At 34.1% G+C, this 44,101-nt stretch carries 26 protein-coding genes; 14 read left to right on the top strand and 12 right to left on the bottom strand.

Annotation, left to right across the window (positions count from 1 at the left end; all coding sequences use genetic code 11):
- Nucleotides 1–72 precede the first annotated feature (72 nt).
- The 6 genes from Q0838_RS11815 to Q0838_RS11790 all read left to right on the top strand — a co-directional run bounded on the left by Q0838_RS11815 (nt 73) and on the right by Q0838_RS11790 (nt 7,992).
- Nucleotides 73–2,913: a VIT domain-containing protein gene (locus tag Q0838_RS11815; protein WP_298955287.1), complete on the top strand. Its 2,841-nt coding sequence runs from the start codon at nt 73–75 to the stop codon at nt 2,911–2,913.
- Nucleotides 2,914–2,958: 45 nt separating this feature from the next.
- Nucleotides 2,959–3,432, top strand: a complete 474-nt coding sequence (gene rlmH, locus Q0838_RS11810; protein WP_298955284.1) for a 23S rRNA (pseudouridine(1915)-N(3))-methyltransferase RlmH — start codon at nt 2,959–2,961, stop codon at nt 3,430–3,432.
- Between the two features lie 252 nt (nt 3,433–3,684).
- Nucleotides 3,685–5,865, top strand: coding sequence for a DNA mismatch repair protein MutS (locus Q0838_RS11805; protein ID WP_298955281.1), 2,181 nt, complete (start codon nt 3,685–3,687; stop codon nt 5,863–5,865).
- The gene (locus Q0838_RS11800; protein WP_298955279.1) at nt 5,866–6,267 is read left to right on the top strand and encodes a thiol-disulfide oxidoreductase DCC family protein; all 402 of its coding nucleotides are present in this window, start codon (nt 5,866–5,868) and stop codon (nt 6,265–6,267) included.
- Between the two features lie 62 nt (nt 6,268–6,329).
- Entirely contained in the window at nt 6,330–7,400 is a 1,071-nt protein-coding gene (locus Q0838_RS11795; protein WP_298955277.1) for an OmpA family protein, read from the top strand.
- A gap of 7 nt (nt 7,401–7,407) precedes the next feature.
- The gene (locus Q0838_RS11790; RefSeq protein ID WP_298955274.1) at nt 7,408–7,992 is read left to right on the top strand and encodes a hypothetical protein; all 585 of its coding nucleotides are present in this window, start codon (nt 7,408–7,410) and stop codon (nt 7,990–7,992) included.
- A 930-nt stretch (nt 7,993–8,922) separates the two neighbouring features.
- Here Q0838_RS11790 and Q0838_RS11785 read toward each other — a convergent pair.
- Entirely contained in the window at nt 8,923–9,099 is a 177-nt protein-coding gene (locus Q0838_RS11785) for a hypothetical protein (RefSeq protein WP_298955271.1), read from the bottom strand.
- Nucleotides 9,100–9,166: 67 nt separating this feature from the next.
- Nucleotides 9,167–12,883 carry a metallophosphoesterase gene (locus tag Q0838_RS11780; RefSeq protein WP_298955268.1) on the bottom strand — a complete coding sequence of 1,239 codons (3,717 nt, stop codon included), beginning with the start codon at nt 12,881–12,883 and terminating at the stop codon, nt 9,167–9,169.
- Nucleotides 12,884–12,922: 39 nt separating this feature from the next.
- On the opposite strand from Q0838_RS11780, the gene Q0838_RS11775 reads away from it, so the two are divergent.
- Nucleotides 12,923–14,122 carry a Pycsar system effector family protein gene (locus tag Q0838_RS11775; RefSeq protein ID WP_298955265.1) on the top strand — a complete coding sequence of 400 codons (1,200 nt, stop codon included), beginning with the start codon at nt 12,923–12,925 and terminating at the stop codon, nt 14,120–14,122.
- Here Q0838_RS11775 and Q0838_RS11770 read toward each other — a convergent pair.
- Nucleotides 14,103–16,472: a GAF domain-containing protein gene (locus tag Q0838_RS11770; protein ID WP_298955262.1), complete on the bottom strand. Its 2,370-nt coding sequence runs from the start codon at nt 16,470–16,472 to the stop codon at nt 14,103–14,105. The two genes, Q0838_RS11775 and Q0838_RS11770, sit on opposite strands and share 20 nt — an antisense overlap.
- 111 nt (nt 16,473–16,583) lie before the next feature.
- On the opposite strand from Q0838_RS11770, the gene Q0838_RS11765 reads away from it, so the two are divergent.
- On the top strand, nt 16,584–17,699 hold the full coding sequence (locus Q0838_RS11765) for a TlpA disulfide reductase family protein (RefSeq protein ID WP_298955260.1): 1,116 nt from the start codon (nt 16,584–16,586) through the stop codon (nt 17,697–17,699).
- A 14-nt stretch (nt 17,700–17,713) separates the two neighbouring features.
- Here Q0838_RS11765 and Q0838_RS11760 read toward each other — a convergent pair whose 3' ends face one another.
- Nucleotides 17,714–18,349, bottom strand: a complete 636-nt coding sequence (locus Q0838_RS11760) for a rhomboid family intramembrane serine protease (protein WP_298955257.1) — start codon at nt 18,347–18,349, stop codon at nt 17,714–17,716.
- 48 nt (nt 18,350–18,397) lie between these two features.
- On the opposite strand from Q0838_RS11760, the gene Q0838_RS11755 reads away from it, so the two are divergent.
- On the top strand, nt 18,398–19,309 hold the full coding sequence (locus Q0838_RS11755; protein WP_298955253.1) for a lysophospholipid acyltransferase family protein: 912 nt from the start codon (nt 18,398–18,400) through the stop codon (nt 19,307–19,309).
- Here the strand turns inward: Q0838_RS11755 and glmM are convergent.
- Nucleotides 19,269–20,663: a phosphoglucosamine mutase gene (gene glmM / locus Q0838_RS11750; protein WP_298955251.1), complete on the bottom strand. Its 1,395-nt coding sequence runs from the start codon at nt 20,661–20,663 to the stop codon at nt 19,269–19,271. The genes Q0838_RS11755 and glmM overlap by 41 nt on opposite strands.
- 62 nt (nt 20,664–20,725) lie before the next feature.
- Between glmM and Q0838_RS11745 the strand changes: the two genes are divergently transcribed.
- Nucleotides 20,726–21,310, top strand: coding sequence for an acyl carrier protein phosphodiesterase (locus Q0838_RS11745; RefSeq protein WP_298955248.1), 585 nt, complete (start codon nt 20,726–20,728; stop codon nt 21,308–21,310).
- 554 nt (nt 21,311–21,864) lie between these two features.
- On the opposite strand, the gene Q0838_RS11740 is transcribed toward Q0838_RS11745, so the two are convergent.
- Together Q0838_RS11740 and Q0838_RS11735 are read right to left on the bottom strand one after the other, a co-directional pair.
- On the bottom strand, nt 21,865–22,011 hold the full coding sequence (locus tag Q0838_RS11740) for a hypothetical protein (RefSeq protein ID WP_298955244.1): 147 nt from the start codon (nt 22,009–22,011) through the stop codon (nt 21,865–21,867).
- A gap of 74 nt (nt 22,012–22,085) precedes the next feature.
- The gene (locus Q0838_RS11735; RefSeq protein WP_298955241.1) at nt 22,086–22,670 is read right to left on the bottom strand and encodes a sigma-70 family RNA polymerase sigma factor; all 585 of its coding nucleotides are present in this window, start codon (nt 22,668–22,670) and stop codon (nt 22,086–22,088) included.
- Between the two features lie 205 nt (nt 22,671–22,875).
- Between Q0838_RS11735 and uvrA the strand changes: the two genes are divergently transcribed.
- From uvrA to Q0838_RS11720, 3 genes are all read left to right on the top strand, one after another.
- Entirely contained in the window at nt 22,876–25,680 is a 2,805-nt protein-coding gene (gene uvrA, locus Q0838_RS11730) for an excinuclease ABC subunit UvrA (protein ID WP_298955238.1), read from the top strand.
- 87 nt (nt 25,681–25,767) lie between these two features.
- Entirely contained in the window at nt 25,768–26,844 is a 1,077-nt protein-coding gene (gene corA / locus Q0838_RS11725; RefSeq protein ID WP_298955235.1) for a magnesium/cobalt transporter CorA, read from the top strand.
- 873 nt (nt 26,845–27,717) lie between these two features.
- Entirely contained in the window at nt 27,718–28,281 is a 564-nt protein-coding gene (locus tag Q0838_RS11720) for a hypothetical protein (RefSeq protein ID WP_298955233.1), read from the top strand.
- Nucleotides 28,282–28,357: 76 nt separating this feature from the next.
- Here the strand turns inward: Q0838_RS11720 and Q0838_RS11715 are convergent, their stop codons facing one another.
- The 3 genes from Q0838_RS11715 to Q0838_RS11705 all read right to left on the bottom strand — a co-directional run bounded on the left by Q0838_RS11715 (nt 28,358) and on the right by Q0838_RS11705 (nt 33,040).
- A complete protein-coding gene (locus tag Q0838_RS11715; RefSeq protein ID WP_298955230.1) occupies nt 28,358–29,614 on the bottom strand; it encodes an aminotransferase class I/II-fold pyridoxal phosphate-dependent enzyme in 1,257 nt (418 codons plus the stop codon).
- Between the two features lie 201 nt (nt 29,615–29,815).
- On the bottom strand, nt 29,816–30,856 hold the full coding sequence (locus tag Q0838_RS11710) for a PLP-dependent cysteine synthase family protein (RefSeq protein ID WP_298955227.1): 1,041 nt from the start codon (nt 30,854–30,856) through the stop codon (nt 29,816–29,818).
- Between the two features lie 132 nt (nt 30,857–30,988).
- Nucleotides 30,989–33,040 carry a S9 family peptidase gene (locus tag Q0838_RS11705; RefSeq protein ID WP_298955225.1) on the bottom strand — a complete coding sequence of 684 codons (2,052 nt, stop codon included), beginning with the start codon at nt 33,038–33,040 and terminating at the stop codon, nt 30,989–30,991.
- 146 nt (nt 33,041–33,186) lie between these two features.
- Between Q0838_RS11705 and Q0838_RS11700 the strand changes: the two genes are divergently transcribed.
- Nucleotides 33,187–33,510, top strand: a complete 324-nt coding sequence (locus Q0838_RS11700; RefSeq protein ID WP_298955223.1) for a YbaB/EbfC family nucleoid-associated protein — start codon at nt 33,187–33,189, stop codon at nt 33,508–33,510.
- A 78-nt stretch (nt 33,511–33,588) separates the two neighbouring features.
- Here Q0838_RS11700 and Q0838_RS11695 read toward each other — a convergent pair whose 3' ends face one another.
- Both Q0838_RS11695 and Q0838_RS11690 read right to left on the bottom strand, forming a co-directional pair.
- On the bottom strand, nt 33,589–37,851 hold the full coding sequence (locus Q0838_RS11695) for a PQQ-dependent sugar dehydrogenase (protein WP_298955220.1): 4,263 nt from the start codon (nt 37,849–37,851) through the stop codon (nt 33,589–33,591).
- A 79-nt stretch (nt 37,852–37,930) separates the two neighbouring features.
- Complete coding sequence (locus Q0838_RS11690) at nt 37,931–43,603, bottom strand: LamG-like jellyroll fold domain-containing protein (protein WP_298955217.1); 5,673 nt, start codon at nt 43,601–43,603, stop codon at nt 37,931–37,933.
- Nucleotides 43,604–44,101 lie beyond the last annotated feature (498 nt).

Genomic DNA, 44,101 nt, shown 5'->3' with positions numbered 1-44,101 from the left:
AAACAATAAAACAGCTAATCAAACCAGTAAAATGGTTAGGTTTGATATGTCTTAAATTTATTTAGGACAGGATTGTTTTACAATCCTACTTCTCACATACTAGAAGGTGAGCTTAATTTCCCACTAGGTGATGGACATGAAGTATCTCGTTTTGCACTAGATGTAAATGGCACATTAAGAGATGCCGTTGTGGTAGATAAAGAGTTAGGACGCATAGCCTTTGAAGAAGTGGTACGTCGTGGTGTAGACCCTGCATTATTAGAAAAAGGAACTGGTAATAATTATAAAGCACGCATCTATCCTATTCCTGCAAATGGGCATAAACATGTAGTTCTAGCCTATGAACAAGAACTTACTTATGAAAATGAAGCTCATTATTACCAGCTGCCGTTAAGATTCAAGAGCAGAATAGATGATTTTCATTTAAGAATAGAGTTTCTAGACCAGTCTAAAAAGCCTGTACTAGTAGATGGTCAGTTATCTGGTTTAAAATTTACAGACTGGCAACATAATTACGTGACCGATTTAAGGTTAGAAGAATTTAGAGCAGATACTAATCTTAAAATCAAAATACCTACAGATATTCAAAATGATCAACTTTCTGTTTCTGGTGATCATTTCTATTATTACCAGACATTTTCTAACTTAAAAAAGAAACGTGCCTCTATGAAGGAAGTAACTCTTTTGTGGGACGCATCGCTGTCTATGAAAGATCGTGAGATAGAAAAGGAGCTCGCTTTTTTAAATCTTTTCTTTAAAGAAAATCAAGATATTAAAGTAAACCTACAGATTTTTAGCAATAAAATAATGACTCATTTATCTGATATCAAAATTAGAAATGGAAAATGGAATACTTTAAAAGAGATCTTAAAAAATCAGACATATGATGGCGGCACAGACTACAGTAACATCATAAATAAATCTAATACAGATGCTTACCTTCTATTTACTGATGGTTTAAAAACTTTGAGCAATTCTGACTTTTATCCAGACGCACCGGTATTTATAATTAATAGTTTAAAAAAATCTAATGCAGCATTATTAAAAAAGTGGGCTCGAGCATCTCGTGGTAATTACATAAATCTTGTCACTTACGACACGGCAGCTGCTTATGATATGATTAAATATATGCCGTTAGAATATTTAGGATATGTCTCAAATAATAAACAAATAGAGATATTACCTAGAGCAACTCAATTTATTGATAATAACTTCAGTCTTTATGGTAAAAATGTAAATGCCGGTGAGTCTATACATCTACTTTATGGATACAACGGAAAAGTAACCTTAAGAAAAACCATTAAGATTAGTAAGGATTTAAATAATCAAAAACAGATTAAAAAATACTGGGCACAGCAAAAAATTGCAGAGCTTGCCCTAAATAAAAAAGAGAACAAAAAAGCAATTACAGATCTTGCTGTACAGTACCAGCTAGTTACCGACTTCACTTCTCTTATTGTTCTAGAAGAAGTACGTGATTACCTACGATATAAAATAGAACCGCCTGCCGAATTAAAGCAGGAATACGACCTAGCCATCGCACAAATGAAAAGAGATTCTATAGCTATGGCAAACAATAATGATAAAGCAAAAAATAAGTTGATTGAAGTATTTCAAAATGAAATGGAAGATCAAACTCCGCCACCAGGCCGACCTAATTCTAGCGTAATCCAAAGATTACAAGGTCAGACGTCTGGACTTAATGTTGAATCAAGTTCTGGACAGCAAGGAGTTTATAATAACATTCAAGCTAGAGAAACAAATTCTCTTTATAGCGATAGAACTACAAATACAAGAATTAACAGGTTCATAAATTCAGAAGACTATCCAGCTGCTCCAGCGATGCAAGAAGCACCAAGAGCATTAGAAACCGAGCCAGAGTTAGATGAAATAGTTGTACAAGGCTATCCCTCAACCACTAGAGATTATGAAAATACAAATCAACAAAACCTATTGAGAGCAGAGCAAGAAAGTAGAAAACAAGTATTAAAACAGCTGGTAGTATCCGATAGAAAAGTGCAAGTTCCTTATTTAACAGCCTTGAGAGCAACTAATAGTGTAGAAGCAGCTTATCAATTGTATTTAACAAATAGAGAAAATTATAAAGAACAACCGGCGTACTTCATAGATGTAGCCCACTTTTTCAGAGAAGAAAGAAGCAATACCCTTTTTGCAGATCGTATTCTATCTAATGTCGCAGAGATTGATTTTGACAATTATGAATTGCTTAAGGTTTATGGATATCAGTTAGAAAAGCAAGCAAAATTATATGAAGCTATTTTTATCTTTAATCGTGTATTAGAATTGCGCCCAGAAGATTCTCAATCTTACAGAGATCTTGCTATTGCATATGAAACTGCTGGACTTTGTAAAAAAGCATTTGCTTTATACCACGATATTATTACTGGTAAAATCTATGAAAAAGGAAATCGTAGAGTATTCCCTTCTATGGAAAGCATCTCTAGAACAGAGTTAAAAAGACTAGCGAGCAAGTACCAGAACGATTTAAAAGATGTAACAGTAGATAAAGAACTATTAAAAGAAGAAACCTATGATCTTAGAATCTTAGTAGACTGGAATCACAACGATACCGATATAGATTTACACATCGTAGATCCTAATCTAGAAGAATGTTTTTACAGTCACCCTACTACAAAAATGGGCGGACAGTTAAGCAAAGATATGACTCAAGGATTTGGCCCAGAGCAATTCACACTAAGTCAGGCCAAAAAAGGAGATTATTACATCAAAGTAAAGTATTATGGAGATCGTTATCAAAAAGTAGAAAACCCTACTTTTATGAAAATCACACTAATCAGAAATTATGGGAGACCTAACGAAACTAAAGAACTTAAAATAATACGTTTAACACACAAAGACGATATAGAAGTCGTTGCAAAAATTACTTTTTAATATTTGAGCATTTAATGAATTGATCAAAAACTATAAATTTGCAGTATGAAAATTACACTTCTTGCCGTAGGTAAAACAGACGATTCTCGCATAGAACAACTCACTAAAATGTATGTAGACCGATTAGGTCATTACATTAATTTTGATCTTGAGATCATACCAGATCTTAAAAAGACTAAGAATCTAAGTGAAGACCAACAAAAGAACGAAGAAGGAAAATTGATCTTAAATAAGCTAGAAAAGAGTGATTTTGTCACCATACTAGATGAAAAAGGCAAGAAATACACCAGCATGCAATTTGCCGAGTTGATTAATAAAAGAAGTGTTTCTGGGTTGAAGAGATTGGTTTTTATAATAGGTGGTCCTTATGGTTTCTCTCCAGACGTATATTCTAGAGCAAATTCAAAATTGTCCCTAAGCGACATGACTTTCTCTCATCAAATGGTCCGTTTATTTGCTGTAGAACAAATTTACAGAGCATTTACCATTTTGAGAAATGAACCTTATCATCATGAGTAGGTTTATTATTTTCATGAACTAAATTTAAAAGAAAAGATTTGAATCTATATTTATTCATAAATCCTAAGTCATAAGTCCTAGCTTTTACAGCGCAAAACCTTATTGTTTAATCAAACGCCGTTAAACTTTAAAATTCATTATTCAATATTCGACATTCTTTAAAGTTAGAGTTCATTTTCTCAACTCTTTACTTAATTTCTTGTAAAATGCCGCTAGAACCATTCCATCCTAGCTTATTTTTGTAAGACTTTTATGAGAAAAATATCTAACAAAACGATTCAGGATTTAGAGTTTGATGTAGTCCTACAACAGGCTAGTGCTTATTGTATTACAGAAGATGGTAAAACCGCCATTACTACTTTAAAACCTTTTACAAAACGCTTCTTAATAGAAAGAGAACTTGCCTTTACTAACGAGTATTTATGGTCTTTTTCTAGCGAGCATCGCATACCTAATCACGGCTTTGATATTATAGAAAAAGAGCTACAGTTATTAGGCATCGATAACAGTACCCTAGATAAAGAAAGTATAAGAAGACTAGCCGTATTACCACGTACCGTAAACGAGCACATTAAATTCTTTAAGAAGTTACAAGAATTTTTCCCTAATTTATACAAGCGTTTAGAACACATCACTTATAACGACATCATACCTACACAGGTAGATCTGGTTATGGACCGTTTTGGTGATATTAAAAATGACGCATCACCGCATTTAAAAAACATAAGACGCGAGATGAATACCGTGCGAGGCCAGCTTAACGGTAGCTTTGGCCAGGCATTAAGTCATTATGGACAACTGGATTATCTTGATGAAATAAGAGAATCTGTAGTAGAAAACCGCCGTGTACTAGCCGTAAAAGCCATGTACAGACGCAAGGTAAAAGGTAAAATGATGGGTAGCTCTAAGACTGGGAGCATCTCCTACATTGAACCAGAACGCGTGTTAACGCTTTCGCGAAAGCTGTCAGAATTAGAAATAGAAGAACTAGAAGAAATCCAAAGAATTCTTAAAGAACTGACTGATTTTTTACGTGCCTTTATCCCAGAATTTGAAGAGTACAGAACCTATCTTACTCATACAGACATTATAGCTGCAAAGGCTAAATATGGTCGCAAAATAAAAGGATGTTTACCCATGATGGTAGACCATCAAGAACTAGAACTAGTAGACGCTTATCACCCTTTATTATGGGTAGCAAATAATGAGCGTGGCGAGACTACCTATGCTCAGACTATCAGACTAGCGCCAGATAATAGAATTATAGTTATTTCTGGACCTAACGCAGGTGGTAAATCCATTACTTTAAAGACTATAGGATTACTTCAATTAATGATACAGACTGGTATGTTGATACCGGTACATGAAAAAAGTAGAATTTGTGTTTTTGAGCACGTACTTACAGATATAGGTGATAATCAAAGTATAGATAACCATTTAAGTACCTACAGTTATCGATTAAAAAATATGCGCGGTTTTCTTAAAACCGCAAACGATAAAACGCTTTTCTTAATCGATGAATTCGGTACAGGGTCTGATCCAGAACTAGGTGGCGCCCTGGCAGAAAGTATGCTAGAAGAGTTAAACAGCCGCAAGTCCTATGGTATCATTACCACGCATTATACTAATTTAAAGATGCTTGCAAACGAGTTGCCAGAAATGACTAATGCAAACATGCTCTTTGATTCTAGCACTTTAGAACCTATCTATCAGTTACAATTAGGTGAGGCCGGTAGCTCATTTACCTTTGAAGTGGCACAAAAGAATGGTATTCCTTATTCTTTAATTAATAAAGCAAAGAAAAAGGTAGAACGTGGCAAAATACGTTTTGACAAGTCTATTGCAGCTTTACAAAAAGAACGATCTAACTTGCGACGTAATAATGAAAGCTTACAAAATAAAGAGGTAAAAGCAACCCAGCGTGCTAATAAACTAGAAGATACACAGGAACGTGTACAGCAAAAACTGCAAGATTTTCAAGAACTTTATGACGGTTACCAGCGCTATATTCAATTAGGTAAAAAATTTGATGGCCTGGCAGAGGCTTTTGAGAACAACAAAAAGAAAAAACTATTACTAGACGAGCTTATGAAGCTGGTTATTACAGAAAATGTAAAACGTAAACCTTTAAAAAAAGAGGCTGCTCCTAACCGCAAAGCTGTAAAACAACAAAAAGGGAAACAAAAACAAGTAGAACACGAGGTGATACAGAAGGTTCAAAAAATAAGAACAGAAAAAATAAAAGCCAAAGTATCTCAAGTTAAAGAAGAAAAAGTACCAGATGTTGTCTTTAAATTAAATGATCGTGTGAGACTATCTGGTTCTAAATCTATAGGTACCATAGACCAGATAGAAAAAGGAAAAGCTACAGTTAATTACGGTTTTTTCACCACCTTAGTAGCTCTAGAACAACTAGAAAAAGTCGGTAAATAAATGGAAAAAAATCATGATATAGTACTATTTGATGGTGTATGCAATCTTTGTAATAGTGCCATATTGTTTATTATAAAACGTGATAAAAAGGATCGTTTTAGATTTACCTCTTTAGATAGCTATATCGGTAAAGTGTTGCTTTCTCGACACAATATAGATCCTTCTAAAATAGATTCTATTGTATTGATTAGTGGAGATTCCGCTTTCGCGAAAGCGGATGCCGCATTAAACATCGCAAAACATTTGAACCATTTATGGCCATTACTCTATGCCTTTAAGATCATTCCTAGTTTTATCTCTAACAAAATATATGATTTCATAGCAAGAAATCGTTACAAATGGTTCGGTAAAAAAGAGAGTTGCATGATTCCTACACCTAATTTAACATCTAAATTTTTATAGAAACTCTTCTAAACGTTAATTATTTAACAGTTTGATAGTATATTTAGGGCAAATATATTTACGTGAAAAATTTTGTGCCTGGATTTTTAATATTCTTATTCTATTGTATGGGATGTTTTCTTGTATTAGGATATTTTTTTAACGATTTAAAAAAAGATCATGAACATATACCGTCATTACATTCTACGTTAAATAAAAATACAACAACCCCTAAAAAAACTATTAAGAATACTACGTTAATTCAAGAAGGTATAGATTTTAAAGAAAATCAAAATACGATAGATTCTGTTAGGGTAGAATCTATTAATACTAGTGATGATGAGGTACCTCTTTCAAATCAAAAAGAGACCAGTAACGTTAAAGATATAAAACAAGCCTCTTTAAAATATGAGGCATTACCGTTTTCTGTATTTAATGAAGCAAGTGAAGCGGTTGTACCTTGTAATCTATTTACTCGTATTTATAAAAATCGCAGTAATGTAAAAATACCTTATGCTTGTATTAATTATGGTATGGAAATTAAAAAAATATTAACTCTCTACAAAGAATCTTCTCTTACCCTTACAGGATATAGCTCACCAGAGGAGCCTTCTGACCTAGGTAAACAGCGTGCAGAATATATTAAAAAGCTACTATTAGGAATAGGTATCGATAGATCTCGATTACATACTAATGCTTCTTTTCAAGATATTAATTATATCAATGGTGTTGCAAAAGGTGGCGTTTTAATGCGCATAAATAATATCGATCCCCTTTTTACCTCTATCATTCCTACAAATAAAGAAGTAACTATTAAAACTACACAACCTGATGGACCTTATGCTTACAAGAAGTTTACCACTGGTTTTAAAGGAGATTACTTTTACAGCAATCAAACCTTTACTTCCTATATTAGTCTAGTTAAAAGTTATTTAAAGGATAATCCCAGCAAAAAAATTGAGATATATACCTATACAGACCCTGTAGGTAATGCCATAGATAATATGTCTATTTCAAAAACAAATTCTGAAACAGCACAACGTATAGTAGCACAATCTGGTATTCCTGCCCATAAAATTAAATCTATAGCTATGGGTGATAAAATAGTGGATGGAATAGGTAATAATAAATGTGTTATTTTAAAAGTTAAATAAAGTAGTTATGGAATTTATTGAAAACAATAGCAGTCTACTAGTAGTAATTTTTTTAATGATGCTAGGAGCGTTTATTATAGGTTTTCTTTCTGGAAAATCAGGTGCAGATATTACTGGTTTAATTGTAAACAAAGAATACAGTAAAGAAAACACGGTTACTGACACTAATACACTAACAAAAAAAGTGATTACAGATCACGATAATACCGACATATATCGTGTAGAAATAGCAGACATAAGTGAACCTGGTAAAATAAGAGCTATGAAAACCAGGGAAAGAGCCGGTAAACTAAGTCAAGAAGTAAAAACCGAAATAGCTCATAAAGTATTAGACTTCTCTAACATAGGTATGGGAGATAAATCACAAGCAGATGATTTAAAAAAGATAGTTGGTATAGGTAGCAATGTAGAAGAAAAATTAAACACGATAGGTATTTATAACTACTCACAGTTAGCCAAAATGACTGATATCGATATCAATGCGATAACCAAAGTTATTGATTTTTTTCCAAGTAGGATAAACCGCGACGACTGGAAAGGACAGGCAAAAGATTTAATGAGGAATGATGAACATAAAAGTACAGAAGTATAAATTTGAATTTACCTCTTGAATTATAAAGATAGCCTTTGATTTGACTTTGGTAAAATAGGATTAGTTCCTACCATTCTAGTACTTATTTTATAAAAATATGACATCTTAAAATTGAGAGCCATTTATTATAAATCAAAACTGATCAAAATAAGCATGAATAGATCATTTACTCCCATGATTTAATATTGTTCTGGTCTAGATTTTATCTGCATAATTTAATGATATGCAGTTTTTTTTTAATATCAACCCATTGCTACTCAATATCTGTTAATATTTTAGTAAAGGTACTCATGGAGTCTTCCAGTAAAGGAGTTAAAGATTTAATAGAATAGTCATTAAACCACTTTATATAAGCTCTTTTCACTTTATGGTGATTTGCTATTACTACCTTTTTCTTTTTTTAAATCATAACTTCTTTCTAGTTCAGTTTCCTCTTTTCCCCTAACTGCAAAATAGGTCTACATGAATATTTCTGACTGCTTTTCATTAAAGTGCATACTTTCTATATACAATAGCAGGCTGTACTTTGTAATATACTTAAACATTTACCTATTGGAATACTTTATATACTTTTACTCATCTCAAAAGAAACACGCAATACGTTTTGTAAATGAAGTATGATTTTGTGAAAAATGTGTTTGCTATTGCACTTTTCACATGATTATATGTATATAAACTGAATTTTTACGACCTTTTAAAGGACCACATCTTTTAAATATAAAACCATCTAGCTGTTATATATTTGCTTAATAGCCATTACCTACAGGGATCATTAAGTAGTTATTTGATACAGTTTAATGTACCTTAATCTTCAATTTATTTCATATCCTTTCTTTAAAAAGTTTAATTTAAGGAAATAACTAACTCACTGAGTAATTTAAACAACTAGATTTTCCTGTAGAGAAAACTCCATTGCAACTGATCTATAAGTTACTTTTTTTCTGTTTTTTTATTTTGCCAATAATAGTACACGCCTACTAGTTCTGTAAAAAAGCCTATTATTATCATACCTTTTGCCCCTACTATTTTTGTAAGGTACATTATAACACCTAATAATACTATGATACTACCTAGAGCAATCATATAAATCGATCCTTTTTTATTCATATGGTAAAAATAAAGCCTTCTCGATAATTACCGAGAAGGCTTATAAATCATTTTTAAAATTCTGACTTTAGAAACTGAATCCAACTTGAAAACTAAATCTCAAACCATCTTCTCCGGTAAACAAATTGAATGTAGCTCCTATTGCGTTAGAACTATTTACCCAGAAACCACCACCGTAATCATTATGCCATTTATCACTACTCTGGCCATCTTGCCACACACGACCTACTCCAGCACCACCGAATATTCCTATCTGTAACGGTACAAAACCTGTCTTAAACTCATTAAAACTGTACCTTACATCTGCATTACCAGCGAGAGCACTCTCTCCAGAAAATCGTTGAGTACGGTAACCTCTAAGACCAGTGTTCTGTCCTAGCTGGGCACTTTGGTAAAACTGATACTGGTTACCTATATTAAAAGTGGCTTGTGTAAGTGTTTTAAGAACAAGATTACGGCTGCGATTTAAAGCGTTATAAAAACCTAGTTTAGGTTTAATAAAACCAAAGGTATTTCCTAAATCATCCTTGTCTGCATTTATTCCAGCTGCTATATCAAAAATCATCCCTCGTGTAGGGTTTAAAGTATTATCGTAACTCTCATAATTATAACCTCCATTTAATTCTAAGAACCATTTACGTTCAAAAAACTCGGGATCTTCTTCTGGACTAGCAAATTCTGTTTCTAAAAATCTACCTTCGTCTTCTTCTATTTCAAAACTCTGTATTTCTATTCCACCTTTAATATTAGAACCATATTCACCTTTATAGCTTACACCTACTCCACCAGAAATCTCACTCAACCGCACACGATTAAAATCAAAGTCCAGATCGTCGTCTAGATTTACGGTTTCATTTCCAAAACCAAAGAAATTTTCTGCAAAGGTAGGATTAGAGAACCTTGCTTTAACAGTAAGATTGATATGGTTAAATACGCCAGCAAACACTCCATTATAGTTAATATCAAAACCCTGTGTAGCAAAGTAATAACCTGCTTTTATTTGATGTACTCTAGTATTAGGGTTGCGATTAAATCCATTTACTGTAAATGTATTTTGAATACCTATTTTAAAACCATCATCTGGATTAAAACCTATAGCTGGTGAGAGAACATTAGACTTTAAAATACTCTTGCGTGGATCATACAAGTTTCTTTTATAGCTGTCAGATAATCTAACTCTAGCACCACCTTTATCTGTAAAGGTGTTCTTTTTAGTTTTATGATCATAAATAGAAATAGACTTTCCATTTTCTAGGTTGTAAATATCATTATTTTGTCCACCTATAATTCTAACCTTTATACGGTCCTTACCATTTCCTACGGCTTCTATGATGTCATCATCATCTAGGGCATATACCCAAATTTCTTTAGTATCACATGCTAGGAATAGGCGATCTACAACAACATCAGCTTTTTTGCCATCTTTATTTCTATAAATAGTTACTCTAGTCTTACCATCTTCTACTCTATCTACAACTACATAATCATCCTTATCTGTTCCTGTTACGATAGCGAGATCTGATAGATAATTATAATAACGTTCAGCAATTTTTACGATATTACCGCGACGTATTTTCATGTTATTGATAATCTTCTTAGTGGATTTATCTGGATAAATTTCGGCAGGTAATTCTTTGAATGCTGCTTCTATAACCTCATCACTTAAATTATCTTGAATATATTGTGCTTGTTCTATCCACATATCTCTATTTGCTTCTTGTGCTAGACTGCGGTCTAGGTAAGATGCTGCACTATTGAACCATTTTACATTATCTAGCTCTTCATCATAAGTGGCAAACTGTTTAGTTAAACCTACCATAGTTCTTAGAGTGGCAAATAAAGCACCATCAAAATTAGAAAAAACCTGATCCCTATCTCTAGGAATAGGTTTAAAAGTACTTTTACCATCCTTCTTAAATTGCGCCCATCTCCATTGATCCTGGTGTCTGTCCCAGTCTCCTAGTAACATATCAAACATACGTGCTCTTACAAATGCTGCTTGATCTATTTTAAATTTCTCGTCTTCTCTTATTTTTTCAAAAACATCTGCAGTACTTTCTATATCATCAGGGTGACCAAAACTAGCGATGTCTTTTTGATTCTCCTCTGGTCTTTCTACGAGCATGTAAAGTTCATCACCATAATTATTATTATAATTTCCTAAAGCCACTTGTTTAGGCACAAAATAAATTTCTGGATTTGTATGATACACACCTATCGCATCACTTAATTTAGGTAGTGTTAATGCTGCATATGGGTGTGCTGCTGTATAGAAGTCAAAGAGAAGATCTTCGGCCGCCGTGTCTTCAAAAGATTGTGCCACGCTGTTTTCTTTAAAAACTGTAGTCTGTAAAAATTGCACGGCACTTTTCTTAAGTGCTCTTAAATTGTATTCTTTTCCATCTTTTGCAACGAGTCTCAATGAGCGAGTTTGATGTCCTCCACCGGCTCTTTCTACTACCAGTCCTCCTTTTAAGGTGTCTAGAATTGCTACCTTTGCATTAATTTTAGTCCCATAGAGGTCTCTGTATTTATTACCCCAGACAGATTCAAACATGGCGCTTTTTTCTACTCTTTCTTGATTGTATATACTCGCTTTCGCGAAAGCGGGATAATCCTCTGGCAATTTCTTTAAATCAAATTCTATCGGTTTTTTAATAGCCTCATAAGTAAACAGTAATTTTTCTTTTCCATTCTCAAAACCATAGTATCGCACCCAGCTGCTCCCATCTTTCATAACATCTAGTCGAGTAAATCCCATACCACCGTAAGAAAACAGACCGTCATTGCTTAGGGTCGCATAACTTTGCTTTGCTCCACTACCAGATACTATCTGTCGTATTCCATCATTTTCTATGTATTGTAATGTATGTTCATGACCACTAGCAAAAATTATTCTGGTTGCGGCAGATGCTCTCGCTAGAGTAGAAATTCTATTAGTCATTTCTTGATACCTCTTATTTTGTTTATCTTGAGCACTAACACCGCCACTTGTTCTGATTTGTGTAGCTAGTGAACCTAAAATAGGAACAGGTAATGCAGACTGCGATGGGTATAAATGCTTAATTGCTGCATACTGGCCGCCATGTATACCGTTAGTATATAATGGATGGTGCAATGCAAAAACAATAGTCTTATCTTGATTTTTCTTTAACTCGCCTTCTATCTCTAAGAAAAATTGCTCTCTAGTCTTAATTTGATCGCAATTATCGTTAATAGTGGGATGATTATCCCATTTTTCAAGATACCACTGGCTGTCTACTATGATAAGTTGAATTTTCTTATTCATGTCGATACTATTGATAGGACAACCTACTTTAGGTTCCCAAATATTCTTATTATTTAGTGCTTTTTCTATATACTCCTTTTCACGATTTACATTATCCAGTCCTTCATGGAACCAGTCGTGATTACCTGGTATAAAAACTGTAGAACCTTGAAATACTTTTGCAACCTCTATTTGAGCATTTAAATGGTTTTCGGCAATAGGTCTAAAATCGGTATCTTTTTCTGGCATACCTACTGGGTAGATATTATCTCCTAAGAATATAAGATGATCATTCTCTGTATTTTGAGATTTAATGTAATTTTCTAATGCAATTAAACCATCACTTTTTCCTCCTAAGGGAGACTTACCTACATCACCTATAAGATAAAACGACTTTTCTATATCTAGCCCAGAAGGGAACTGCTGTTGAATCTCGCTTTTATAATGAGACTTAAAACTGGCACAACCAGTAATAAATAATGCTATTAATAATAAAAGAATGTTATTTTTAGACATAAGTTTGAGAATCATATTATTTTAGCCCAAACAATAAGAATGAGCGATATTTTAAAAATTACTGACGATTTTGTATTAAATCTCTTAAAAAATCATCTCGATAAAAAATATGTGTATCATAATTATACGCATACGAGGCGAGTTGTTAAAAGTACACAGGAAATAATCGACAATTCTGAAATCAATGTTAAAGAGCAAAAAGGACTTCTTCTTGCCGCATGGCTGCACGATACTGGATATATTAAAGGTGCTCAAGGACATGAAGAAGAAAGTGCCCGCATCGCTGAGAATTTTTTAAAAGAACAAAATGAAGATCAAAACTCTATAGACCTTGTTAAAAGACTTATTCTAGCGACCAAATTTAGTGGTGTTCCTCAATGTCCTCTAGAAGAAATTATAAGAGATGCAGACGCATCACACTTTGCTAAGGATTATTATATTGAAACTAGCGAGTTACTAAAACGCGAGCTTAAACTTAGAGGTAAAGCGTACACTAATAAAGAGTGGCGCAAAGAAAACATAAAGGTCTTTACAGAACAGCACCGTTATTACAGCTCTTATGCGATTAAAAACTGGAATACTGAAAAAAACAATAATCTACTGGATCTTATAAAAGCAAAAAATAAAAAGAAAAAGAAGATTGAAAAGGAACAGGTAAAAGTAGATCTTAAAAATCAGAGTCCAGAAAGAGCTATACAAACTCTTTTTAGAACCACGTTACGTAATCACATTAAGTTAAGTGATATTGCAGACACTAAGGCAAACATACTGCTATCTGTAAATGCCATTATTATATCTCTAGCTCTTGCAAATATAATCCCAAAACTGGATCAGATTTCTAACCGTCATCTATTATGGCCTACTTTAGTATTGATCTTATTTTCTGTTGCTAGTATTATTCTATCTATCATGTCTACACGACCTAATGTAACGAGTGGAGAGTTTACAGATGAGCAGGTACAAAAACGTGAGGTAAATCTACTCTTCTTTGGTAATTTTCATAAAGTACCATTTAAAAGATATGAAAAAGCTATAATGGGTCTACTAGATAATAAAGAAGAGGTCTACCAGTCTTTACTTAAAGATTTATGGCTACTAGGCCTGGTATTAAATAGAAAATACACTTTATTGAGATGGACCTACACCATCTTTATGGTGGGTATTATTACTAGTGTAATTGCTTTTATCCTCGCATTCTATACCACAGATTTTGAACAGTTTACAAATGCAATTCCTTAACAAGGTCTTCATAAGTAAGTGTCCCACTTGCTACTTTAACATCATAAAGCACATTTACTCTTAACGCTTTTAACCCTACAACACCTTGCACATCTTCTAGTTCGAGGTGTTCTATTTCTTTACCTAAAAGATTATTGTACTGTAAGAAACTAATATAACGCATGTACTCACGTTCTGTTTCTTTATTAGTATATACTATTGCTATTTTACCTTTTTGGGTAATACGGTCATTAGTTCCTTTTACATTAGCCTTATCAATACGCTTCTTAATAACCTCATAGCGAGCATTGTACGCTCCGTCTACATCAAAACGTTTCTCGTCAATACGGTATCTAATGCTTAGTGTATTATCAAAAACTAAAATCATGCTAGCCGCCTCTATTACGGTAGGTAAATTTTCTTGAACAGAATAGAATTTGTTTTCCATCTCTATCATGGTTTGTAATTGCCATAATCTCAAGTTATATAAATAAACAACATTAAATTCCTGATCTACAGCAACACTGCTACCTACATAAATATTATGTTCTACACCATCGGTTTTAAAACGTTCAAAAAAATGAGGGAATATTTCTTGTGCTTCTAACTGTTTTTTATCTATACATGAAGATAGAGACTCATTAATAGCCTGTACTGTGTTATCATAATCGTTTCTAGTTTTATAAATAACGCCACTAGCTTTGTCTATTTCTAATTGATAGTCATTTACTAACTTTACAATTTCAGGAGATAATTGCATGAAGTGTTCCATTACAGGGTTTATTTCTTCTGTAAGTAACTTGATGATATCTCTTTCAGAATTTGCATCTATGCTACCGCTTTCTAATTCTTTGCGATATTCTAATACTCGATAAGAGATTTGATCGTAGATAGGTAATTTTTCACACGCTTTCGCGGAAGCGAATATCTCATAAACCTTATCGAGTTGATTAAGTAAATCAAATTTAATGGCCTCATTGCGAGCGTCACTACTACCTACTATATCTATCTGTCCATATAATGGGTGGACATCTTCAAATTTTATATCGTTAAAAGATTCATTTTGAGAATTACGAGCACGAGCCTTTAATATTCTACGTGCTTCTCTCTCAAATTTCCATTGTACACTAGAATGTATAGAAGTACATTCTGTCTGTATTAATGCTTTTACTCTATTTTCATACTCCTGCTCTGTACGTATCAAAGCTGCTTTAATATAGCCAGCAATACTGTCTATTTTTAAAACGTTAAAACTATTTAGAGCAAATTTCTTTTTACTTACTATTTCCAGTATTCCTATTAGTTTATTTGATTTTGTAATAGGATAAAATATGGCACTTTTAATATCGTTTTTAAGGAGGTTATTTGTTAAAAATTTATTTTGAATTTTTACTCCATAATCTTCTACATCTGTAATGACTAAGGGCTCAAATTCTTCTATTAAAAGTTTATAACTATGTCCACAAAGAGCGTTATTACAGTGTTTTTCATGACTGTCTGCAAGTAAAAAACTTTCTGAATCGTGATAACCTACAGACTCAAAGGTTTTTTCAAAATTATCAAATGAAGTAAATCCTACACGTAAATTCTCTAAGTTAAAGATGTTTCTAAAAATAGACTCCATTTTTTCTGTCTGGTCCTTCTTACTATTAGTAGAATCTAAGAGAACCGTTTTTAAGTCAGATATTGCGGCATCCATGGTAACGTCAGTAAAATTAACGATACCAAAACCATTAAAAGTATAACTACCCTTAGGAAAACCTTTTTTCCATAGCTCTTCATCATCAGGAGATCTAAGAAGGTTTTTTATATCTTTTTCTGTTAATCGATAACGTTCATCGTTTAACTCTATATCTACAAAATCTGCATTATAGGCAGCGCGATATGTACGGTTAACACCATTTGCATCAGGTATTTTTATTAATATAGGTCTACTCAAATCTATAGATTTACCATATAATTGATTGAGTATAACACCACAAGACATTCTAAAAGTATCAAATGAATTATCTGTCATGATGAGTAACTTAAAATCCTCTCCAGCATCTTTTAAAATATTTCTAAGTCGCTCTGTTTTATTAAATAAAACATCAGAAAAAGGTATGGTAGCTGCTTTAATCTCATTAAGAGTCAGGGCGGCTGGAAAAAGGTCAGAGAGTAAAACATTAATAGACTCCTTATGTATAGCTAGTTCATCTTCTAGTATACCGTTAATAAGTTCTTCATGCTCATCCACATATTGAAGTACAGATGAGATATATAATTTCTTAAAATTACTCTCTTCATTCTCTAAACGAGTGACATACTGCTCTACAACCTTTTTAAAGGTTAAGTTTACATTCATATATCCACCGTCGTAATTTTTTCTCATATTACAAAGATACTTTATCTTCATAACCACCATTAATTATGATGTTAATTTTTAGTTTCTTTAACCAGAACTTTACACCTTAATCAATTATTTTAGCCTAAAATCTATTTCATGAAGTATGCTCTTATTCTTTTTACCTTTTTGGCCGTTAATCAATGTAATAAAAAAGTAGAAGAAACTCACTTAATAAATGGGACTGCTCCTGGAGTAGCAAACGGTATGCGTGTTTACATGAATGCACTGGATGAAAATGGCAGTTCTATTCCTGTGGACACAAACATTGTTATGAATGAGAAATTCTTCTTTAAGAAAAAAGAAGATTTAGAAACAGAACAAATTAGGTTTTTAACTATAGATGGTAGTAAAGGAAATATTGTTATCTTAATTAAAAATGAGAATATTCAAGTAAACATAAAGAAGGATTCTCTTTTTGCTAGTAAAATTATAGGCACCGCATCTAACAAAGCCTTACAAGATTTTAAATCTAAACAAGCAAGTTATACCGTAAAAGCAAGATCTTTTAATAAACAAAGATCTACAGCTAGGAGAAGTCAGGATGTAGAATCTATGACTATCGTTAATAATAAATGGATGGCTGCAGAGTTAGATTTTAAATCCTACTCTACAAATTTAATAACCACTAATAATAAGAGTATCGTTGCTCCTATAATTTTAGGTGAGTTACTTAAAAGTAAATTAATAAATGCTGAAGATGCTCGCAAATTTTACAACACATTTGACCCAAGTATCCAAAATTCATTGATGGCTACTAGAATTGATGTGTTTTTAAGAAAAGAAGAGTCTGTTGCCATAGGAGCAAAAGCTCCCGACTTTGAAGGAGTAAATCCAGAAGGTAAAGTTATTAAACTTAATGAAGTATTAGGAAAAGTTACTTTGATTGATTTCTGGGCATCCTGGTGTGGACCCTGTAGACGTGAAAACCCTAATGTGGTGGCAGCTTATAACAAATACCATAAAAAAGGCTTTAATATCATAAGTGTATCACTAGATCGTAAAGGTGGTCATAAGGCATGGAAAGCTGCTATTATTAAAGATAAAATGGACTGGAACCACGTTTCTAGATTGCAGTATTTTGGACCGATAGCACAATTATATAATGTAAATGCTATTCCTTCTACCTTTTTATTAGATAAAAATGGAGTCATTATTGCTACTAATCTAAGAGGACAGCAATTACAAGATAAACTTGAAGAGCTTTTAAATTAAGAGAATATAGGTGTCTAACGGTTCCCTGTAAATCGCATTAAAATAAACAATACAATTATCGCGGCTAGTAAACCTATCGCGGTAATAGTGTTAGTATACACTACATCAAAATTATAAATTAAGGTAAGTATAAAACCGGCTACTGCACCACCGAAATGAGCATCGTGCCCTATATTATCGTTTAATTTTTTCATTCCATAAAAGGAGTAGATTAAGTACCCTATTCCAAAAACGTAACCTGGCACAAAATATATAGTCATTCCTGGGTCTAGTAAGATACTGCTATAAATAATCCCAGAGACTGCACCACTAGCACCTAATGCGCTGTAATGAAATTCATCTTTATGGATAAGGTAACTCAAGAAATTACCACCCAATAGACTGACTAGATAGATAATGAGGTATTTTACATCTCCTAGAACATCTACTACCCCACCAGAAAAGAAAAACAACGTCAACATATTAAAAAAAAGATGGCCTTGATCTGCATGAAGAAAACCACTCGTAAAAAAGCGCCATTTCTCACCTCTTTCTATACCTGCGATATTAAAAAGATATTTACTTCTAAAATTAAAATCTTGAAAACCTTTAAAGCTTATAATTAAATTAGAAGCTATTACACCTATAGTGACTATATCTAGATCGTACATGGATAAATTTATAAGATACAAGATAGTATATTTGTTTAAAATTTGTTGATGCAAGCCCTAGCTTTTTATTTGATATATCCCTTCTTGTGGGTCATTTCTAGATTACCTTTTTCTATAGTGTATTTGATAAGTGATTTTTTCTACTTTATCACTTATTATATCATAGGCTACCGCAAAGATGTTATAAGAAATAATTTAAAAATTGCTTTTCCTGAAAAGGATGATAAAGAGATAACTCTATTAGTAAAAAAAAGCACCCAACACTTTTGCGACATTTTTATAGAGATGATAAAATCTATGGGAATGAGTAAAAAATCTATGAAAAAGAGGTTTACTTGTAGTAATCCAGAAATGGTTAACGCTTTCGCAAAAGCGAAACAACCCATAATCGCAATGTTCGGACATCAAGCTAGTTATGAATGGACTATGGTTCTAGATGATGTGCTGGACTATAAGGTTTATGCGGTATATAAGCCACTTAAAAATAAAAAGTTTAATAATCTCATAGTTAGCATAAGAAAAAAGTTTAATAGTGAAATGGTAGCGATGAAACAAGCTACTACGCTTATGAGTAAATCTATAGAAAATGAAGCTGCACTATTTGCCTTAGTTGCAGACCAATCTCCCAAAGCTGGACGTGCGCAATATTTTACTAATTTCTTTAATAAACCTAGTGCTGTTTTTAAAGGTGCAGAGCGCATTGCTAGAGAGCACGGCACTGCAGTGGTGTTTCTTAAAATAATGAAAGTAAAACGCGGTTATTATGAGACCGAATTTGTCACCGTTTCAGAAAATGGATCAGAAACAAAGGACTGGGAAATTACCGATAAATTTTTCCAGTTGCTTGAAGAACAAATCATCAAGCAACCAGAATATTATTTATGGTCTCATAAGAGATGGAAATCTACTCTTGAGAATACTAAGAATGATGTAATGCTATCTCCTCTAATTCAGCAATAAAACGATTTGCTAGATCATCTGCTGTTTTTTGAGATGGTGCTTCTGTATAGATGCGTATAATAGGCTCTGTATTTGATTTTCTCATGTGTACCCACTGGTTTGCAAAATCTATTTTTATACCATCTATACTGGTCACATCTTCGCTCTTGTATTGAGTATGAATATCTTCTAGAATAGCGTCTACGGGCATACCTTTTACTAGCTGTACTTTTTTCTTACTCATAAAATAAGATGGGTAACTGGCTCTTAATTCACTTACTTTCATTTTCTTTTCTGTAAGTAATGATAAAAACATAGCAACACCTACTAGTGCATCGCGACCATAATGAGAATCTGGATAGATAATACCACCATTACCTTCTCCACCTATAACAGCATCTTTATCTTTCATTTTTTGTACAACGTTCACCTCTCCTACTGCAGCTGCATAATAGGTACCACCGTGCTTTTCTGTCACATCTCTTAATGCTCTAGAAGAAGACAGGTTAGAAACCGTATTACCCTTAGTATGTCCTAGAATATAATCTGCACAAGCTACTAGCGTGTACTCTTCACCGAACATTTCTCCATTCTCATCCACAAATGCTAGTCTATCCACATCTGGATCTACGGTAATACCAAAGTGTGCGTTATGTGTCTTTACCGCTTTGCATAGATCTCCTAAGTGTTCTTTAAGAGGCTCTGGATTATGAGGAAAATGACCTGTAGGATCGCAGTATAATTCTACTACTTCTACTCCTAGTGCTCTACAAAGTGCAGGGATAGCAATACCACCTGTACTGTTTACACCATCTACAACAACTTTAAAACCAGCTGCTTTTACTGCCTCTATTTGTGTAACTGGCATGTCGAGCACCATTTTAATATGTCTGTCGATGTAATCTTTTATAACTTTTACGGTTCCTAGATCATCAACTTCAACATAATTGAAATCCTCTCTCTCGGCAGAATCTAGTATTTTCTGTCCTTCAGCACCGTTTAAGAATTCTCCTTTATTATTTAATAATTTTAAAGCATTCCATTGTTTAGGGTTATGACTTGCTGTTAAAATAATACCACCGTCGGCATTTTCATTAGGTACAGCCAGTTCTACGGTAGGTGTAGTACTTAAACCTAAATCAATAATATGGCATCCCATACCTATTAAGGTATTTTGTACCAGTGACTGTATCATCGCACCACTTATTCTAGCGTCTCTACCTATTACAACTTTAGGGGCTGATTTTCCAGAATTTTCTTTGATCCATATGGCATATGCACTAGCAAATTTTACAGCATCTAGTGGTGTAAGATTATCGCCCGGCGCACCACCTATGGTACCACGTATTCCTGATATAGATTTTATAAGAGTCATTGTTTATTACTTTACATTTACCACAAAAGTAATCTTTATAAAAAGCAATCCCAATTAAGACTATGAATTATCTGGCTCACATATATTTATCAAAAGAAGACAAAGAGTTAAGAATAGGGAATTTTATAGCAGACTCAGTCAGAGGTAAGGATTTTAGTATGTTTCCTGATCGTGTGGCACAAGGCATTATTTTACATAGGCATATTGACACTTTTACGGACACACATCCTATTGTGCGTAAAAGTAAGGATTTAATAAGAGGAGAATATGGACACTGGAGCAGTGTTATAATAGATATTTATTACGATCATTTTCTAGCTGCAAACTGGTCCGATTTTCATGAGCAGGCCCTAGAAGACTATGTGCAAGAATTCTATAAAGACTTGCACCTTCATTATAGTATATTACCTAATAAAGTACAGAATTTCTTACCTCACATGGTAGAACAAAACTGGATTCATAGTTATGCAACTGTAGATGGTATTTCTCGAATTCTATATCAAATGAATAATAGAACAAAAGGAAGAAGTAAAATGAATTTTGCTCCTATAGATTTAGTAAAGCATTACAATGAACTAGAGCGACATTTCAGAGCCTTTTTTGAAGATCTAGAGTTTCATGTAAAGCAGCGTTTGTTAGAATTATAATAAAAAAAATATGGCGTCAGTCATGCAATTCTCCTACCATAACCCTTATTAATAAAGCATAAGGAACAAATTGAAGGTCTATGTATTAAACTTAATAATGATCATGCATGTAAAGCTTATTGAATAAAAATATAATGCCTAGACGGTTTTAATGAAAAGTAGTCAGAAATATACATTAGAAACATTAATTCATATTTACCTATTTTACAACTGGAAAAAAATAGGAGGCTAAACTAAGTAGAGTTTACGATTTACAAAAGGAAAAAAACAGTAATAGCAGTCGTTGAATTAACGACTTATTATAAAGTAAACAGAGTTTACTGTAATAAGCAAACGCCCATCCACTAGATGTTCTTCAATATACTATAAGAACAAAGAATCATTTTCCTAACCATAGAAACAAGCATAGACTGTTTACCATTTTTGAATTTAATTCTGTTGTGGATCTATGCTTCCATGATAGAAGTAATACCTAATTTAAAAAGAAAACCATTCTCAGTAGCATTGAAAATGGTCGTTCTAGTTAAAAAATATGAATAGTAGACTAAGTAAGGTCAATTTTTAAAAGTTTCAAACGTCATGTTCTTGTATTTAGTAACGCTCAATGCTTTAGAAAAGCTAAGTAAAAAATGGATAGTCTCTTTTCTAGGTCCTGTCGGTTTCACAGGTTCTGGGAATGATTCATTGTAAAGTTTTGGCATGTGCTAGTAAGTTTATTTTTGAATTAAACGCACTTTTCAAAACAATATTATAAGAAATGAATAGAAAAAGAGATTTATTTTGTTAATACGATATTATGCTTATCTATCACTTTACGTAAATTGATCAACGCATATCGCATTCTTCCTAAAGCTGTGTTGATACTAACGCCTGTAGATGCCGCTATTTCTTTGAATGACATCTCTTTAAAAATACGCATAATGAGTACTTCTTTTTGATCTTCTGGCAGTTCTTCTACCAGACGTTTTACATCCTCATGTACCTGACTAGTTATCATCTCAAACTCCATACTTTCTTCTCCATCACTTATCACATCAAAAATATCAAAATCATTGCGAGATTGAAATTTAGGCATGCGCTTAACACGACGGAAATGGTCGATGACTAGGTTATGCGCGATACGCATTACCCAAGGAAGAAATTTACCTTCTTCATTATACTTTCCCTTTTTAAGGGTAAGTATTACTTTAATAAAAGTATCTTGAAATATGTCCTCCGTAATGTCACGATCCATTACTTTAGAAAAAATAAAACTGTAGATTCTTTGCTTATGACGTGCGATAAGGATTTCTAATCCCTTTTCATTACCTTCTATGTACTGAGTTACTAACGCAGCATCTTTTACATTTTCTAATTTCATAATATAACAACTTAGGTGATCTCAGATAAAGCCTTGATCAGAATTTTTAAAGTAATGTTATAGTATAGGCAGTCTATTTAGAATTTATTTACGGTCTAAATATACCAACTTTTATTCCACAAATACAAAAGTGATATCAATTTTTAACATATTTATTACAATAAACGATTTTTTGAAGGACTAAGTCCCTATTATCTTTGTACCTATGCCAGAAACAAAATTGTTTGCCGATATAGACCAGTTAAGCCCCAAAGAGAATATTCTTATTAAAGGCGCACAACTACACAATCTAAAAGATTTAGACGCTGTTATCCCTAGAAATAAACTCGTTGTTATAACCGGTTTATCTGGTAGTGGTAAATCCTCCCTTGCTTTTGACACCCTATATGCAGAAGGTCAACGTCGCTATGTAGAAAGTCTTTCCTCTTATGCAAGACAGTTTTTGGGGCGTTTAAATAAACCCAAAGTAGAATATATTAAAGGTATTGCACCTGCCATTGCTATAGAGCAAAAAGTAAATTCTACTAACCCTAGGTCTACCGTAGGAACTACTACAGAGATTTATGATTATTTAAAATTATTATTTGCTCGTATAGGGCGCACCTACTCACCTATCTCTGGCGACGAGGTGAAAAAGGATACCGTAACAGACGTTGTAAATTATGTAAAACAACAGCACGAAGGGTCTAAACTGTTATTAACTACCAGACTTATAGTTAAAGGTAAACGAGATATCGCTGCACAACTGCAGGTTCTCTTACAACAAGGTTTTACACGTATAAAAATAAACGATAGCGTCCATAGAATAGACGAAGAAAATTTAACTTATTCTGAAAAAGACGAAGTAAAAATAGTCATAGACCGTATTATCGTGCGAGATAATGAAGATTTTTATAATCGACTGGCAGATGCTATTGATACCGCTTTCTTTGAAGGAAAAGGAGTTGCTTTTATAGAACATATGGACGGCAGTAAAGTGCGTGAGTTCACTAATAAATTTGAACTGGATGGCATAGAATTTCTAGAACCTAATCCGCATTTATTTAGTTTTAATAATCCTTATGGTGCTTGCCCTAGATGTGAAGGTTATGGAGACGTAATAGGCATAGACGCAGACCTGGTTATTCCTAACACAGCACTATCTATATATGAACAAGCCGTTTTCCCATGGCGTGGTGATAGCATGTCTTATTATAACAACCAGCTTATAAACAGCGCTAGCAAGTTTGACTTTCCTATTCACCGACCATGGTTTGAACTTACTGAAAAGCAAAAAAAACTGGTTTGGGATGGTAACAAGTACTTTGAAGGTATTCATTCCTTTTTTGAAGAACTAGAAGCAAAAGCTTATAAGATACAGAATCGTGTCATGTTATCTCGATATCGTGGTAAAACTAAGTGTAGCAACTGTAATGGCGCTAGATTAAGAAAAGAAGCGGACTATGTAAAAATAGCCGACACTACCATAACAGATCTAGTAACGTTACCTATTAAAGAGTTGGTCTTATTCTTTAAAGAATTAAAATTAAACGATCACGATAAACAAATTGCAAAACGTTTACTTATCGAAATCAATAACAGACTTGCTTTTTTATCTGATGTAGGACTAGATTATTTAACCCTTAATCGTAAATCTAACAGCCTTTCTGGTGGAGAATCACAACGTATAAATCTAGCGACATCTTTAGGTAGTAGTCTGGTAGGTAGTATGTATATTCTGGATGAACCTAGCATAGGACTGCATCCACGAGATACAAATCGTTTAATTAAAGTACTCAAGAATTTACGTGATTTAGGAAATACGGTCATTGTCGTGGAGCATGATGAAGAAATCATGCAAGCCGCAGACCAGATTATAGATATAGGTCCAGAGGCTGGTACGCATGGTGGTGAGGTGGTTGCTGCAGGGACACTAGATGAGATCTTAAAATCTGATAGTCTTACTGCACAATATTTGAATGGATCTATGGAGATTCCGCTTCCGCGAAAGCGAAGAACGAACAAATATTATATAGATATAAAAGGTGCGAGACAGAATAATCTACAGAATATAGATGTACGTTTCCCATTAGGTGTTTTAACTATGGTAACCGGTGTTTCTGGTAGTGGAAAATCTACTCTAGTAAAACAAATTCTATATCCAGCTATCTTAAAAAAATTAGGTGGTTATGGAACTAAAGCTGGACAATTTACAGAGATATCCGGTAAGTTTGAAAATGTTAAAACAGTTGAGTTTATAGATCAAAACCCTATAGGTCGCAGCTCTAGATCTAACCCTGTAACCTACATTAAAGCTTATGACGACATACGTAATCTATTTGCAAATGAAAAAGTTGCAAAAATAAGAAACTATAAGGCAAAACATTTTTCTTTTAATGTAGATGGCGGTAGATGTGAGACTTGTAAAGGAGATGGCGAGGTAACCATCGAGATGCAATTCATGGCAGACGTTACTCTTAAATGTGAAACCTGTAATGGTAAACGTTTTAAGAAAGAGATTCTAGAAGTAAAATTTTACGATAAAAATATAGACGATGTTCTCAACTTAACTATTAACGATGCGATAGCGTTTTTTAATACAAACAAAGAAGCAAAAATCACAAGAAAACTACAACCTTTACAAGACGTAGGATTAGGGTATGTAACTCTAGGACAAAGCTCTTCTACTCTATCTGGTGGAGAGGCGCAACGTATTAAACTAGCTAGTTTTCTAGTAAAAGGAACCACGTCAGATAAAACGCTTTTCATATTTGACGAGCCTACTACTGGACTTCATTTCCACGATATTAATAAATTATTAGACAGTTTTAATGCATTAATAGAAAAAGGACATTCTGTAATCGTGATAGAACACAACATGGATCTAGTAAAATGTGCTGATTATGTAATTGATTTAGGCCCGCAAGGTGGAAAACTAGGTGGTAAGTTAGTCGCTGCAGGAACTCCAGAAGAAGTTGCAAAGGTTAAAAACAGTTATACAGCTCCTTATCTGGCAGAAAAATTACAATAACCTAAACTCGGGCGTTGTGTAGATATGTGCCCTACATTCAGACTCGAAGTATTCTATTTATTAAGTACGACTTCTAACCATCTTTTCATGAGAAAACCTAATATAAGATTGCGTCGTAAAGCGACACCTAAGTCTAGAAACAACGTGTTCCAGCCGCCTGGAACTATTTCTTATGTAGGAGAAGATAGATCTGGTAAGGTGACTGCCGAGACTATCCTATATGATGAGATCCATTTTTCTAAGCAAGATGGTATATTCTTAGATCAATTAAAGGAAAAACGCGTTAACTGGTTTAATGTAGATGGCGTCCATGATATCTCCATACTAGAAAAGATAGGTAATAAATTTAATTTGCATCACTTATTACTTGAGGACATAGCAAATACCACGCAACGTCCTAAAACCGAGTTTTATGAAAATTATATATACCAATGTATTAAGATGATTTCTTATGATTCAGAAAATCATGAACTTAATGAAGAACAAGTAAGCTTAATTCTTACTGAAGATGCCGTTATAACTTTTCAAGAAAAGACAGGAGATGTATTTGAAAACATTAGAGACCGTATAGAGGGCAATCGTGGTCGTATACGATCGGTTAAAAGCGATTATTTATTCTACGCTCTTATAGATAGTATTATAGACCACTACTTCATAGCTATAGAAGAAATAGGAGATTATTTAGATCTGCTAGAAGATGAAGTTTTTGATAACCCACAAAAAGATTCTCTAAATAAAGCTCAGAAAAATAAGAGAATGTTACTTCAATTGCGTCGCGCTATTTTTCCTTTAAGAGAATCTATATCTAGATTGCTCAAAGAAGATAGTACACTTATTGAGTCTAAAACACATGCCTATTTTCAAGATGCTTATGATCATTGCATACAAATTATAGAAACGGTAGAATCCTACAGAGAAATAAATGCTGGGTTGCGCGATATGTATCTATCTAGCGTAAGTCATAAGATGAATCAAATCATGCAGGTTCTTACCATCATGTCTTCTATATTTATACCTCTTACTTTTCTAGCGGGAATATATGGAATGAATCTACCTCATATGCCAGAAATGGGATGGGAAAATTCATACACCTATTTCTGGATTGCGTGTGGAGCCATATTCTTCTCGCTGCTAGGCTTTTTTAAATGGAAAAAATGGCTGTAGCATTACTATAATATCTGTAAAAAGGCTTCCTTTAAGGAGAGATATAGATATTCTATGATTATTGAATAAGAAGTTATAACCAGATAAAGTACAAAAATATTTTAACGTCTTCTCTATTCTTACTAGCACAAGTTATGAAAATAAAATAGTGAAAACTCCCTTTATTGAGTTATTAAAAAATTTCTCCTAGCTTATTCATTTTACTAAAAAAAAGAAAATAGAAAATGAATAAAAAACTAGCCATGAAGAAAAACGAGACTGCTTCTAGTCTCTTTAAAAGAAAAGAAAAGAGGATATTTTTTTAGATAATAGAGTGACTTATGAATCAAATTTTTATTCATTTATAAACTCAAAAAAGTTATTTACATGACAGAAGTAACTGACACCTACAACCTAGATAGATTTATATATCCTCAATAAAACATGAAACTGCCAAAAGAGCCGAATTTTAATACAAAAAAATTATTAGAAGAAATGTCACTAGCTATTTGAGTATCATGTTAGAGTAGCTTAGACTGTCCATTTATAGCATTTTTAGACGATGAAGAACCTGTTATTTAAATCGAATGTGATAATAAGTGCAAAAGGTTAAATAATATCATCATTATTAATAATTAAACACCAGTAATTTTAAGAATATGATAACAACCAAAAGAAAATATTATGCAAGCATAACAGTTTGGCACGTGTATTGCTTAATTAGTTACGAAGGTTATTAATAATTTTCAAAAAGTTTTTTGGTTGGTTAGTAAGAACTCCTGAGTCATCATCTCGATGACTCGGGATTCTTCATTTTATGACCATTTCTAAATTACTCTCGTGTAGAGTAGAATCCATAAGTAATACCATTTAAATAATAATTACTTTTGATTTATGAAGCAAACAATAACCATAGTCCTACTTTTATTATTAATAAGCTGTAAAACAGATTCAGAAAAAACTGTTATAGAAAAAACAGTGAAAACTGAAGAAGTAAAAAAAGAACTGATTTTTCCAGATGACTTTTTAGGCAAGTATAAAGGTAACCTAATAAACACAACTAGTAAAGGATTAGAAAACATCCCTATGGAATTTCATTTACTTGCTACCACGGACAGTTTACGATATGATTATAAAATATTTTACGGTAAAGAAAGAGAAGAAAGAGCGTACACGCTTATACAGACAGGTAACAAAAATATTTATGAGCTAGACGAGAATAATGGAATTTTTCTACCTGTTGCACAGTCCCGTAATACATTATTCAGCACCTATGAAGTGGCTGGTAACCTGATTAACAATAGCGAGGTTTTTTATAAAGACCGTATGGACTTTATGATAACCATGTCCAGTCTAGAAAACAAAGAGGAAACTGGAGAATCTGCAGGTTATAAAGTAAACAGTTATCCTATTTTAGTAATGCAACAAGCTACACTGTATAAAATTAAAGAGTATTAAGTTATGTTACAAATTAAGCATAAAAAAAGTCCTGTTTACACAGGACTTTTTTTTATAAATATAATCTGGTTATAACTTATGCAAACGCAGCAGCAACACTAGCACTTAATCTTTTATAAACACCACCATCTAGGCGCTCACGTATACCTTCAAAAGCAGTTAACGTCTCTTCTATATCTTGCATAGTGTGAGAAGCGGTAGGAATTAATCTCAATAAGATTAAACCTTTAGGTATAACTGGATAAACAACTATAGAACAAAATATACCGAAGTTTTCACGTAAATCTTTTACTAAAGCCATAGCCTCAGGAATACTACCTTTAAGATAAACTGGCGTTACACATGATTGTGTAGTACCTATATCAAAACCACGATCTTTAAGTCCGCTCTGTAATGCATTTACATTTTCCCATAGCTTTTCTTTTAGCTCTGGCATAGTACGTAACATATCTAGACGTTTCAAAGCACCTACTACAAGTTGTGATTGCAGAGACTTTGCAAACATTTGAGAACGCAGATTGTATTTTAAATAATCGATTATTTCTTTATCAGCAGCAATAAAAGCACCTGTACTCGCTAGAGATTTTGCAAATGTTGCAAAATACACGTCTATTTGATCCTGTACACCTTGCTCCTCACCTGCTCCTGCACCAGTTTTACCTAGAGTACCAAAACCATGAGCGTCATCAACAAATAGTCTAAAGTTGTACTTTTCTTTAAGAGCTACTATTTCTTTTAATTTTCCTTGCTCACCACGCATCCCAAAAACGCCTTCAGAAATCACTAGAATTCCTCCACCAGTTTGTTCAGCTATTTTAGTAGCGCGTTGTAGATTCTTCTCGATACTCTCTAAATCGTTATGCTTATAAGTAAAACGCTTACCATGGTGTAAACGTACACCATCGATAATACATGCGTGTGCATCTACATCATAAACGATAACGTCATCTTTAGAAACTAGAGCGTCTACAGTAGACACCATTCCTTGATAACCAAAATTCAATAAGTAAGCAGCTTCCTTATCTACAAACTCTGCAAGTTCACTTTGTAATTGTTCATGAAGATCGGTATGACCACTCATCATACGGGCTCCCATAGGGTGAGCACTACCGTATTGAGTACCAGCCTCTGCATCTACCTTTCTAACTTCTGGATGATTTGCTAATCCTAGGTAATCATTAACACTCCATGTAATCACTTCTCTACCATTAAATTGCATACGGTTAGAGATAGGTCCTTCTAACTTAGGAAACACAAAATATCCTTCAGCTACACTCGCCCATTTTCCTAGCGGCCCCTTATCCTTATATATTTTATCAAATAAATCTTTCATAACACTAATTAAGCTTACAAATATAGCACTTTCACGGCAATTCACCTATACACTATGCGTGCATAGTATTTTGAATTTTGTTAATAATGTGTTGAAGAATATGCAGTTAGCAACAGGTATTGCTTTTGCGGAAGCCTAAAAAAAACAAAACCCTAATCATTTATGGATAAGGGTTTTAAATTAAATATGAGCTAAATAATATTACTTTATATACTCAATATGTTGTTGATCTGCGGTAGATTTTGAATCAAAAAAACCTTGATCCTGCATCCACTGATCGTTATAAATTTTGCTCATGTAACGAGATCCATGATCTGGAAAAATAATTACCACTTTAGAATTTTCATTAAAAACACCATTTGCAGCGAGTTGTTTAGTAGCTTGTAATGCAGCACCGCTAGTATATCCTACAAATAAACCTTCAGTTTGTGATATATAACGTGCTGCGTGAGCAGCTTCTTCATCCTTTACCTTTGTAAAACTATCGATAGCATTAAAATCTGTCGCAGTGGGAATTAAGTTCTTACCTAACCCTTCTATACGGTAAGGATAAATTTCATCTTTATCAAATTCTTGAGTTTCATGATATTTTTTAAGCACACTACCATAAGCATCAACTCCTAAAATTTTAATATTAGGATTTTGTTCTTTTAAAAAACGTGCCGTACCTGATATAGTACCACCTGTACCACTGCAGGCCACTAAATGTGTAATTTCTCCAGCAGTCTGGTTCCATATTTCTGGACCGGTAGATAAGTAATGAGCCTTCATATTCAACTCATTAAAATATTGATTAATATAAATACTATCCTTAATCTCATCATGTAAGCGCTTTGCTACTTGATAATAACTACGTGAATCATCTGCGCTTACATTTGCAGGGCAAACATAGACTTTGGCACCCATAGACTTTAACATGTCTATTTTATCTGGACTAGATTTTGAACTTACCGCTAGAATACAATCGTATCCTTTAATGCGGCTTACCATAGCTATACTGAAACCTGTATTACCAGACGTTGTTTCTATTATGGTATCACCAGGTTTCAGGATTCCATTGCGCTCTGCCTCTTCAATAATATGAAGAGCGATACGATCTTTTGAAGAATGTCCTGGATTGAAAGCCTCTACTTTAGCGTAATAATTACCTGGAAGATTTTCTACTGTTTTAGAAAGTTTTATAAGAGGTGTCTCTCCTATTAATTCCAATACATTATTATACGCTTTGATATTGTCGCTCATAAATAGGATTTTGTTAAAAAACAGTACCGCAGTGGACTACAATTTTAGAAAAACTGTGCATTCTACTATGACAACCTGTTCTATTATGCTTTAAATTTTTGCACAAAACTTTACAAATTTAAGAAAAAAAATCTAGCTGTTTATATTTTCTAAATCTAATAAAAAGGCAAAATCTATTGTAATTTCTTTTAAAGCATCATACCTTCCTGATGCCCCACTATGCCCACTGGCTAGGTCTGTTTTAAATAACAATAAGTTATCGTCGCTTTTTAATTCTCTTAATTTTGCTACCCATTTTGCAGGTTCCCAATACTGCACCTGTGAGTCGTGGTAACCTGTTGTTACTAACATATGAGGATACGACTGTGCAATAACCTGATCATATGGAGAGTAGCTTAACATATATTCATAACAATCTTTGTTATTAGGGTTTCCCCACTCATCATACTCACCTGTTGTAAGTGGTATACTGTCATCTAACATAGTTGTGACTACATCTACAAATGGTACCGCACTTAAAATACCGTTATAAAGTCCTGGTGCCATGTTAATAATAGCTCCCATAAGAAGTCCTCCTGCACTACCTCCTGAGGCGTATAAGTGTTGTGACGTTGTATATTTTTCTTCTATTAAAAATTTACTACAGGCTATAAAATCTGTAAACGTATTGCGTTTTTCAAACATTTTACCAGTTTCATACCATTCACGCCCTAGATATTCTCCACCACGTATGTGCGCAATAGCAAATACAAAACCACGATCTAATAAACTTAATCTGGATATTGAAAAATAAGGATCTATTGTACTTCCATAACTACCGTATCCATATTGCAATAAAGGATTACCGTCTGGATTTTTCTTATCCTTTCTATAAACTAAACTTATAGGCACCTTAACACCATCTACTGCAGTAGCCCATACACGCTCAGACACATAGTTATCTGGATTAAAGTTAGGATCTTCTATAGGTTGCGTTTTAAGTACTATTTCTTCTCTAGTCTCCATATCAAATTCCATAACCGACGGTGGTGTGGTCATGGAATTATAATTGTAACGCAATTTATTAGTCTTGAACTGAAAGTTTGCGCTGGTAAAAGCAGTATATGTCTCGTTATTAAATGGCAAGAAATAATCTACTGTATTATCCCAGGCTTTAATTCTTATGCGATTTAAACCATTAAAGCGGTCAGATATAACAAAGTAATTCTCAAAAAGGTCAAAATCTTCTAGAAGCACCTCTGGATCATGAGCAATAAAATCTACCCAATTCTCCATTTGAGGTGTCACGATATCTGTTTTCATGATTTTAAAGTTAGTCGCCTCATCTTTATTAGTCATGATATAGAAACTGTCTTTGTAATGCGACACACTATACTCCATTTCTGGCAGGCGTTCTTGTATTAACTTAAAGTCACTATCTGGCTGGTCTGCATCGATAAATCGCACCTCGTCAGATAAGGTTGCAGAAGATTTTATCATGATAAAGCGCTCTGACATGGTTTTATAAACAAAGCAATTAAAGATCTCGTCCTTTTCCTCAAATACTAAACGGTTAGACGCAGCTGGTGTACCTATTTGATATTTATAAATTTTATCGGCACGCAGTGTTTTCTGGTCTTTGCGCGTAAAGAATAATGTTTTATTATCATTTGCCCAGACAGATCCACCTGTCGTTAATTCTAGATAATCTTCAAAAACCTCACCGGTCTCCAGGTTCTTAATGTAAATGGTGTACTCACGACGTCCTTTAGTATCTACTCCATAGGCTACTAATTTATTATCGGGAGAAATATTCATAGAAGTAAGTTTATAATACTCATTCCCTACGGCCATTTCATTTACATTAAAAAGCAGCTCTTGTTCTTCACTGCCGTCTTTACGTCTGTAATAATATGGGTAACTCTCGCCAGTTTCCATCTTGCTCATATACCAGTATCCATTTAATAAATAAGGTACAGACTCGTCGTCTTCTTTTATACGGCCTTTGATTTCATTAAAAAGGTTGTCCTTTAATTGATTTGTATGTGCTGTACTGGCATCATAATAATCATTTTCTTTTTTTAAATAATCGATAACCTCAGGAGCATCACGCTCTGTCATCCAGTGGTAGTTATCTATTCTTTGATGTCCATGAATGTCATGAACGTGAGATATTTTCTTTGCAATCGGAGCTTTATGAGCCATATAAATCTTAAAATTAAAAAGCATTGCAAGATATAAAATAGCTTTCCATTTGCTACTATAGTTAGTAGAGAGTTATTTTTGTTCTCGCTTTCGCGAAAGCGGAACTACAACAAACATTTTACACATTTAATTAAAAAAGATAAATTATGTTCGGAGATATGATGGGAATGATGGGAAAACTGAAGGAGACCCAAGCAAAAGTGGAAGAAACAAAAAAGAGAATGGACTCTGTTCTCATAGATGAGCAATCTAGTGATGGCTTGTTAAAAGTAACGGTTACTGCTAGTCGTCAAATTAAAAATCTAACTGTAGATCCAGAACTAATGGAAGATAAAGAGCAATTAGAAGATTATCTAGTTATGGTAACAAATAAAGCGCTTACCAAAGCTGAAGAAATTTATGAGACTGAAGTTGCTGCAGTTGCCAAAGATGGAATGCCTAACATACCTGGAATGGATATGTTTAAGTAATTCTTTAAAATTTACTGAATAAAAAAAGGGCCGTTCTCTTAGTGAGAACAGCCCTTTTTATTTGAAGAATGAATTTGATTAATTAATAATCAATTGTTTACTGGTTGTATTACCTGATCCATTTTTAATTTGCAAGATGTAATTACCTACTTTTAAGTTATTACCTAAATCTAATTGAACCTCATTGTTAGACGCATCGATCTCATTCCAGTTAATTATTTGCTGACCTAACATATTATATAGTGAAACAGATGTTATAGTCTCTACACTAGTACCTGAAATGTGAATAATCCTATTAGAAGAAGTCGGATTAGGATATATAGTAAACTCTACCACATCCAGCTCTTCTAAAGAAAGGACTGTATTTGAGAATTTAATTTCAAATCTATTTGCAGCACTAGAAGCAGCATCTGTAGACTGTATAGAATAATTATAGATGTTACTACCACTGTTTAATAAAGTGTATGACCCTAAGAAATTATCTTTTAAGTACACCGGTAAACCTACTGTAGTTACATCTAGAGATAATGCATAGTTTACTGCTCTATAATTTGTTATATCTAAAAAAAGTGTTTCATTATCTTGAGGTGTAAATCGGTTTTCGATACTTAACTTATTAGTTCCATTGATAAAACTAAGTGTTTCATCTAGGTTACTGAATTTTATAGCATCATTACCGTCCACAGCGTTAGAGCTAGCTGGGTCAAATCTTACCACTACTCCATCACGAGCTGCCATACCGTTTTGTAATTCTGTCTGCTCATATAGTTGGACAGATATAGATCCCGTAGTGGCACTGTTTCTTGCGCTATTAGAAAAACCAGCTGTTATATCTTTATCTGATTCTGTAAAAGAAACACTTGCGGCACCATTTGCTGCAGTAGAAATAAAGAATGACGTGTTGGGCTGTAAGTACTTATTGAAAAGAGAGCTAACATTATTTGAGCTATTTGCGCTTACATCTACGGTTACATATGCTCCTCTCACGTTAATCGCAGGATCCCATAAATATACAAATGAACTGCTCACATTATTAGATCTAGATAGTACCGTACTTAAATCTACTGGTGCCTGGTATGGATTACCTATAAAGTTAAATTCTCCTGCTACGGCACTTAAACTAGCGTCAGTTACATTTCCTGTAACTAGATTACCTATTGCAGTAAGAGTAGTATTAGAAGGTGTTGCAGCATTATTTGTTAAATCTACCGTTCTATCACCTCTTACTAACATGCGATATGCTTTACCAGCAACTAATCCTAGTGTAGAAGTGTTTGCAATAGCCTCCCATTGTTGGCCCGTATTGTTGTAAGTAAATAAAGATGGCGCACCAGAACTAGTTATATCAAAACCATTTGCTCCAGTATCAGAACCTGTAATATGTGTTCCAGCGGCACTTGTTAGACCTGCATCATTTTGCCAGTTATCTCTTATACTGTTTGCAGTAGTTACCGATGGGCTCAGGAATCTAAAAGATCTTTTTGCAGGTACATAATGTTCTACTGCAAAATTACCTGTTATGGATCCATTTACTGGTCCTACATAAGCAGTTCTTGTAGCGTTACTTTTAATAATCATTTTATTTGAACCATCAATAGTAAGGTTATCGGTAACCTTCAACAATTCTGTTATGGAAATATCTACAAATGTTGTTAAATCATTTTCTACCTCTAATACTCCTAACTCAAAATCGTTTCCTGTAATAAACTGTGGATTTAATCCAGAAAAAACTATAGTTCCATCACTCGCATTTAAATTACCATTAACCTCTAAGTCCTCTAGGGTATTAAAACCACCATTTGAGTCAAGATTTAATGTAGCACCAGCATCTATCCTTATACTATTTACAAAAGTCATTTCTGTAAGGGTTGCTGTTCCGTTTTCAACAATCACATCTTCTGCTTGATATCTTGTACCACTAGGGTCATAAGGTGACCAGGAGTTGTTGTAAATAAAATCAATATCTTCTTGCTCATTAGGTGTGGTCATCGTGCTTACAGGAGTAGTCAAAGGGATTACATCCCACTGATCAGCTACCCAAGTAGATGATCTTTCTATGGCTGTAGTTCTTCTAACTGCTCTAGAATTTTGGTAATTCCATGGACCTAATCCACCACTACCTAAAATACCATAACTATCTAGAATATCATAAGTACCAGATAAGAATGTTCCATTATTCACTAACAGGTAGACATCATCTCCATTACCGTTTACAACGCCGTTATCCACAAGATCTGGAGAGTACCCATATTCATTCATGAATCTATCACGACCTACGATATAACGCTCTCCAGGAGCTATCGTACCAGTTAACGCTACTTCTCTACCGTTTGAACCACCAGAAAAACTCAATGCCAAATGCATATTCACTGCTCCAAGGTCAACAGGCATTGTTCCATAATTATATAATTCTATAAACATAGCATTTCTGGTAGGAGCTCTATCTATTATCTCAGTGATCATAACTGTAAGCGGTAATAACTGAGTCTCTGTCGTGGTCGCAGTTGCCTCTGGTGCAACAGGTGAACTCACGTAATCAATATCCTTTGCAAGATTAGAATAGGCGGTGAGTTGAAAATAGTAAGTTGTAAATTCATCTAATTCTGTAAAAGTATAAGATCCAGAACCGTCTGTTACTAGTGCAAGACCAGCACCATCTGTTAAATCAAAATCTTGATTAGGTTGTGTCCCGTCCGCATATGTAGGGAAATTTCCTGGTGTTGTACTTATAGCAAGTGCATAACCGTCTGCCATATTAGTACCTGTAACGTTATCCCATGTAAGATCGATATCCCTACCATTTTCTGTCGCAACAAAGTTTGTAGCCTGACTAGATGGCTCTGGAAATTTAGTGTATTCTATTTTAAATACCACACCTGGATTTGCAATTCCTAGAGAAGAACTTCCAGATGGACCAGAAGTTGAACCACTGCTGTCTGTTACCGCATAAATAGTACTACCATCAGGAGATATAGCCATATCTCTATATCTATCTATAGTAGAATGAAACTCTATCAAGTCTGTAGTAACCTCGTTTATAGTGTTAATTCCATAACGGTATATTGTTCCTTTTTTAAGTGTAGGGACAAAAATATTTTTTCCAAATGGTAAAGAACCATTTCCCTCGTAGATATCAATACTAGAAGGAGCAACGGTAGGCCATGAAAGAAAACCTCCAGAAGGCACACTAGATACAGTACTACCATAAGTAGCTATAGGACCCTGAAAATCTATCGGTAAAGGAAAATCTGTTTCTTTATGAGTTATTGCATCAGGAGGACAGTTGTTACCATTACTAGCACATGCTCCAGATCCTTTAATACATTGCTCATAACCTAGGTCATCACGTTCACCTACAATGAGTGGCCATCCATAATTTTTACCTGCTACTAGAACATGAACCTCGTCATCTACTCGATCTCCATGCTCAGATTGAAATAAAGTTCCATTGCTATCAAAAACAATTCCCTGCGCATTTCTATGTCCATAAGTAAAAATATGAGATTGTACCTTTTCTGAGTCTGGGCGCATTGTATCTGCATTATCTGGTACTGGCGAGTTAGTAAATGGATTACTAGCACTACCGTCAGGCACAGCAAATGGATAAAATTTAGGGTTATCTGCTGGAATCGTTCCATCTAGGTTCATACGTAACGTTTTCCCTTTATAGGTAAAATAATCAGCTGCTGCAATTGCTGTCTGTGTAGGTAATGCTTGTGATTGTACTAACTGACATACATTTTGGAATTGATTTGCACCTAAATCTCCAGATGTATAATATATTTTAAGATCTGGACCTATTTTCATCCTACCAGAATTGTGGTCGTTACTTCCATCTAGACCTTCAATAACTACAAAACGCGTGGCAGCATCCAGTGTATTAGTTGCGTTATCATAAGAAAAACGTACAATTCTAGTACGACGATTTTTTCCAAATGATGAAGTATTATCCTGGTATGTCAGCGCTAAATAAACGTAATTATTTGTGGTAGTAGTAACGTCTGTGTACAAATCGGGATGTATAGCCATACCCATTAATCCATCCTGTCCAGACTCACTAAATACTTCAGCACTTAGATTAATCATTTCTGTTTTAACTCCTGTATCTGGATGTACACGTACCACACGTTCTCCATTGTTTGCTATATCATTATTATGTGTTGCTCGCTCGGTAATCCATAACCAGTTGTCAGGCCCATATGTTATTTCATTAGGGAAAGATACTAATTGGTCGACATCAGCTAGTTTAGTTACCGTCCAGTTTCTTCCACTTGTTTCTGGATTTTGACCTAGCATGAATAAGCTCATAAACAAGGCAAACGTAAATAGTAAATTTTTCATGATTTAATTTGGGTCAAATTTGAAATTAAAAACCCACTGCTTAATTAAACAGTGGGTATATTAAAAAAGAAATAGTATTTTATTTTACAGCTATTTTAACTGCTTTTGTAAATCCTTGAGATTCTATCTTTACCAGATAAACTCCTGTGGATATTTCTGGAATAGAAACACCATTTACTATGTCAGTAAGTTCGCTTTCGCGAAAGCGAAATAATAACTTACCTGAAATATCATAAATATCCATTGTCTCTAGAGTCTCTGAAAGGTGATCTACGTAAATCATTCCCGTATTATTGAGATAGTAGATATCTATTTCATCTAAAGTTTCTTGATCTACCCCTAAAGTAGACTGTTGAAACACAATTTCAAAACGCGAACTGTTTTTACCTTCCTCAGAAACATTAAAGAAATAATCACCGCTTCTTAAATCGTGGTATATATTAAGATCTTTATCTCTTAAGAACAATTCTTGACTAGAGTTAATATTTGCAATTTCTTTCGCACTTATTTTATAGTTAACCGTTTTCATACCGTGAATAGTTAAAGGTACTACCTTAGAAGGTTCTATCTCACTTAATGCACGTATCACATAATTTTTACCTTCATGTGAAGTGTATAAATCACTTTCCCTTGGGCTATCGAACATAGGACCATCGTATCCAAAGTCAACACCATCAGTTAAGGTATCTGAAAAACCTAAAACTATCTCTTTACTAGCACCGTTATCTGCTTCTAACTCAAGCCTAATAAGTTCTACATCTGTATTTTGATAATCTGAACGATCTACTACAGGTTGTGTAGCACCTGGTGCGCTCACAAAAACACTTTCTCCAGCAGATTCAGTTTTAAAAATACGTTGTGAATTATTAAAAGTTAAAGTACCACTGTTTACCACAGAAACAAAGAATCCTTGTGCAACTGGTATAAAAAATGTAGGTTCTACCGTTCCTGTGCTAGGACCTCCTAACGCGCCACTACCTGCAATTTGTGATGCTCTAGTGGTAGCAAGCTTTGTTATGGTTGCATATCCACCTTCATAGTTTGCAAGTATATGATCTGTACCTCTAAATTGGTCCCATAAATAGACAGCGCCATCTGTAACTGATGCATTATCATCAATAAAAACTCTAGCATCTATGGCACTAGGATAAGGGTTTCCTACTAGGGATGTAGTTGTTTCTAGTGCAGGATCTCCATCTGTGTCGATGGCAGTAATATTGATAACACCGTTATTAGGTTTACCTTCAAATATATACTCTTGATCTCCCACAGCACCTGCTCCTTTTTGAGTCCATCCATGTCCAGGTTCTAAAAGATCAGCTGGTCCTATTCTATTCCAGTCGTTATAAGATACACCATTCATAAATGTATGCAACCATCTACCGCTTACGGTTGCTGGAGAGGTAATAGCAGGTGTTCTTACACCAATACCTGTGAACTGAATATTTCCAGTTCCACGACCGTCTTTAAGCATTCCTAAATTAAACGTGTTGTTGTTTGATGCACTCGTTTGAACTCCTACCGGAGAACTCCAGTAATTGTAACTAAATACATCTCCTTTACCTTCTTGCCTTCTAATAATCTTACCTGTACTTGCTACATCTAACTCACTATCAGCTGTTTGAACAAGTTGCGCATCTCCTAACAAATCAATTACACCGTCTAATTTCATGTACCATTTGTTATTTCCTACATTACCATCAAGGATAGTAAGCTTTGCACCAGAATCAATAAGTAATCCTGAAGATTGTGCAGTTATAGGCAAAACATTCTGGTGTTTAATATGAATTATAGAGAAAGGATAAACCGCAAGATCTATAGGATCCCATACTACTTCTTGTAGATATGTAGTAGGGTCTGACATGAGTCCATCTTGCTTAGTTTCATAAGGAAGTGGAGCAGATTGTGGTAAAATAGTTTTAATGTTAAACATAGTCGCATTATTTGCTTTGCTACTCACATCAAATAGTTTATCTCCTGTTACTTTTTTAAAGTCATAATGTAAAAGTAAGTCAGCCCAATCTACGTCAGTAAAAGATCTAGTTATTACTTTACCTTTTAACTCTCCTCCATCTAGTCCTATTTCTTGATACATCATACGCTCAAGAGCCCCAATATTAATAGCTTTGTTAAAAACTCTTACTTCATCTATTGCTCCATGAAAGTAATTAGTTGAACCCTCTGCATGACCTCTTCCTATAGTGAACTTGTTACCTGCGATAGTAGCAGCAGTATTGTTTGCTATTGGGCTACTGGCAACTTCTACACCATTAACATAAAGAGCACATACTCCATTTGCACCATCATAACGCACTGATAAATTGAACCATTTACCTGGAGTAACAGAAGAAGAAGAGGATAAATTATACACATTACCACTACTATTACGAACGGTAAGTCTCAAATCTCCCGAAGGTTCTACCCTTAAAATCATACCACGCTCACTAAATACAGCACCAGTACTAGAAGCACCAGCATCTAACATGATCCAAGCAAAAACTGTGAAATTATTAAGTCCTGCAAGTACTTCTGTAGAATTAACTATATAATCATTGCGACCATCAAAATCTACATAAAGATCTGTATCTAAATCTATAGGCGCTCCTAGGATACCTGTATCTAAGTCATTATTGCCATCGCTTACACCATCCTTATCTACATCAATAAGAAAATCCACTTGACCATCATTATCTGAATCTAAATGAGCATAATAAGAATTATCAATATCGCTTCCGTTAGATAAATCATTTAGTGCATCATTGCTATCAACATCTCTATAATCTGCGATACCATCACCATCTGTATCTACTGGTGCTACATAATTAAATGTACCGTGATCTAATTTATTGCCATCACTATCATTTTCATCTATGAATCCCACCAGACCATCACCATCAAATTCATCATCTGCAAAATTAGTTACCCCATCTGAGGCATTTGATCTTCCATCACCATTAATATCAGCATCTCCTTTACCATCATATTCAAGGACATCAAAGAGCCCATCGTTATCACTATCTAAGTCCAGGTAATCAGCCACTCCATCGTTATCAGTATCTAAAGGACTATACCCTTCGTATAAATCATGCATTCCATTTTCATTTGCATCAACCCAGTTCCCGTCACCAAAGTTAGTTCCGTCTAGATTTGAATCAAAATTTACCAAACCTGCAGGTATACCTAGTTCATAGATATTAGGTATTCCATCATTATCATTATCCAGATCAATTACATCTGACACACCGTCTGAGTCCAGATCGCAAAGTTGTTGGGTAATTAAGATATCATCAAGAGCTACATCATTTCCAAAACCACCTGGGGCATTATTTAATAGCTGGATAACAAAATCACTGGTCGGTAAAGTAATAGAAGTGTTTTTATTAATCCACTGAGACTGTGAACAACCAGTACCAGTATTACATCTAGGTATGTCTCCTGCTTGATAAGTGTGATATAAAATTGTTTTATCAGTACTGTAGAAATTAACAGTTACGTTAGGCAAAATACGAGGTAACTGACTAGAAGGAAACACACTGTCTTGTCTATCTAGATTTAATGCCCAGAATTCATAATAAATAGGCGCCCCAGGAACTGTCCCTACGATTTCTGTTTCATAAAATACTGCTGGTTCAAAACTTGCATTAAACAGAGCCATTCTACCATTCACATCGCCCGGTGTATGATCATCTCCATTGTACCATACATTTTCTGCCCAGAAAGATACATCAGGTAAATTACTTCCCGTCTCTGTAACACCGTTATCATCTGTAACAGAATAATGAACCGTATACTTTCCATCACGTAGATTAATATCTGTATTACATTCATCTGTGGCTTGTGCAGGAGTACCATCTTCATAGCAATAAGTAGTACTTACTCCAGGGATTACATCATCAATACGTGTCCTAGAAATACCAGATCCAAATGTTTCATTCAAAAAAACAATGTCTGCCGTAGTGCTTAATGGATTAGCTAAACAGTTATTCTGCTCTTCTTCATCAGGAACACCATCATTATCATCGTCTATATCAATATTATCTACTACACCATCACCATCTGTATCTGGAAATATCTCTGCTCCTTCTCCTGATACTAAAAATCTAAAAGGATTTTCATCATCATCATTACTATATACCCTAACAGTTGCTGTTAAATTCCCAATTCTTCTAGGTTCAAATCTTACCGTAAAAGATACAGAGTTACCACTAGTAATAACGGTCCCAGCTGGAGGAGAACTTACTATGCTCCACGCAACATTATGTCCAGGTATAAAATCTACAGGAATAGGCCCTAAAATTAAGTCGGCTGCACCTGTGTTCTGGATATAAAATGTATTTTCTAATGCTCCCGCATTTTTATCCACAGCTCCAAAGTCTGTTCTATTATTACTACTAGGAGTCATAGAATTATGAGTAATGTTAGAAACACCTCCTGAAACGTTAATCTCTTGTGGAGAACTAGGGTCTGTAACTATATCTATTAAATAGTCTTCTGTTTCTTCTGCTCTACTAGTAGCACCACATGCATCTGCTACAGTACTCCTTGTACGTTTTACTACCCTCATAACTACAGGTCCTAAAGCAGATCCTGCTGGTATAGTAATCATTCCATTTAAAGCTCCATCTACCGTAGTTTGCACTACTATTTCATCATCTGCAAAAACACCATCCTTATTAAAATCAATAAAAACACCCCATCTAGGACGATCTCCTTGACTGCTACCACTTATTACATAGGTTTCACCAGGATAAACATCTGCCGGTGGTAATCCTACATAGTCTCCATAACCGTCATCATCTCCAGTGGTATTATTAATGCTAGTACTCTCACCTGTTAAAGTTACATTAGTTATATAATGAGATCCCTGACTGTCTGAGACCGGAACACAGGCTCCATAATTGATAGAAATGTGAACGGTTGCTACCTCACAAACTCCTGCTCTATCACATAATGTGTACTCAAATGAATCGCTACCTATATAATCAGTAAGAGGTGTATATTCAAAAACACCATCTACAGCTGTCTCTACCACAGTACCTCCATTTGCCGTTCTTAATGGTGAAGAAACTATAGAATAGTCATCTCCATCTGTTCCATTTGTTGTACCAACAGTATCATTTGTGGAAACATCAAAAGAATTATCTGCATTTGTAGAATTAAAAATCGCAGTAAAATCATCGTCTAAAGCAACAGGGATAGGTGAATCTACAACCGTTATGGTATACCTTTCTAATTCAGAGCGATTTCTACCTCGACATGGATTAGCATCTAAAAAACCTGCTCGTCCTCTAATCCACATTTCATGAGTACCTAATGGCGCATCTACTGGAATGGTGTAATTAAGTGTTAATGTACCACCTTCAACCCTACCGCTAAAATATATATTATCTTCAGGAGTAAAACCATCATCATTATAATCAATAAATAGTGAATATTGACCAGCATCTATTCTACGTCTGTCTCCACCCAGTGTAATTTGATGCGTGTATTGATCTCCTCTAGTTACATTAGTGGTATGTACTCCTCTAAAATCCTGAACCGTATTCCTACTAGCGTCAAATCCAGAACCTAAATTTGAAATTGATGCAAATCGATAATCATCAATATATAACTCGTTACCACGGTCAGAAGTGACTGGAGAAGAACATGGTGTTTGTGACCAAAGTGTTTGAGAAGAAAAAAATGAAAGGGTAAAAAAAGTAACCAAGGTTACAATTCTTAAATAACTCTTATTTGCGTAAAATGTTTTCATAATAGCGTCGTATTTAATTAATATTAGCACGATTAGTTCACAACTAAACCCTTCTAATATACGTCACAAATATAGTATTAATAATCACTAAACACTTTTTTAAACCACAAAATCCAGCGGTGTAGATGAAGTACACGTATATTCGTTTAAGTACAAAATAAAACCATTTAAAGACCTGAAAACCCTTGATTATTAACATTCTATTAAGTATTTAAAATTCAAAAAATAAGTCAGACACTGTCTCATTGATCAATTAAACTCTATAAAATTACGCGAGGTTGGGGTTACTATCTCACTTAAGTAATTGTGAGTAGTTGCTATTAGATAAAAAACGTGATAAGAGAAATTTATATGGATAGGCATGATAAAATAAATAGCCACCTCCTTCTCATTTTACCACGTTTCTCACTCACTATAATAAATTATACCATTTTTATTTTGAAAAGTCGTTATTTATAGTTATATTTATGGATGGCAAAACCGAAAGAATTTTTGATA

It is taken from the genome of uncultured Nonlabens sp., assembly GCF_947495285.1.
GTDB lineage: Bacteria > Bacteroidota > Bacteroidia > Flavobacteriales > Flavobacteriaceae > Nonlabens.
Note: the sequence above shows the minus strand (reverse complement) of the source record. Positions and strands in the feature narration are given on the sequence as shown.

Bases quoted from the DNA above. Each gene is read 5' to 3' on its own strand.
- Q0838_RS11735 (WP_298955241.1), bottom strand. From the start codon at position 22,670: ATGAAATTAGAAAATGTAAAAGATGCTGCGTTAGTAACTCAGTACATA.
- Q0838_RS11800 (WP_298955279.1), top strand. From the start codon at position 5,866: ATGGAAAAAAATCATGATATAGTACTATTTGATGGTGTATGCAATCTT.
- Q0838_RS11790 (WP_298955274.1), top strand. From the start codon at position 7,408: ATGGAATTTATTGAAAACAATAGCAGTCTACTAGTAGTAATTTTTTTA.
- Q0838_RS11805 (WP_298955281.1), top strand. From the start codon at position 3,685: ATGAGAAAAATATCTAACAAAACGATTCAGGATTTAGAGTTTGATGTA.
- Q0838_RS11715 (WP_298955230.1), bottom strand. From the start codon at position 29,614: ATGAAAGATTTATTTGATAAAATATATAAGGATAAGGGGCCGCTAGGA.
- Q0838_RS11740 (WP_298955244.1), bottom strand. From the start codon at position 22,011: ATGCCAAAACTTTACAATGAATCATTCCCAGAACCTGTGAAACCGACA.
- Q0838_RS11775 (WP_298955265.1), top strand. From the start codon at position 12,923: ATGAGCGATATTTTAAAAATTACTGACGATTTTGTATTAAATCTCTTA.
- Q0838_RS11705 (WP_298955225.1), bottom strand. From the start codon at position 33,040: ATGGCTCATAAAGCTCCGATTGCAAAGAAAATATCTCACGTTCATGAC.
- uvrA (WP_298955238.1), top strand. From the start codon at position 22,876: ATGCCAGAAACAAAATTGTTTGCCGATATAGACCAGTTAAGCCCCAAA.
- Q0838_RS11710 (WP_298955227.1), bottom strand. From the start codon at position 30,856: ATGAGCGACAATATCAAAGCGTATAATAATGTATTGGAATTAATAGGA.
- Q0838_RS11785 (WP_298955271.1), bottom strand. From the start codon at position 9,099: ATGAATAAAAAAGGATCGATTTATATGATTGCTCTAGGTAGTATCATA.
- corA (WP_298955235.1), top strand. From the start codon at position 25,768: ATGAGAAAACCTAATATAAGATTGCGTCGTAAAGCGACACCTAAGTCT.
- Q0838_RS11780 (WP_298955268.1), bottom strand. From the start codon at position 12,883: ATGTCTAAAAATAACATTCTTTTATTATTAATAGCATTATTTATTACT.
- Q0838_RS11720 (WP_298955233.1), top strand. From the start codon at position 27,718: ATGAAGCAAACAATAACCATAGTCCTACTTTTATTATTAATAAGCTGT.
- Q0838_RS11690 (WP_298955217.1), bottom strand. From the start codon at position 43,603: ATGAAAACATTTTACGCAAATAAGAGTTATTTAAGAATTGTAACCTTG.
- Q0838_RS11695 (WP_298955220.1), bottom strand. From the start codon at position 37,851: ATGAAAAATTTACTATTTACGTTTGCCTTGTTTATGAGCTTATTCATG.
- Q0838_RS11755 (WP_298955253.1), top strand. From the start codon at position 18,398: ATGCAAGCCCTAGCTTTTTATTTGATATATCCCTTCTTGTGGGTCATT.
- glmM (WP_298955251.1), bottom strand. From the start codon at position 20,663: ATGACTCTTATAAAATCTATATCAGGAATACGTGGTACCATAGGTGGT.
- Q0838_RS11745 (WP_298955248.1), top strand. From the start codon at position 20,726: ATGAATTATCTGGCTCACATATATTTATCAAAAGAAGACAAAGAGTTA.
- Q0838_RS11765 (WP_298955260.1), top strand. From the start codon at position 16,584: ATGAAGTATGCTCTTATTCTTTTTACCTTTTTGGCCGTTAATCAATGT.
- Q0838_RS11700 (WP_298955223.1), top strand. From the start codon at position 33,187: ATGTTCGGAGATATGATGGGAATGATGGGAAAACTGAAGGAGACCCAA.
- Q0838_RS11760 (WP_298955257.1), bottom strand. From the start codon at position 18,349: ATGTACGATCTAGATATAGTCACTATAGGTGTAATAGCTTCTAATTTA.
- Q0838_RS11770 (WP_298955262.1), bottom strand. From the start codon at position 16,472: ATGAGAAAAAATTACGACGGTGGATATATGAATGTAAACTTAACCTTT.
- rlmH (WP_298955284.1), top strand. From the start codon at position 2,959: ATGAAAATTACACTTCTTGCCGTAGGTAAAACAGACGATTCTCGCATA.